Below are 57671 nucleotides of genomic sequence, written 5' to 3'. Positions count from 1 at the left end.
TTTTTGAATTACAGTAATAAATAAACATTTATCTTTTAAACGATAAGAGGAACTCTGTATCAAAATTATAAGTGAGAACAATGATTTCATGAGGTATAAGAAATTAATGAGATAAGCATTAAAAAAGGATAATCATAATTATTTATAATTATCACATATTCAATACATAAGTTTACTTTTTATGATACTTAAGTGACTTTATAAAAGCAATGACAAAGTTTCACTTTTTTACTGTTTATTAGCAGATACTTACGTTTAAGATTGCTTTTTTCGACAAGAGATGGCTATTCAGCATTATCCAAGTTTAAGTTGCGATCAATGCGCCAGATAAGCAGACAGCCGAGACTCATTAACAGAAACATAGTGATGCCAAGCTTTAGAACAGGATTAACTGGAAAGAGGTTAAGTAGTAACCCACCGAAGATGCCTACCGAAAACATGAGCGAGCCTTGTAGTGCGCTTGCCATACCAGCACGGTGCTTTTGAAACGCAAGGGCAATCGCGGATGAGTTGGGCTGGGTTAATCCTAGTCCTGAAATACAGAAGAAGATACATGCCAATACCAACGGCAACCAAGCGTCTGTACCGTAACCGATACCCAATATAAATAATCCTGCCGATGCAATAACTTGCATCATTGCTCCAAAGCGCAAAATACTAAGAATGCGATAACGGTTAGTCAGCCACTGATTTAGTTGAGTGAGACCCACAAAACCTGCAGCATTTAGCCCAAAAATCCAACCAAAATGCGTCGATGAGATGCCATAAGTATCCATGATTAATTCAGAGGCGGCACTGATATAAACGAACATTGCGCCCATCAATAGCCCGCCACCAATCGCTGGATAATTAAAAGTAGGATCTTTTAATAACTCCCAATATTGACTGAGTACTTCTGTAGCAGGACGAGTATTACGATTTTCTTCACTGAGAGTTTCAAAAAAGAAAAACTTGGTCAACAACAAATTTAATAAACCAAATGCCGCCAAAAACCAAAAAATAGAATGCCAGCTAAAGAACTGCAAAAATAACGCGCCCAGTGACGGCGCTAAGATGGGCGCTAAACCCATGACCAATATCATAATAGAAAAGGCTTTTGCCGTTTGTCTCGCGGTGAGACGATCCCGAATGGCAGCGCGTGTGACCACTGCGCCCACACATGCCCCAAGCGCTTGCAAAGTACGCCCTGCAAATAAGACATATTCATTATCGGTCGTTGCGCAAATAACAGAAGCAATAACATATAAAATCATGCCGAAATATAACGGCTTAACGCGCCCAATACGGTCGCTTAACGGTCCATAAATCAGCTGCCCAAATACCAGCCCCATAAAATAAGCAGGTACTGAGTTGGCAATAAATGAGGTTGGTACGCCAAAGTCTTTTGCCATTGACGGCAGCGCGGGTAAGTACATATCAATCGATAAAGGTCCAACCGCCACAATTAATCCAAGCATCATAATCCATGCAATAGGCAGCTCCGCTGAACGCACGCGATTTGAGTCAGAAGTTTTATGAGATAAAGGGGCTTTTTGAGCAGACATAATTTAGACCATTAGAGTTACAGTATTGATTGTTAAATTATCGATATAAGGAGTAATTATTAATTCGACATAAAAAAATAGCAGACAGCGTTGAATCATCCTATCTGCTATTGTACTGCCTGATAATATTGCAATGAATATAGAATGTTTGGCAAGGGACTTTCATATCAAGGCTATCATCTTCATCAAGCTTACTTTGTTCACGCACCTATAATACATGAGCTTAGCGGAATTGACGCTTTGCAAATACGGTACTTGCTTGCTTGGCTTTTTTAAGCGCACGTTTACGATTACGTCCGAGCATCAGCTTTATTTGCCACAATTTTTCTTGATATAGGGTTACGGCAGACTGTTGATACATAGCATTAATAATGCGTTTACTTGCCAGCACTGCATCGGGCGAGCGTTCGGCAAATTCAGTCGCAAGGATTTTTGCATGTTCCAAAGGCGTATCATGACAATGGCTAATTAGCCCTAACTTTTCAGCAGCAATCGCGTCAATCACACGGGCGCTCATTGCCAGCTCTTTTAATACATCAGCACGTACCACGCCGAGCGCCGATTGGGTCAAGCCCATATCTGGCACCAAGCCCCACTTCGCTTCCATTATAGAAAATTGACACTCAGGGTTGGTAATCCGTACGTCACAAGCCAGCGCCAATTGCAATCCTGCACCAATACAATGTCCCTTTAGTACAGCAATAACCGGCATCGGCACTTCGCGCCAGACCAGACAGACGCGCTGAAATAAACTCTGACTGGGCTTAATTAATTCCCACAAAGCATAGGCTTGATTTTTGGGTTGGTTCAAATCGCCCAAATCTATACCGCTGCAAAAGGTCTCACCAGCTCCATTGATAATAACAGCACGTAAGGTTTTATCTTTGCTAATACGCATGGCAACCGCAATCAGCTCCTGCATCATCTCAAAGCTCATAGCATTTTTTTTATGCGGACGATTTAGGGTAACGGTTAAAATGGCTTTAGTAATACTGACTTGTAAGGTGTGATATTGATAGGTGGCGACAGCGTGCATGACAGTCCTTAATAGCAAAAATAATAATGATAAATAACGATAAGAAATAAGGCAGTGATGGTTAATCAAGCTAACTTTAATGTTAACAGGCTTATATCATTAAAATGTGCCGATAACTGACCGGATAGAGTATAGATATATTAGCTATTAAAAACAGCGCTTCTTTCCAATGTATACCAACACTTTTTATTAAATTACTTTCCGAGTCATATCATTTTCCAAGTCATATCATTTTCGCTTAAGCGATGAAAACTTAATTCCGGATAAGGGGCTAAATCGAGCGTTTGTAAATTGGTAAGCGCCAGTAATAACGTCTCATAATAGGGCTTGAGCATCGCAAACTGTGCCGGCGTGGTATGTTGAATGTTAAGCAAGCATTTATCTTCCAAATCTTGGCTGGCTTGGCGCAGTTGCGGCACGCCGGTATAGCGACTTGCGCCCAAGATACGATGGGCAATTTGGCTCAGCTCATTACGGTCACGATCTTGCCATGCTTGTGCCAATGCTTCTTTTTCCTTAACAATGGTATCGAGCATCATAATAACCAGCGTGGCTGCCAAATCAGGTTTATTTGCTGAGCGCGTTAAGGCATCTTGCCAGTCTAAAATGGCAAGTTCATTGATAGCACTGGTGGTTAAGCTATTCTCTGACACTTTATAATCAGATGACTGTTTAGGCTGCTCAGTTATCGTATCCAAGTTTGGCGGTTGTAAATGGTCTTGATAACGCGGCTGGGTGATACGTTGCGGCTCGCGTAGATAGTCATCACGCGGCTGACTATCACGCAGATAGTTGTCGCGTATTTTTTTAAGCGATAGCGGTCGCGATATATTGTGATCCTTACGCATCCCTAGTTTTCTAGCACTGGTCGGAACGTTTGTTTCACCATACACGTTTGTACTGACATCATTACTGGCGTGATTGGACGCTGTATTTTGGGTAAGTAATTTTGGTGTATCACTCAAGTTAATCAGAGGGTTTAACCCAGAGTCATCTTGAGGTATTAATGGTGTTGATTGCTTAGGCGTATCTACAGACGAAATAGTAAGCGCCGTATTTTTTGATGCACTTTGGTCAATCTCAGTATAGCGCTCAGTCGCTGTCGGGCGATTCAGCCATTTTTGTAGCACTTGTAATAGTTGCGGCTGACTAATCGGCTTGCCCACATAGTCGTCAATACCACTTGCAAGTAATTTGTCGCGCTCATCTGCTAGCCCATGCGCAGTTAGCGCGATTATAGGAATGCGCTGGTCAGGATTTTCAATATTGCGAATTTGCTCCGCTGCCGCGCGCCCTGACATGCGTGGCATTTGAATGTCCATAAATATCAGGTCGATGCGGTCTTTATCTTCCGTACGGACTTTATCCTCAGTACCACTTTGCGCATGATTAACAGAGTTTGTTGCAGCCTTACTCACTTGCGCGCGGGCTTCTGCTTTAGATATTTGAGTTTTATTAGACAGGCTTTGCTGCGTCGTTTTTGAGGTTTTATTATATTTGGTTTGTTGTTTACTGATGATTTCAATGGCATCAAAACCGCTATTGGCAGTAATAACATTAATACCAAATTCACTGAGTAGCGCATCCAAAACCAATAGATTGGGCAAATGATCATCCACTGCCAATACAGTCACCCCATGCCAGCGCGGCAGCTGATTTTTTACTGCTAAAGTTTTCTTTTGGGTATCCATCATGGCGTATAGTTGGCGCTTATCGAGTGGCTCGTACAAGATATTGGCGTGATACCGGTTGAGCAGTGCTTGGTCAGCGGCAACTTGATAACCAAAGACCGCTAATTTTCCTTGATAATGCAAACGAATTTGCTTGAGCAGTGCCATCATGTCATCTTGAGTGTCATTATCGACAATCACCCAATCCCAATAATTACCGCGCTCTTTTAGTGATTCAAGCACACCTGGTAACGAGTTGGCTTGGGTCAAATGAATGGGCAAGTTTTGCAAGCTGGCTTTGAGCACTTGGCGTGAGGCGGCGTGATTAATCCATACTAAAACATGAAACTCATCAGTCGGACTGGCAAGCGGTGCTAATACCGGTAAGGGAATGGTTTGACCCGTTTCTGCCTCTAGCACATCGACATGGGTTGGCATCCGAAACCAAAAGGTCGCGCCTTGATTGGCAATATTCTCTTGCGCATTGTCATAAAAACCAATGTCACCACCCATTAAGCGCGTTAATTGTTTAGAGATAACCAATCCAAGACCACTACCACCATATTGTCGGGTAATTGATGGGTCGCCTTGACTAAAGCTTTGAAACAGCATTTTTTGATCAGCAGCAGAAATGCCTTTGCCACTGTCTTGAACACTAATCATCAGATAATTATCTTGATAATCATCCAAGCTCACGCGCACCACCACATCACCGATATCGGTGAATTTAATGGCATTGCCGACAATATTGGTCAATACTTGTTTCAGGCGCAACGCATCACCAATGATACGCATGGGCACATCGTTATAGAACAATACCGCCACGCGCAGACCTTTTTCTGCGGACACCGGAGATAGCATATCGACGACATCATAAATGGTGTCATATAGGTCAAACTCATGGCGGTCTAACAATAATTTACCGGCTTCGATTTTAGAAAAATCAAGTACATCATTAACCAATGCCAGCAGATGCGCTGAAGATTTGCGAATGGTTTGCACATACAAGTCTTGCTCTGCATTTAATTCGCCATGACGTGCTAGCAAATTAATGAAACCATCAATGCTGTTTAAGGGCGTGCGCAATTCATGACTGATATTGGCTAAAAATGCTGATTTGGCTTGGCTGGTTGAAATCGCGGCATCACGCGAGTTACGAATAGAGATATTTTGCATCTCCATCTCATCAAACGCCAGCCGTAGGTCGTCTTCAGTTTGTTCCGCGTGGTCTTTTAAATCTTGAAAACTTGAATGTAAACGACGTAGCGTTTTGACTAAATCTTGCTGTAATAGGTTCAATTCACCGTCCGACTCTACAGGAATCGGCTTATATAAATTATCGACATGGGTACGTTGCAATTGTAAACGCAACTCATAAATCGGTGCAATCCAGCGCTTGGCATAGATATTTAAGCTGAGTAATAAAATCAGTAAGGTTAATAAGCCGGTAATCACCAGCGACATGGCAATACGATAACGGGCAATATACAGCGGCTCGTTATCCATATCGACCAATAGCCATAAGCGTTGCCCTTCAAACTCGCCCAAAATACTGCCATAAGCGGTGCCAATCGGGGTTGCTTGTTGCGACAAAAAACTTTGCGAGGTATCAAGCAATGGCCAGCGCTCATTAACACCGTAGCCGACGGTTGCCAATACTTGGTTATCTTCATTAATAATAGCAATACGCTGTACATGCTGCTCAGATTGCATGCGGCTGAGCCTATCACGAATCGCCACCAAGGTAGTCATCGCCCCTTTTGGCACTACGGTCGTATTGGCACGATTATCTTCAATTGCCCGCTTTTCATCGAGAATCACGGCATTAGATGCGGTGGGCGTTTTTATGCCACCCAACGCCTCTTCTGAGAGCACGGCACTGCTTAAGCGACCGCCATTTGCACTAATATAATGGTCAGAGTGCACTTGCGATACGGGCAATTGCGAATTATTAATACTGGTTTCAAGGGCATTTTGACTGGCAGAGGCAACCCCACCGACGATTTGCTTTGCTGTTTTTTCATTGTCCTTTAATTGTTGTCGTTCTTGCTCCAACAATTCTGGAATCAGCTCCGTGACCATAGGTTTATAACGGATCAATACCGCTTCTGCTAATGCCTCTTGCTCCGACTCACTAGCGCGCATGGTTTCATGAAACACCAAGATACCGCCCACTGCCGCCAAGACACAAATGGGCAAAAACACCAATATAATCAACTGACCATAGGCGCTACTGGTATCAAAACGTTTTTTGTATGCCATGCGAACTGTGAACTCCTTTAAATGTCCTTGACCGTTTGCAACAGCTTAGGACAAGCTAAATACTGTGCTATTTTAGCAGTATTTAGAATAGTAAAGGCTGGCAATATCAGGGTCTCTCATTATAGTCTCACATCAGGGTCTTACATTATGAGTTACTATTCCCTTATCAATAACTTGTCATGTTATCCGCGCAGCTAAAAACAAACTGATATAATAATGCGACTTTTATTTATCTATCTTTTATCTGCCTGTTTAGTACCCGATTATCCAGTACCTGATTATTCAGTACGTGATTATCCAGCACCGTTTTAACCCTTTTATCGAAAATAACAACAAGGATGTCTTATGTCGTCTACGACTGCCTCAACTGCAAACTTTATCAGCCAAATAACCGAGCTTGCTGATTGCGTGGGTCAAACGCCACTGGTTCGATTACAGCGTTTGCCTGAACAAGAGAATATTACCAATGGTGCGCAGCTGCTTGCCAAATTAGAAGGTAATAATCCAGCCGGTTCGGTAAAAGACCGCCCAGCATTTAACATGATATATCAAGCCGAATTGCGTGGCGATATCAAGCCCGGTGATACGTTAATTGAAGCCACCAGCGGTAATACCGGCATTGCGCTTGCCATGGTGGCGGCAATGCGTGGATACCCCATTACGCTTTTGATGCCTACCAATTCAACTCAAGAACGTAAAGACGCGATGATTGCTTATGGCGCAACGTTAATTGAGGTTGATGAAGGCATGGAAGCTGCGCGTGACTTGGCGTTGCAAATGCAAACGGACGGCTTGGGCGTGGTGTTGGATCAGTTTAATAATCCGGATAACAAACAAGCGCATTACCTGACGACAGGTCCTGAATTGTGGCAACAAACGAATGGTGAAATTACCCATTTTATCAGCTCAATGGGCACAACAGGCACCATTACCGGCGTGTCACAATACTTAAAAGAACAAAACCCAGCTATTCAAATCATTGGCTTACAACCTGACGAAGAGGCATCAATTGCAGGGATTCGCCGCTGGCCTGCTGCTTATATGCCGGGAATTTATGACGCTGATTTGGTCGATGAAGTGATGGATGTTGACCAACATACTGCTGAAGTTTATATGCGTAAATTGGCAAAAACAGAAGGCATTTTTGCAGGGGTTTCTTCCGGTGCAGCAGCATGGGCAGCGGTACAAATTGCCAAAGCCAACCCTGATGCCGTGATAGCCTTTATCGTCTGTGACCGCGGTGACCGGTATCTATCAACGGGTTTGTATAATGTTGATGACAGCGAATAAAAAATATCCACACTGTTAAAGTCTAATTTAACTAACGCTTATAGATGGTAAATCAGGATACGGTTATGACCCCTTCTCTACCTTACAATCCGGTGCTGGTATTCGATATTGAGACAGTAGCAGACACTGATGCCGCGCGCCGTATTTATCCGCAACTGGCAGATTTAAATGATGCCGATACCTTTACTGCGCTGCAAGCCATTCGCATCCAAGAAACTGGACGCGATTTTATGCGCGTACCGCTACAGCGCATCGTGTGTATTTCTGCCTTTTATGTCAAAAACGGTGAGAGCAAACTGTTTTCATTAAGCGCTGAGCATTTATCGGAAAAAGAAATCTTGCGTAAATTTTTTAAAGCCTTTACTGAGTTTCAAGACTTGCCGCAACTGGTCAGCTGGAATGGCTCAGGCTTTGATATTCCAGTACTGATTTATCGTGCTATGCTTTATGATTTAAGCGTGCCGCTACTATTTGAAGAAGGCGATAGTGTCAGTAAGATGCGCTATGATAATTATATCAATCGCTATCACAATCGCCATTTAGACTTGATGGATAGGTTTAGCCAATATGGTGCCAGCGCACGCCAATCAATGGATGTGGTTGCAAGCTTGTACGGACTGCCCGGTAAAACGGATGTTGATGGCAGTATGGTTGGTGACTTGGTGACGCAAGATAAATGGCAAACGCTGACGGTTTATTGTGAATCTGATGTACTCAATACGTGGTTGATTTATCTACGTTGGCTACGCTTGACGGGCAAATTATCTTCAGAAGGCTTTAATGTTTGGCAACAGCAAACCCGAGATTATTTAACCGCAATGACACAAGAAGACGGTAGCATTCGCCATCATGAATTTCTTGCGGATTGGATTGCATTATAAGTAATGGTTGATAAGTAGTGGTTGCTAAATGCTGGATGATAAATTTAAAACTATCTATCAAAACAGCTTTTCAAAATTTTATTCAGACGGCGACCATAGTTTATCTATAGTCGCCGTCTTTTTACTGGTATGACTGAAACGCAGTCGAATACCTAAGCCGTTTTATATGTTAAAATTGTCGCCATTTTCAATACCTTCATTATATAGGCAGGTTTATGCAACCCACCGACTCAAAGACATCTGTAACTCCCAATGCCGCTGCAAAAAATAGCGATACACAAACCATCACCATTCCACCAAGCAAGAAAAAGAACAAACCGTCGCCAAAGGTACGCCGCCGATTAAAAGAGGCTGAACCGCTCTCCTTTACGATTGATAACTTATCCCATGATGGGCGCGGTGTTGCCGTTTATGGCAATGGCTTTGGCGTGGATGATGGTCATGCGGAAGACAAGCACGGTAAAAAGGTGTTTGTCAGTTTTGCTTTACCAGGTGAAACTGTCGAGGTTAAATTGACCAATAGCCGCGCCAGCTTTGAAGAAGGCGATGCGGTTGCGATTACCACTAATCCAAATCCTGAGCGCACTGTACCACCTTGCCCGCATTTTGGCGTTTGCGGTGGCTGTAACTTGCAGCATTGGCAGCCAGAGAGTCAAATTACCTTTAAGCAATCGGTACTTGCCGAGATGTTGCAGCACCAAGCAGGCGTACAGCCTGAAACATGGCTTGCGCCCGTGGTTGGTGACCGTTTAGGCTACCGTACTAAAGCGCGTTTGGGCGTGCGTTATGTGGCTAAAAAACAAACCGCATTGGTCGGCTTTCGTGAACGTGCCAGCAACTTTTTAGCTGAGTTAAATGAATGTCATATTCTTGACCCGCGTATTGGCTTTGAGATTGAAAACTTAAAAGCCTTAATCAGCACTCTAGACAGCCGTGATAAAATCGCTCAGCTTGAGCTGGCAATGGGCGAATATTTACCTGAGCTCCCAGATGGCAATCAACCGGTTGCGCTGATTGTACGCAATTTAGAACCGTTGTCAGATGCTGATGTTGAGAAACTCAAAGTATTTTTTGCCGCGCGCAATTGGCAGCTGTATTTGCAACCTAAAGGTGCAGATAGTGTCGTGCGTATTGCACTTACCGCTGATGATGATATGAGCCAGCAGTTCGGTCGCTTATATTATCAGTTGCCTGAATATGATTTAACCTTTGAGTTTATTCCAACCGATTTTACCCAAGTTAATCTCTCAGTCAATCGTCAAATGACCAAGCTTGCCTGCGACCTATTAGACCTAAAAGCAGGCGAACGCGTACTTGATTTATTCAGCGGTTTAGGAAACTTTAGTTTACCATTAGCGCGACTGGTTGGTGAGACAGGTTCTGTCGTTGGCGTTGAAGGTAGTGATGCAATGACCGCACGCGCTGCTGAAAATGCACGCCGCAACGGTCTACATAATACTGAGTTTTATACTCAAGATTTGACTCAAGATTGCACCGACAAGCCGTGGGCAAACCAAGGTTTTGATGCGCTACTTATCGACCCGCCACGTTCTGGTGCGTGGGAGATTATGCAATATTTGCCTAAGTTTAACGCAGAACGTATTGTCTATGTTTCTTGTAATCCTGCTACGCTAGCACGTGACACTAAGGCGTTACTCGAGCAAGGCTATCGCCTGACGCATGCTGGTGTGATGGATATGTTCTGTCATACCGGACATGTCGAGTCGATTGCTCGTTTTGAGAAGATTGCGGCATAAGTTTACTGAGCTGTTTAATCGCTATATTTTATAATTATAGCGATTAAACACCGCTGTTGATTGCATGTGAATAGACTGCTTAATAGATAAATTATCGACTCAGTATCGGTCATATTACTCCTTGCTCCTGTTACCTACTTTGTATTTTATCGGCAAATTATTGATTGCTAGTAAGCATCCTGTCTTTTGTAAATGCCTATCTTCTCGTCTTTCTCATTTTTAATCGTAAAAAATCATTAATAAACCATCATGTTTAATAACTAATTATTCGATAAAAGTCTATATATTTTTCGTCATTATAGGGCGATAAAAATTGCATTTATTACAGTCATCCGCTTGAATGGTAATTTAAAAATGACATAATAGGGAGATTAGTAACGTTTAATCATTGACAGCATAAATATAATTTATCAATAGCAGATTTGACAATAAAGGAACGGTACACCGTTTCAGAGCCGCTAAGAGGATTGGGCTATGGTAAAGATTCGCGAAGGTCTGCCGCTGGTAGATGGTAAAACCACACAGACCGATAGTGCAACCTCAGCAGCTAAGATGGTGGCCACTCAGCGTTCTCAGCAATCTGCTAATAGCTATGCCCAACTTCCGCTTGATATCCAGAGCCAGCTCGCAACGCACAAACTGCACACTACTTTTGATCGCTCATCCCATCCTGCTTATGACAGCCATGACCCAAGTTTGAGCACGATTTATGTGAGCAACGGTTATTTAGACAATGCCATGCTACAAGAGGCGAACATGATTTCTTTAGACATCGAAACGCTTGATCTGGATCATACCAATATTGATGTGCCCGCGTGGCTCGACAAGGTTGCCAAACGCATTGGTCAAGAGTCAGTTCCTAAGCTGACCATGGCGTGCGAGTTGATTCGCAGCCGGATGAATACACACGAATCTGAGCGCTCTGGCGCTTATATCACCGGTATCGGGATGACCGATATCTTGACCTATTTATATCAAGATGAAGATGCGCTCATTGCCGCGATACTGTATCGCAGCGTGCGTACCTCATTAATTAGTATTAGTGAGATTGAAAAAAACTTCGGTAAAGACATCAGTACTCTGGTCAAAGATACCTTAGCCATGGGCAAGCTGTCCGATATTATTGAAAGTAATAAACGCTTAGAAGACCACTTTATCAATGATGAGCGCCAGCAGCTATCCAACATTTATAGCATGCTGATTTCAGTGACCAACGATGTGCGCGTGGTGCTGATTAAATTGTCTGAGCGTACCTTTGCCATGCGCGAGCTGTCGTTTTCTGATAGCGATCGGCAATATCGCGTGGCTCGCGAAGTCATGACCATTTATGCGCCCCTTGCCCACCGTTTGGGTATCGCCCAGCTTAAATGGGAGCTTGAAGATCTAGCCTTTCGCTACCTTGCCCCTGAACGCTATAAAGAAATTGCCAAACTGCTGGCTGAAAAACGCAGCGAGCGCGAATCTTATATTCAGCGCGTCGAAGATCAGTTAAGCGAAGCCTTAGCGGAAGCTGGAATCGCCGGTGAAGTCTCAGGTCGAGTTAAACATATCTATTCTATTTATCGCAAAATGAAGCTTAAGAGTCTATCCTTTGACCAGCTGTACGATATTCGTGCCCTACGCGTTTTGGTTGAAAACCCCTCTGACTGCTATCACGTATTAGGTTTGGTACATGGCTTGTGGCGTTATATTCCTGAACAGTTTGATGACTATATTACCAACCCAAAATCCAACGGCTATCGCTCACTACATACCGCCGTCATTGCCGAAAGCAAATCGTTAGAGGTGCAAATCCGTACCAATAGCATGCATTTTGAAGCTGAGCTTGGTATGTGCGCGCATGTGAATTATAAAGAAGGGCTGAAAAATAAAAAGGACACCTATCTTAATCAGCGTATCAGCTCCTTACGTCAGTTATTGTCCCTTAATAACGAAATTCGCAATCAGAGCCGCACTGCGCGCATTGATGGCGAAGAATTCGATGATAGTGACCTTCTTGATGATTATGAGCAAACCGTTGATTTTGATGAATTGGAACGTATCTATATTTTTAGCCGTGATGGTGACATCACTGAGCTACCAAAAGGGGCGACTGTTCTCGACTTTGCCTACTATGTGCATACCCAAGTGGGCAATCGCGCCCAAGCTGCTCGGGTTAATCAGCGCTATGTACCGCTCACCTATCAGCTAAAAACGGGGGAGCAAGTTGAGATTATCACCAAATCTTCGCGTGAGCCGAATCGAGACTGGCTGGTTGCCTCCTTAGGTTATATCCATACCAATCGCGCCCGCTCGAAGCTACGCCAGTGGTTTAACAAGCAAGACCGTGATAAGAATATCGAAATCGGGCGGCACATGCTGGCAAAGGAGCTCGAACGCTTGTCTGTGCACCCAAACAGCATCGACTTAAATGATTATTTACCGCTGTTTAATGTCAAAAATACCGATGATATTTTGGTGGGCTTGGTGACTGGTGAAATTGGTATCAACCAATTGACCGGACACATCTCAAGGCAGCTACAATTAGAGCCGGAAAAAGAAGAAGAGGAATACACTCCAAGCGTTGACCCCAGAGCTACTGGTAAAATCGACGCTTATAAAATTTGTATCGATGGCTTAGACAATATTGAAATTGCTTTAGCAGGCTGCTGTCATCCCGTTCATGGTGAGCCCATCTCCGGCTATATTACCTTATCGCGCGGCGTCAGTATTCATAACCGTGGCTGTCCAGAATACATGCGCTTGATTGAGCGCGACCCTGAGCGCGAAATCAGCGCCTCATGGAAATCAAAATCAGGACGCTTCCAACCAGTCGATATCCATATCGAAGCTTATGATAGGCGTGGACTATTGCGCGACTTAACCCAAATTATTGACAAAGAAAACGTCAATATTCGCAAAGTTGACACCTTAAGCACCGATGATAATATAGCCTCTTTAAAGTTTCATGTCGAAGTTTCAGGGCTCGCGCAATTGTCTAAATTACTTGCCAAGCTTGAGCAGCAGCCGGGCATCATACATGCGCGCCGCGCTGTTGCTTAGCTCATCACTTGTTAAGTTATTTCATTTAAACTATCATTTTTAAACCATTAAAAAGAACTGCTATGCCTGAGTTACCTGAAGTTGAAACCACTAAAACCAGCCTAACGCCCTTACTAGGTCAGTCAGTCAAAGCCCTGACTGTATTTCAGCCAAAGCTACGTTGGGCAATGCCTGACGATTTATCACATCTAGAGGGTTATACCCTTGACTCAGTAGAGCGGCGTGCAAAATACCTAATTTTGACTTTTTTACCGCTAATAAAAAAGCAGCAAATTCGGCAACTGATTATTCATCTAGGAATGTCAGGAAGTTTGCAACAGCATCCATATGGTACAGATAAGCGCAAACACGACCATTTAATCATGGTATTTGGCGATACTAATAAGCCTGACGATTCGGCAACGCAGCTACATTATCATGATCCAAGGCGTTTTGGTGCCGTATTATGGTATGAAGATTACAGTCATAAACTGCTCGATCATCTAGGTCCCGAACCGCTCTCAACAGAGTTTACCGCTGACTATCTATATCATCTGATTCAGCGTACAGAGACCAATGAGGCTACTAATCGCAGTAGAAAGCGACCCATAGCGCGTCCAATAAAATCAGTTATTATGGAGCAGCAGATTGTGGTTGGCGTGGGTAATATCTACGCAACAGAAAGTCTATACTTAGCAGGTATACATCCTGCAACACCAGCGCATCAGTTATCCTATGAGCAGATTGCGCTATTGGTTGAACATATTAAAATTATTTTGCAAAAATCCATCCAACTTGGTGGTTCCACCTTACGCGACTTTACCGTCGCGAGTGGTCAAACGGGCTATTTTCAACAGACGTTACATGTTTATGGTAAACAAGGTCAATTTTGTCCCAACTGCGAGACTGTATTAGAAAACATTAAAATTACGGGTCGCGCCAGTGTCTTTTGTTCCCACTGTCAAAAACTATAACGGCTGTATGTCGCTATAGAAATTATATTTTATACAATATGACAATACTTACTGCTAAAACAATCAACATAAAATTTAAATAAAGCATTGCTAGATATTGAAATATGCAGCTTAAAAACTAAGACTCTGCTATATTAGGCAACAAACGTCTATTTCTATAGCTAATTTGCTTTAACAATAGCCTTTATACTTATTTCATTTTGGTATGCTTGCATTGCTAGTACTTCGCCTATGCTGATTATCGCAACCATTTTTAGGATACTGTTATGAACGTCCAAAAGCCAACTTTTACTAATAAATGGGTGACCGTAGTTACCAGTATAAGTTTGATATTACTCATGATGCAGCCTGCCTCAGCTGCCATAGAAATCGACGAAAAAGAATTTGGTCCATCATATGAAACCATGGTTGTAGATACAGTGGCAGGTAAACCGTTACAGCTGATTAATGCGGTTGCAGGCACCATTGCTTACGTGGTCAGTTTACCATTTTCATTGATTGGTGGTAATGCAGAGCAAGCTCAGCAAAAGCTGGTTGTCGAGCCTTGGGACGCCATGGCACGCTGCTTAGGCTGTACCGTTGCTGAAGACAATTATTATAAATCACAAGTGGTGAACAATAATGTAGTACGGATTGTGGTCGATAGACCTTCTGAGATTCTAATCAACACCAATGATTATGTGGTTGTTAATCCAAGGTAAGATTACCATTAATTAACACTGGTAGATGAAATAAAAAAGGCTAACTTTATCGGTTAGCCTTTTTTATTTCATTTCATTAAAATATTTAAAATCATTTAATACTATTGCTTAATATTACTGTTATTACCAAGTTTGGCACTAATTTCACGCAGTAATACGATTTCTTCGGCTATTGCATCAGGTATAGGCGCTTGCTGACGACGTAAACGATTTACGAATTTTACCATCATAAAAATAATAAACGCTAGAATGATAAAATTAATTAACACAGTAATAAAACTACCATAAGCCAAAACAGGTATACCAGCTGCTTTTAACGCATCATAGTTTCTAGCTACTCCTTCAGGAACATCTCCCAATACCACAAACATATTTTTAAAGTTGATTTCACCACCCGCTAATACAGCAACGATTGGCATCATAATGTCTTCAACTAATGAGGTGGTAATGGTGCCAAAAGCGCCGCCGATAATGACACCGACTGCCAAATCCATGACGTTACCTTTAATCGCAAACTCTTTAAACTCAGCGATGATACTCATAAGACAACCCCTTAATAATCATTCCGTTGATTGGGTTCGCTGTTAATGCATAGAGTTAATAACACATCTTTGCTTTTCACGCCCATAAAAAAATAGTAGCACAAAGTGAACAATATTGCGCTCACTTCATACTACTATCTTTAAATACGCACTATAAGCATAACCCTAAAACTATTGCTATGCCTAGCTAAAACAGCACTTCATTGAATTAAGTGTTAAACAACACATTTTTCAATATTAAGCACCTTTCTTACGACCGAAACGCTTACGCTCACTTTCAGTCAAATAACGCTTACGCAAACGGATTGCTTTTGGCGTAACTTCAACTAACTCATCATCTTGAATAAATTCAAGAGCTTGCTCAAGCGTGAACTTGATTGCTGGCGTTAGCGTCAACGCTTCATCCGTACCACTGGCACGAACGTTGGTCAGCTGCTTAGCAGTTGTTGGATTCACAGCCATATCATCGTTACGAGAGTTTAGACCAACGATCATACCTTCGTAAACTTCTAGCTGTGGCTCTGCAAACATTTTGCCGCGTTTTTGCAAGTTAAACAATGCAAAACCTAGGCAAACGCCTTTAGCCATAGAAACCAATACGCCGTTAGAACGACCACCTACTTCACCAATCTTTTGCGGACCGTAATGCGAGAAGCTTGAGGTCATAATGCCCGTACCTGACGTCAGGGTTAGGAATTCAGAACGGAAACCAATCAAACCACGTGCAGGTATCGTTGCTTCAATACGCATACGACCTTTACCATCAAGCTCCATGTTGGTCATCTCGCCTTTGCGTAGACCAACTTGCTCCATGATTGGACCTTGATGCGTGTCTTCAATATCAAACACAACATTTTCATATGGCTCTTGAAGTTTACCATCTACTTCTTTCACGATCACTTCTGGACCGGATACACCCATCTCAAAACCTTCGCGGCGCATATTCTCAATCAATACTGAAAGATGCAGCTCACCACGACCTGATACTTTGAATTTATCAGGAGATTCTGTGTCTTCAACACGTAGTGCGACGTTATGAATCAGTTCACGTTCTAGACGCTCACGGATATTACGTGACGTCACAAATTTACCATCACGACCAGCAAATGGTGAGTTATTTACTTGGAAATTCATAGATACAGTAGGTTCATCAACCGTTAACGCTGGCAATGCTTCTACGTTACTTGGATCACAGATGGTATCTGAGATATTAAGCGCATCAATACCTGTAATACAAACAATATCGCCCGCTTGTGCATCTTCAACATCAATGCGATCAAGACCATGGTAGCCCATAATTTTTAGAATACGACCACTACGCGTTTTGCCGTCTTTATCAATGACAGTTACTTGCGTATTGGTTTTAACTTTACCACGCTGAATACGACCAATACCGATAACACCTACGAAGCTATTGTAATCGATGCTTGAAATTTGCATGCGGAATGGCGCATCAGCATCAACTTGTGGTGGTTGCACGACATCAACAATAGTCTTGAAAAGTGGTGTCATGTCATCAGCTAAATTATCAGCTTCTAGACCTGCAATACCATTCAATGCTGATGCATAAACAACAGGGAAATCTAATTGCTCATCAGTAGCACCTAGATTATCGAACAAATCAAAAATTTGATCCATTACCCAATCAGGACGTGAGCCAGGGCGGTCGATTTTATTAATAACAACGATAGGCTTTAGACCTTGCTCGAATGCTTTTTGAGTGACAAAACGTGTCTGTGGCATAGGACCATCGACACCGTCTACAACCAAAAGCACGCAATCAACCATAGACATAACACGCTCAACTTCACCACCGAAATCGGCGTGACCAGGCGTGTCCACGATGTTGATACGATATTCAGTACCATCGGTATCGTCAGTCCAACGGATGGCTGTATTTTTAGCCAAAATAGTAATACCGCGTTCTTGCTCAATATCACCTGAATCCATCGCACGTTCAGCAATGTTTGCACGGTCGCCAAAAGTACCAGATTGATGTAACAGCTTATCAACCAAGGTAGTTTTACCGTGGTCAACGTGGGCAATAATTGCAATATTACGCAAATGTTTAATATCGTTCGCCATATAGAATGCTCGTTTTGTCTTAATAAAATGTAGTAGCAGTAGGCGCCGCTGGATAAGCTTTCATCATCAATCAGTCAGATAATCTACTTTATTCTTAGACGCCTGCACGATAGATGCACTAGAATAAGTCAATAAGTAGGTACAACAATCTATACCGATACATCCATCGTACCGTTAGCCATGCTAGTACACACTATGTCAATTCACAAAGTGTGTGGGCGACTAGTATATCATTATTATGATATAAGTTTATGTAATTCCCTATTTATCTCTAAACATAACAAAAAAAAGCCACCTAGAAGGCAGCTTTTTTTGTAACTTTATTATTGTCTAACTTTGCAACTAATTATTACTTATTCAACAATCATGTCTTTAGTTTGTTCAACAGTCATAGTTTTGTCACCAGTGATGATGGCATAAACACGACGGTTCATTGCACGTCCTTCTTCAGTATTGTTGTCAGCAATTGGACGGTCATAACCGTAACCAACGGTTGATAAACGGTTTGGCGCGATACCAAATTCATTAGTCAACATAGACTTAACAGCGATAGCACGGGCTTCAGACAGACGTTGGTTATAACGTGCTGATGGACCAGTTTTAGAAGCATGACCTTCAACGCTAGCGATAGAGTTAGGATACTCGCGCATCTTCTCTGCTACTTTAGCGATTTCAGGCTTGTATTGATTTTTGATAGCAGATTTATCGTTATCAAAGAATACACGTAGCTCCATTTTTAGCTCATCGGTAATATCTACTTGTAATGGGCAACCACGTTCATCAACAACTACATTCATTGGAGTGCCTGGGCATGCATCGATGCTATCAGGTACGCCATCACCATCAGAATCAGCATCGTCAACTACGACGATTGGGGTACCGATAACTGGCGCTTGTGGTTCAAGTGGTGCTACAGCAACTGCTGGAGCTAAATGGCCACCAAGTACGACTTCTAGACCAGCTAGAGCCATACCTTCCCACCAGTTCTCATCAAAGTTATGAATCGCACGAGCTTCACCGCGTAGGCTTAGTGCATCATTGATACGATACATGGTACCTAGACCTAAGTTACCAATGGTATCTTTAGAATCAGTAATTTCACTACCAGCTGCATTATCAACTGTGATCTTAGACTGACCAGCACCTACTAACAAATAAGGCTTCAATTTATTATTAGTGTAACCAGTAAACTGTTCAGTACCAATCAAGAAGTTACCAGAAATCATACGCTGTTCAGCATCGAAATTATCGTTGCCATCTTGACGAATACCATCAGTATTTGATACACCATACTCTACTTGAAACTGAGTAGATGGGGTTAATTCAACACCAAGGGCCGCACCCGTATATAAACCATTCTCTTTATAGTAACGGTTGCCTGCACTATCACCTAAAGTCTCTAGTTGCTCATCATCAGCACCTTCGCTGTAGTGATAACCAAGTAGTAAAGGACTAATAGTAACGCCAGCATTAGCAGCTAGTGGAGCTGCTGTTACGGCAAATAAAGCTAAAGCAATTTTATTCAATTTCATGGACTTCCTCCAAAGGATAAGATAATTGATACGTTAATTAACACTATTTCCTAAATAATATAACGATATACATTTTTTTGTATACATTTTGGTATAGCACAATCTGTTAGGAAGCAGCTTATCGGCTATCAATTCAGTTTACAACTTCTTTTATCACTCAGCTACACATTATTACACGATAATGTGATAACTAAAACACAATGTACCATTTGTATTACTAAACGCTAACAGAGATTACATAAGCTGCCTTTCATACTTTTAGACAGTAGACATAAAGCAGATCGGCGTTTATTTAATATCGCTAGTTTAATACATTTAACGGCTTTTTTCTATTTAAAAAACCAGTTACTCACTAATTGTAACATTTTATGACAGTGCATTCATAGTTAAATTATATTCTTTAGTAAACAATATTCTATTAATAAGTTATAATCAATGAATATAGATGATAAATTCCTTGATTGGTTAAACAACTATACTAACAATTTACGATTCTGTAATATCTAGATAACTTCCCGCAGTTATTATTGCTGTGCTGATAGGGATTTCGTACATTGTTGCATCCTCTGTGTTCTTCCTCTTAAATTCTTCACGCTATTAACAAGTACTCGTAGAAAACTCCCTTCTTTATGTGATCATTGTCATAAAAAAACCATTATGAAAATAAAAATACTCAGAAGTTATGGATTTACCTTAGTGGAGCTTATTGTTACGGTGGCTGTACTAGTTATTATTTTAACCATAGCTTATCCGTATATCATGACACATTTAGCTAATATGGAAGCAAAACGCATCAGATATGGGGTAATCAATACATTAAAAGTAGCAAAAGCTGAAAGTTATGTTAGAAGAAAGGATTTGGTGCTCTGTTTGTCTAACGATGGGAAGCTCTGCCATAGGGACAGTGAGAAAACACTATTGTTATTTATAGATGAAAATGACAATAAAGTATTTGATTTGGGGACAGACCACTTAATAGAACAACACGTATTAAATCCTAAGTATAGTAAGCTAGCCCTACGAGTAGGATCCAGTCGCCATTACACCAAATTTTGGGGTAACAGCGGTAATCCTCGAGGTCACTTTGGTCACATTAAATACTGCCCGATCGCCACATACAATCGGAATATGTATCAAATATCTTTTAATCAAGTAGGTGTTTTTAAACATAAACCTGACAGTAGAAGCGAGCCTACAGAATGTTAATATTAACGGTTTATCTTGAGATCTTATTTATACATTGCCGCTTTCATCATCGTAACAGCTTCTGCTAAACCTGCAAAGACGGCATCGGCAATCAATGCATGACCAATATTTAGCTCGTAGATACCTTTAATTTGAGCAATAGCATTAACGTTATCGCGCGTTAAACCATGTCCGGCATTAATTAACAGGTTGCTATCTGCTTGTTGCGCTATGCTGACAGCATTTTGAATCCGTTGTAGCTCCGCCTGTTGATTATCCGTATCACCCGCTAAACCCATTTCCGCATAAGCGCCAGTATGTAATTCAATCGCATCAGCATGACAGGCAACTGCAGCATTAATTTGAGCCTCAGCGGGATCAATAAACAATGATACTTTAATGCCAGCAGCATGCAGTTTATTAATATAATCGGTTAGCCAGGCTACTTGTCCAGCAACATCCAAACCACCTTCGGTAGTTAACTCAGCGCGCTTTTCCGGTACTAAGCACACCCAAAATGGTTTTACTTCACAGGCAATTGCCAACATCTCTGTTGTAGCGGCCATCTCTAAATTTAAACGGGTGGTCAGTTGTGCGGCAATCTCATAGACATCCGCATCTTGAATATGGCGACGGTCTTCACGCAGGTGAATCGTAATACCATCAGCACCAGCTTGCTCGCACAGCAATGCAGCAGCTAATGGGCTTGGATAATCAACACCACGCGCCTGACGCAAGGTCGCAACGTGATCAATATTAACCCCTAATAATGGCTTTTGAGACAAAGATGAATCTTGTACTAAAGTCGTCATAGAAAAATCCTTTTAATAATTATAGTTATGGAACAAAAAGCTTATTAAGTCGCAGATTTTAAGAATTGTTAGCATTTTTTGAGAGTTATTAGCATGGTAATAATAAGTCATTATTACGTAGGCTAACTTTTAGACACCGCTATCAGCGCAGGATAAACAGCTGGATAACCTCAGCATTATTACTATTATCATTAATGATATTGGTATTACTGATAACGCTGCTGCTGTTGCCAAAGTAGCCGGCTTTGTAGCGGCTGATAGTCGAGCAGATGATCCATCAATAGCCGATATAAACGTGACCAATTCGAAAGCGTTACCTCTGTAATACCCAACTCTGCCATTGCTATGAGTTCACTACCTTTAAATACGGTTTGTACCATAGCTGGTAGTTGTTCTGGTAATTGATTATCAATTTGAGAAACTAATACTAAGCCAACATCGGGTAAAAATCGATAGGCGTTATCAGGCGCAATATTAATTAGACTACTATCATGCGTTAAAGAAACCCCAAAACCTAGCTGCTTGAACAATTGCTGCTCGAACTGACGCAAACATAGGCGCAATTGCTGTGGTGTTAGTGGCTGCTTTAATGTGAGTAGGCTGTCTTGATAGTACTGCCAAAGGACTGGCATGGGATCTTCGATAGGTAATAGCTTCCATAATATCTCATTAAGATATAAGGCAGCGTATTGTTGCTGACCACTAATCTGCGCATAGCTTATTGGTTGTTCACTTGAAATATCATAAGCCAATGGCGCTAAATTAATTTGGCTAAAAGTTTTTAGCTCTTTTTTACCCGTAGCAAATAACTGTAATGGTTCAAATAATGGCGCGCCTTTTTTACCAACGCCGTGAATAACCCCGTGCTCTTTAGAAAAAAGAGAGTACAGTGCGCGCTTTTCTTGATAAGGGCGCTGATGTAGTAAATAACCGACTAACGCCTCATTACGCATGATTGATTACTCCAATCCTTACTATATCAGTGCCTATTATCGCTGCTTTTTATAACGGCTTATTAATATCCTAAGCTGGTCAAAGCGCGCTCATCATCAGACCAGCCACGTTTCACTTTTACCCATAACGTTAGCATAATTTTTTTATCAAACAAGAGCTCCATATCTTTACGAGCATCCATACCTACTTGTTTGATACGCTGACCTTTATCACCAATAACAATGGCTTTTTGACCGCTACGCTCAACATAGATTGTCGCATCAATAAAAGTACAGGCTTTACGCGGACGACCCGTTTTTGGATCAGTATGAGCCGGTTCATCTTTAAAACCATCAATTTGCACAGTCAAATCATATGGCACTTCATCACCAGAACTACGCATGATTTTTTCACGAATAATTTCACTGGCTAAGAAACGCTCTGAACGATCGGTAATTTGTTCCGTATCATAAATGGGTGCGGCAACAGGTAAATGTGAGGCAATCACTTCCTGCAAACGATTAAGATTCTGATTTTTTAAAGCAGAAACAGGGACGATGTCAGCAAAGTCAAAGCTGTCACTAAACGTCTCAATCAACGGTAATAACGTGCCTTTATCTTTTAAGGTATCGGCTTTATTAATCACTAAAACCACAGTCAGATTGGTATCACCAAGCTTTTGTAGCACCAGTAAATCATCATCGCGCCATTGGTCAGAATCAACAACGAATAAAACCACATCAACATCTACTAATGCTGAAACTGCCGCTTTATTCATACGCTCATTAATAGCGCGCACTTCATTGCGATGAATACCTGGGGTATCGACAAATACTGCCTGCATCTCACTATTAGATAAAATACCATGAATACGATGACGGGTCGTCTGTGGCTTACGTGACGTAATGGACAGTTTCTGACCCAGCAAATGGTTCATCAAGGTTGATTTGCCAACGTTTGGACGACCAACAATCGCCACATAACCAGTTTTAAAGTCATCATTAATATGCGTGGGTGCTGTTTGCGCAAAAAAATCTTCAATAGCATCATCATGCTCTGACTCAACAAAGCTCTCATCTTGCTGAGTTTTTAGCATGTCATCACTATCTTTTACAAGGTTTGCGTTGGTATTTTCGGTCATATGATTCGTATTATCTTCATGGTTAGATGGCAAATCAGTGTGATTGCTCATAGGTCATTCCTGTGGTGTTCTGTCTTAATACTATTAGTTTCTAATAAAAAGCTAAGTGTTTTATTTATATATTCTTATATATACAACTTAAATGAGCTGAGCACGTTTATGACCAACGTCACTCATAACTATAAAATATAGGTTGCATCATTAACCGCAGATACTCTTACTTACCCTACCCTTTTTTTAGGGCATTGGGAAGCTTATGGAGCTGATTAATCATCAATTCTGCTGCTTTTTGCTCAGCGATGCGGCGGCTTTCACCTGATTCGGTAATAGACGGACACTGATTAATGTTGACATCACAGCGTACCACAAATATCTGATAAGGGGCATTGCCACGCGTTTCTACCAATTCATAATGCGGTAAATCAAACTGTTTAGATTGCAACCATTCTTGTAAACGACTTTTGGCGTCTTTGAGCACTTTTTGTTCATTAACATTGTCAATCAAATCACCATACCATGCTAATAGGCAATCACGTGTCACATCCAAATCTTGGCAGTCAAGATAAATTGCGCCCAGTAAGGATTCAACGGCATCAGCTAATATTGAGGCGCGATTGCGTCCGCCACCTTTACGCTCACCAATACCTAAAATCAGATGATTGGACAAATCGAGCTGTTGAGCAATGATAACCAGTGTCTCTTGGCGGACTAGAGTGGCGCGCATACGGGTTAAGCGTCCCTCATTTTGGCTCGGATAACGATGATATAACGCTTCACCAATTATCATACCCAGCAGCGCATCTCCTAAAAACTCCAAACGCTCATAGTTCTTTTTACTATCGAACGAGCGATGGGTTAATGCCAACTTCGGCAAACTGATATCATTAAACTGATAGCCCAGCCTACGCGATAGTACCGCTAAGCGCTGAATAAAATCAGCAGATATGGGCGTTATGTCCCAAGATTCACTATTTTTGCTACTTTTAGGTACGGGTACAGCTTTTGGTAAAGTTGGTTTCATGCGCGGTAGTTGGCTATCCTATTAATAGTGCTAACTTGTTGAAAAATGGAATGAATAACAAAGGTTTAAAAACATAACCTTCTTGATAAGCGTTAAATTTCATAAATATTATATTTAATAAGCATTAAATAATTATGTCTATACTAGCAAATAATAAGACTATTAATAATAAGTAGCCGACTTCATAATAAAAAACTGATTATTCAGCTGAGCCAGCTTTGATATCACCTTCAAAGCGACTAACAATATCAACATTACTAAAAAAATTATTGGTCTTCTCATATTTTTTATGAATCGCTAATTGACCAGTAGTATTATTAGTAAAGGTAAAAATCTCTTTAGCGCTGGTATCATAATCTGCATTAATAGACAGCTGGCGATCAATACGGGCAACGAACTGCGTGGCACTCTCTTTATTACTATTGGCTTCTGTTAACTGCTCTGCCAACAGCTTATTTAATTGATAGTCCCCAATTTGCGCTGGCAAAATCGCTACCAATAGCTTGCCAGCAACAACAATAACAATCAGCAATAATACAATACTACTGACACTGGCACCGCGCTGAGACGACAAACTAGAAAGTTGATGCACTATAAAAACTCCTAAACACGCTATAAAATATGTAAACTACTAACGCTTAAACTGCTGTACGAAGTTACAAAATACTAGTCAGTAGTATAGTAGTCAACGGTTTATATTCTAGTCGCCTTATCAATCAATCAATGGCACCGTTACGCGTGAAAGATGGCAGCTTTAAACCTGGCGGCTTATGCATCCAAATATAGACCGCTTTGCCCGCTAAGTTGTCATCCGGTACAAAGCCCCAAAAACGTCCATCAGCGCTGCGATCACGATTGTCACCCATGACAAAATACTGGTTTTCAGGGACAGTAATACGCCACTGTGTCCCTGCTGAGCTGACTACATCTGGCGACTCTTGCTGTAAAAATGGTGCATATTGCGCACTATTCATACCCGTTAAATAACGAACCAAATGCTGATGCTTGCCTTGTGTTTCTTGGAAATACTGAGCATGGTCTTCTTCTTGCTGACCCATTTGCATGGCTTCAGTTTCGCTAAGTACTTGTCCCGGGGCGATTTGTCCCGCCCCATACAACTGTGATGTTAGCTCCGCATTGGCAGCAAAATTAATCGTTTTAGTCGCGACTGGCACATCATTAATGGCAAGCTGCCCTTGATTATAACTGACCGTGTCACCGGGTAGCCCAATCACACGCTTAATATAATAGATACTTGGGTTTTCAGGATAACGAAACACAGCAACATCACCATGCTCAGGCGCGCCAGTATCGAGCACCTTATTATAAGACAATGGTAAACGCACACCATAAGCGTACTTATTCACCGCAATAAAATCGCCAGTATATAAAGTGGGCACCATAGACGATGACGGAATATTAAACGGCTCAATTAAGAACGAGCGTACAATTAATACTACCGCCAGCACAGGGAAAAAATCATATGCCCAGCGTACCAACAAGCTCTCTTTACCGCGACCGCGTGTTTTACGTTGTTTAAGTGTCAGCTTATCTAATAGCCAAATAATACCCAAACCAATGGTTAATGGCACTAAAATTAAATTAAAATCAAAATCCATACTCAATTGCCTATTAACGAGCGACTTATCTGGCGGTTTAAACTATCAGCTGCACTACCAATTAGACTAGAAATTATCAGTCATTTAGTATCATTCAATGATGACTTAATCAACCTGCAATACGGCTAAGAAGGCTTCTTGCGGAATCTCCACGTTACCCACTTGCTTCATGCGTTTTTTACCGGCTTTCTGTTTCGAGAGTAGCTTTTTCTTACGCGAGACGTCACCGCCATAACATTTCGCCAAGACGTCTTTACGCATGGCTTTAACGGTACTACGCCCGATGATTTGGCTGCCAATTGCGGCTTGAATCGCTACATCAAACATCTGACGTGGAATCAGCTCTTTCATCTTCGTAACTAACGCATTACCGCGGTAACGTGACTGGGTTTCATGGACAATCATGGCAAGCGCATCGACTTTATCGCCATTAATTAATACATCCACTTTAACCAATTTATCGACTTGATAACGCTCAAAATTATAATCAAGTGACGCAAAACCGCGCGATACCGATTTTAGACGGTCAAAGAAGTCCATAACCACTTCACCCATCGGAATATCAAAGATGAGCTGCACTTGGCGACCCATAAAGCGCATATCAACTTGCACACCACGGCGCTCGATACAAAGGGTCATGACGTTACCCAAATAATCTTGCGGTACTAAAATTTGACAACGAGCAATCGGCTCACGGAACTCTTCGATATTATTAGGTTCAGGCAGTCTTGATGGGTTATCAACATAGATAATGCTGCCATCTTTTTTTACAATCTCGTAGATAACTGAAGGCGCGGTGGTAATCAAATCCAAGTCATATTCGCGCTCTAGACGCTCTTGGATAATCTCCATGTGCAGCATACCAAGGAAACCACAGCGGAAACCAAAACCTAGCGCATCTGAGGTATCAGGCTCGAAGAATAATGACGCATCATTAATCTGCAGTTTTTGTAGCGCTTCACGGAATTTTTCAAAATCCGTAGATTCAACAGGGAACATACCGGCATAAACTTGCGGCGTAATCTGTTTAAACCCAGGAATACGATCGACATCAGGCGTACTGGCATGCGTAATCGTATCACCAACTGGCGCACCAGCAATATCTTTAATACCGGCAATAATAAAGCCTACTTCACCGGCTTGTAAGATACCTGTATCTACTGGCTTTGGAGTAAAGACACCAATTGAGCCGACTAAATGCGCATCTTTGGTCGATTTAATATAAAGCTTATCGCCTTTTTTAATCGTACCTTGGCGGACACGGACTAATGATACGACGCCCAGATAATTATCAAACCATGAGTCGATAATTAACGCTTGTAGCGGCGCATCACGATCACCGGTTGGCGCAGGAATAAATTCAACCAACGCCTCAAGTAATTTATCAACGCCCAGACCAGATTTTGCTGAAACACGTGGCGCATCAACGGCATCAATACCAATAATGTCTTCAATTTCTTGAATCACGCGTTCAGGCTCAACTTGTGGCAAGTCAATTTTATTTAACACTGCCATGACCTCAAGACCTTGGTCAACCGCGGTATAGCAGTTAGCAACCGACTGCGCTTCCACGCCTTGCGCCGCATCAACGACCAATAGCGCACCTTCACAAGCGGCTAATGAACGTGAAACTTCATAAGAGAAATCGACGTGACCGGGTGTATCAATGAAATTCAGCAGATAGCGCTCACCATTGGGATGATCATAATACAGCGTCACCGACTGCGCTTTAATCGTGATACCGCGCTCACGCTCAATATCCATTGAATCAAGGACTTGCGCCTGCATCTCACGATCTTGCAGCGCGCCACACATCTGGATAAAACGATCGGCAAGGGTCGATTTGCCATGATCAATGTGGGCAATAATAGAAAAGTTACGAATATTGGCTAATGCAGTCACAAAGCGCCTACTAAATAAGAGGAATGGGATTGGTATGTGTTAAAAATAACTATTAAAAATCAACAGTTTATAATGCCAAGCGCAAAACAGCGACAATACTCGCGATAACGCGCAGACATCTGCAGGTATTCTAGCAGTTTTCAGCTATAAAGTAAGGCGATTTTGTCAGTACCCATTTCATGGGCTTGCTGAATAACGACTATAATAGCAGGATAAAAATATAGCGACGCTAAAATCAAAATATAACACGCAAAAAAAAACCAATCACTAAGGATTGGTTTTTTAAAATATGGTGGCGATGAAGAGACTTGAACTCTTGACCTCACGATTATGAGTCATGCGCTCTAACCAGCTGAGCTACATCGCCATTTTAGGCTCGGTATTATGCCGATATGAGTGACTGTCGTCAACCCCTAAAAGGCATTTTTTGCAGAAATATTGAATTTAATTCAAAATAAGCGCAAATTTAAAACACCAAGCTGTACTGCCATGCCTTTTTAAAGAGAAGCTATTAAAAAGACACGTTTAAAACATTGCTAAAAAGGTTGGTAAACCGATAAGCCGGGTTCTGTCGTGGACAATCATTCCTCTAGGCGCACAATCGCTCGTACGCTCAAGCAACCTACCCGCATCGAACGCGGGCCGCGCCATGCCGATGCCTATTTGGTCTTGCTACGCGTGGAGTTTACCATGCCGTGAACTGTTGCCAGCCACGCGGTGCGCTCTTACCGCACCCTTTCACCCTTACCGATAACATCTTGCGATGCCAAAGGCGGTCTACTCTCTGCTGCACTGGTCGTCAAGTTACCCTGCCCAGCCGTTAGCTGGCACGCTGCCCTATGTAGCCCGGACTTTCCTCCCCTGCATGTCTGTTACCAGTGTGCAGCGGCGATTGCCTAGTCTACCAAGCGCGCTAGTATAGCAAAATTAATCTTGCTTTCGGAAAGTTTTTTAGCTTATTTTTAGCGGTAATTTATATAAAGTTCTCAGGGAGTATAAAACTTACATTGTTACAGCTATCCTCATCTTGCACCGGTAAAGATAACCAATGCGTATTTGAATAATGCTCAGCTAAATAATGTTGCAAAAAATCAATCGTACTATTGGCTATCTGTTTATCCGTCTGAGCAGCATTATCGTGAATATGGTTATAAATAACACTATGAACTTCTAGACCGCGATTTTTTATTGCTTCTAAGCTAAGCAAAGTATGATTTATGCTGCCAAGTCGACCTGAGGTGACCAAAATAACCGGATAGCCTTGCTCAGCAATATAATCTAAGGTTAATAAATCCTCAGTGATTGGTACTAATAAGCCGCCTGCCCCTTCTAATAGCACTACTTCATAATCTGCTTGCAGAATTTTTGTGGCGCTCGTAATCACATCAGGATTAAGAACATCATTGGCAAGTCGTGCAGATAAATGCGGTGATGCAGGTTTTTCATAGCGATAAGGACAAGTGGTAAAATCAAGGTCGCAAGGCTGTAGCGGAATACCCATCAATTGACGATGAGTAATAATATCATCCGCAATATTCATGTTACCGTTATCTGGATTTATCGCGACGCCAGTTTGCACGAGCTTTTGGGTAATAATATTAATATCTTGCTGTCTGAGCGCTTTCGCAATCATTCCAGTCGCATAGGTTTTGCCAATATCGGTATCGATACCTGAGATAAATAGAACGCTCATTTTTGACCCTTTTGCGTTAAATATAGGGTAACGACCTTTAGCAATGATTGGCAAAGTGTAATAAGCTCGTCATCGGTAATAATATAAGGCGGCATGATATAAACCAATTTGCCAAACGGTCTGACCCAAATACCATTTTCAATGAGCAGTTTTTGAAAGGTAGGCATATCAACCGCATCATTTAGCTCAATGACGGCAACTGCACCCAAACAACGTACTTCTTTAACACCCTCTAAGCTCGCAGCTGGCGCAAGTTGTTGTTCCATGACGGCTTGCATATTTAAAGTGCGCGCTTCAATGTCATAAGACAATATTAAGTCAATCGACGCACAAGCAACTGCACATGCCAGCGGATTGCCCATAAAGGTTGGACCATGCATCAATGCCGGATAGTCACTTTGGCTAATGGTGTCGGCAATGGTACGCGTACATAAGGTCGCGGCAAACGTCATATAGCCACCAGTGAGCGCTTTACCAATAGTCATAATATCAGGACTGATACCGGCATGCTCACACGCAAATAACTTACCGCTACGTCCAAAGCCAGTCGCAATTTCATCAGCAATGAGCACCACATCATGCTCATTACACAGTTTACGTAGCAGTTGTAAATACTGAGGACTATAAAAGCGCATCCCGCCTGCACCTTGAATGATCGGCTCGATAATAAAACCTGCTAGCTTGTCGCTATTGTTATCGAAAAACGCTGTCAATTCATCCTGCTCACTTTGAGTTAAGTCACGCCCAAACCCCATTGGCGGCGCTACTACAAAATGCTGCATCGGTAATTGCTTGCCATACAAACTGTGCATACCATTAACAGGATCACAAATACTCATCGCGTGCCACGTGTCGCCATAATAGCCGGAATGGGTCGAGGCAAATTGCTGTTTGCTTGGGCGCTTAGCGGCGATTTGATATTGCAGCGCCATCTTGAGCGCCACTTCTACCGCAATGCTGCCGCTATCGGCATAAAATATCGCATTAAGTCCAGCAGGTACGATTGACAGTAGTTTTTTACCCAAATCTATCGCTGGTTGATGGGTCAAACCACCAAACATCACATGCGCCATTTTGTCCAATTGTGCAATAAGTGCAGCATTTAATTTAGGATGATTATAACCATGCACGCTTGCCCACCATGACGACATGCCATCAATCAGGCGCGTGCCATCTTGCGTGACAATATAGATACCGTCAGCATGATCAATAATAATATTAGGGTAAGTGGGCGGCAGGCTGGCATAAGGATGCCAAAGATGTTGCTGGTCAAAATCGCTGATAGAAGATGATAACGTCATTACTGTTAACCTGTTATTGACCGGTAATGCGCTTGTATTTGGATAATAAATCACTTTGGGTTTCGACATGATTGGGGTCATGAGGAATACAGTCAATCGGGCAAATCACGACACATTGTGGCTCGTCAAAATGCCCAACGCATTCAGTGCATAGGTCAGGATTGATTTCATAAATATCCTCACCCTCAAAAATAGCATCATTGGGGCAAGCAGGCTCGCACACATCACAGTTGATACATTCATCGGTAATGATTAATGCCATAAGATGCTCCTTATCTTAGAATAGAGGATGAAATATAAAAGTACATGCCCATTATAGTCAGTACCAGTTATAAACAGTGCCGATTATAGTCAGCGCTAATTGTTACGCTAGCTTTTTTGTAAAGGCAGTGGCAACGCAAGGCGGCACAAATTTGGTCACATCACCGCCCAATTTGGCAATTTCGCGAATCATGGTTGATGAGATAAAGGAATAATTTTGTGATGGCGTTAAAAAAACGGCTTCAAAATTTTCATCAAGCTCGCGGTTCATATTGGCGAGCTGAAACTCATACTCAAAGTCTGACATAGCGCGCAAACCACGTAACACTGCAGTGGCGTTTTTTTCACGCATAAAATCGACGAGCAGACCTTCAAAACCCACCACTGATACTTGGGGTAAGTCAGCAAAAACGGTTTCAACCAAAGTAACGCGCTCTTCAAAATTAAATAGCGGTTTTTTATGATGACCGGATGCCACGGCAATCACTACTTCATCGAACAATTTGGTCGCACGCGTGACTAAGTCCACATGACCGTTGGTAATCGGGTCAAAGGTACCCGGATATAAAATTTTGGTGTGTAGTTTTGAAGAGGTGGCAGCAGAGCTCATAGCAATAATCTAATCGGTAATAGTAGCGCTTATCTTAGCAAATATTGCCCAAACTTAACACTCATCTGCTACATTTGTTATCACAGCCCATCTACATTTTCGCCACTTGCTTTGCTACAATAGTCAGTTCGACTCATCCACAATAAAACATAGCACCTTAGGATGAGGAATTATAGACGAGGACACGCTGATAATATTGGCAATTGTTCTCAGAAATCCTTACGAGGAAACCATGTCAAAAAAATCAAAAAAGCCAGATAACCAAATCTGTGCCAATAAAAAAGCACGGCACGAGTACTTTATTGAAGAAACGTTTGAGGCAGGAGTGGTACTACAAGGTTGGGAAGTCAAAGCCATTCGTTCCGGTAAAATGACCATTACCGAAGCCTATGTCATTTTCCGTAATGGGGAAGCTTTTCTTTTTGGCTCGCACATTCAGCCGTTACTCAGTAGCTCAACGCACGTTGACCCTGATAGTATTCGTACGCGCAAGCTGTTACTTAATCGCCGCGAAATCGAAAAGCTATTTGGCTCAGTTAATCAAAAGGGCTATTCTTGCGTACCGTTATCTTGCTACTGGAAAAACTCGCTGGTGAAATGCCAAATTGGTTTAGCACTCGGTAAAAAGCAGCATGATAAACGCAAAACCTTAAAAGACCGTGATTGGGAACGTGACAAGCAACGCGGCTTTAAAAATGCAGACTAAATTTATTGGCTTAATACTATTGCCTTAAATCAATAGCATTTAGTACAATAAAAAATAGCGCTGCAAAAAAAGGACGATTGAGCTACTTGGCTGAATCGTCCTTTTTTTTAGATTTTTTATTACACTTATAATTACTAAGCTAATTATATAGCTTTATCTGCAGCAATAATTTGAGCTTGGCGATTTAGACGTAATTGTTTAACACCGTGCGCAATTAAAAACGCAATGCCCAACCAAATTAAGCCATAGCTGTATATCATCGCTGATTCAAATGGATTGCCTAACAAAGTCACTGCCAAGATAAACAACAACGCTGGCTCTAAATAGCTAAGCATCCCATACACGTTGACCGGCAGCATTTGACTGGCGTCAATATTGGTTTTCATCGCCAGCACACTCAATATGCCCAAACCTGCCAGCATAAAAATAAAGAAGCTAGAACCGGCAACCAGCACCAAACTGCTTGGTGATATAAAGCATAAATAAGCAATGGCGAAAGGTAAAAATAAGGTTAAATCAACCAACATACCCGTTATCGAATCAATACCTTGTAACCTACGAATAATATAATACAAGGGATATGTACCGCATACCCACAAGGTCGCCCACGATACGCTTTGCGTGCGGAAAATCTCACTGCCTACCCCTAGCGCTGCAAATCCCACAGCAAACCATTGTAAACGACTTAGTTTTTCACCAAATAACACGCAGCCAAACACCACCATCATTAAGGGAAAGAGAAAGTAACCCATCGCTGCTTGCACGCCTTGGTTATTCACCGGTGCCCACATAAACAACCACAACTGACTTAAAAATATCGGCGTTGGTAATAGTAGCCATGCCCATTGCTTCACGCTGCCCAGTGCGCGTAATTTATCTAAATGCACATTTAACCGACCACTAATGAGCAGATAACCCACTAACGCTACCCACATGGCAATCATGCGCCAGATAAATACTTGCGTACCCGATAACGGTGTAAGAAAGCTACTATAAGCATAAAGAACGCCAAACAGCACATTAGATAAAATGGCATAGGCGACCCCCAACATGAGCGTGCGTTGCTGCACGCTACCTGTCGTCCAAATGTCAGGCGTCAACCACCGTGATAAGGCAGATGCGCGTGTATTAGTAGAGGAGGTAGTCAACATGCTGGGCACCGTGAGTTTGGGTAACTATGAAAAATATAAGATAAAGTGAAACCGATAACGCTTATTGTATAAGATAGCCATAATAAAATTTTTCTATATCTTTCATATAATGAATTTATTTCTCTTTAAAACAGCTTAAAACCAATTTATTTATTACATACCTACTTATATTGATAAAAAGGTTATATTAAATCGATGACGCGATATCTTAATCTTATAAAACAAAAAGGACAGCCATGACCCATCCATTAGATGATATTGATAAAGCCATTTTAAATTTGCTACAAGATGACGCCACATTGCCGTTAAAGACTGTCGCAGAATACGTCCATGTTTCAACGGCTACAGCCCAGCGCCGCATTCAAGCGCTGATAGATAATGGCGTGATTACCAAGCAAGTGGCGATTGTTGATCCGAACAAGGTCGGCTATGGGCTAACGGCTGTGGTAATGATAGAAATGGAGCGCTCCAATAATTCCATGCAGCATCGATTTGAGCGCTTAATGAATGCGCAGCCGCAAGTGATGAGCTGCTATGAAGTGTCAGGCGATGTGGATTTTATGTTGATGGTCAGTGCAAAAAACATGAGCGACTACCATCAATTTACTCGCAGTACGCTCACTTATGAGAATAATGTGCGCAATTTTCGCAGTCAGTTTGTGATGAACTTTACCAAAAGTGGCACGAAAATTATGCTTGATTAAATCTAGTTAGCTAACGGGCTAATGTTTTTAGTTTTCTCTATAAATCCTTACGATACTGCACCATATCCGTCAAAGTAGCGATATTGTCATACAGTGTGCGGGCAGTAGCATTGTCTGATTGTGTGCTCCAATAAACACGATTACAGCCTTTTTCGCGAGCGAAATTATAGACATAGTCAATCAGCGCACGCCCAAACCCTTGACCACGTACTGAATTATTGACGTATAAGTCCTCCAAATAACAGCAATCACTGTCATTCCATGTATTGGGATGCAGCACCACATGAGTAATGCCCACCATCGCCTCGCCGTTCCATGCGCCAAAACCAAATATCGGCACCTGATTATCAAGGATTTTATCCCACGTGGCTTGGGTAATGTTTGCTGGCAAGCTGGTCTGATAAAAAGTGAGATAATCCTGCCAAAGACCATGCCAAGCGTTATAGTCTGCTGCGGTTAAAGGTTTGATTGTTATGGTATGCGTGTCAGTCATTAGTTATGAATCCAATAATAGATAATGTTAAAAAAAAGTTGTAAATATAATAGGAGAACAGGGCAGAAAATCGCCTGCTTAATAATAAACTATTATTGATTGTAGCGAATGGATGCGAGAATTAATATGGCAATACGCTGCCTTTTTAATGATCAATAATCTGAGTTTTTTGCCACATAGCCTTAAGCTTATCAATCACTTATCGCACTTGTTTCTTACATACTGAGGGTTTTTCATGTTAAGATGAGCGCCTTTAAATGAGCGACCATTTGGTAATGATAAATCATTGATTTTAAATCATTCAGTCGTTTATTTTCATTGCTACGTCTCGCTTTTTTATCATTATTTTAGCTATTTTCTTATCCGTTTTATTAGCCAACAGGTCCGCTCATGTCTGCCGATACCATCGCCCGCACTGCCTTTAAACAAGGCACCACTCCCCTATACGATTATGATAAACATTGGGCAAGCTGCTACGAGCCTGCGCCATATTTACCGATGAGCCGTGCTGAGATGGACGCGCTGGGTTGGGATGCGTGTGATGTGATTATCATATCCGGCGACGCTTATGTCGATCATCCTAGCTTTGGGATGGCAATTATTGGGCGTTTGTTAGAGTCACAAGGCTTTCGCGTCGGTATCATTGCGCAGCCAGATTGGAAAAGTAAAGACGCGTTTATGGAGCTTGGTAAGCCGGTTTATGCTTATGGTGTGACCGCTGGCAACATGGACAGCATGATTAACCGTTATACCGCTGACCGCAAGATTCGTAGTGATGACGCATATTCACCGGGTAATGTCGCGGACAAACGCCCTGACCGCGCGGCAATCGTATATAGCCAGCGCTGCCGTGAAGCCTATCCTGATGTACCGATTATTTTAGGCGGTATTGAAGGTAGTCTGCGCCGTATCGCCCATTATGACTACTGGTCAGATAAAGTGCGCCGCAGTATCTTGCTGGATGCCCGTGCTGATGTTTTATTATATGGTAATGCCGAGCGCGCCATCGTTGATGTGGTACATGGCTTATCAAAAGGCTATACCCTTGAGCAAATGAGCAAATTGCGCGGTACCTGTTATTTATTAACCCCGACGCGTCGTCATTGGCAAGCAGATATGACCGAAGTGGCGAGTAATGACGTTGATACTGTCGGTCGCGTTGACCCGATTATCAATCCGTATGTGATGACGGAAGACGTTGATGCTTGCTCAATTGAACAAGATAAAACCACCATATCACCGTTACAAAGCTCAATGTCTTCTCAATATCCAGGGTTTGTCTCTGAGCCAGTCACCAATAAAATAGTGAATGCTGAGCAAGTGGACGAAGAGACCCAAGTGGTGCAGATGCGCGGCTTTGATAGAACAGAGAATGACAAGCCAAAGACGGCACTCAAATATAAACTGAAAATGCCACCACGTGAAAAGACAGTCATCCGCCTGCCAGATTACGAGCACGTCAAATCTGATCCGGTATTATACGCGCATGCCAGCCGTATCCTGCATCTTGAAACCAATCCGGGCAACGCGCGCGCATTGGTACAGCGTCATAGTAGCGGTGCGGGCAACTCACACACCTCGATTGACGTTTGGCTCAATCCACCACCGATTCCGCTATCAACGGAAGAGATGGATTATGTCTTTGACTTGCCATATGCGCGTCTGCCGCATCCAAGTTATGGCGATGCGCGTATTCCTGCTTATGACATGATTAAATTCTCAGTCAATATCATGCGCGGCTGTTTTGGTGGCTGTACTTTTTGCTCTATTACTGAGCACGAAGGACGCATTATTCAAAATCGCTCTGAAGAATCTATCTTACGTGAAGTGGAAGCCATTCGTGATACCGCGCCCAGTTTTACTGGCGTGATATCGGATCTTGGTGGACCGACGGCAAATATGTATCGTCTAAGCTGTAAAGACAGCACCATTGAAAAGAATTGCCGTAAGCCGTCTTGTGTCTATCCTGACGTCTGTGAAAACCTCATTACTGACCATAGCAATTTAACCAAGCTATATCGTAAAGCACGTGATATCAAAGGCGTGAAGAAAATCCTAATCGCTTCCGGTCTACGTTATGATTTGGCGATTAAAGACCCTGAATATGTCAAAGAACTGGTCAGTCATCATGTCGGTGGCTATCTTAAAATTGCCCCTGAGCATTCAGAAGAAAACGTCTTATCAAAAATGATGAAGCCGGGCATGGGCAATTATGACAAATTTAAAGCCATGTTTGAGCAGTATAGCCAAGAGGCAGGCAAAGAGCAGTATCTGATTCCTTACTTTATCGCCGCGCATCCGGGCACTAAAGATGAAGACATGATGAATCTTGCGATTTGGCTAAAAAGCCATGGCTACCGTGCTGACCAAGTACAGGCGTTTTACCCAAGCCCTATGGCAACTGCCACCACCATGTATCATACTCATAAAGACCCGCTGCATAAAATCAGCCGTCTTGAAGGTGATATGGATATCGTCAAGTCAGGCAAACAGCGTAAATTGCATAAAGCATTCTTGCGCTACCATGACCCAAAAAACTGGGTACTACTGCGTAAAGCGCTGCAAGATATGGGACGTAGTGACTTGATTGGTAAAAATCGTGGCTGTTTGATACCGCCCTTTAATGCCAGCTTAGAAGGGCGCGAAGCCGCACAAGACAGCTATCAATCGGCACGTAAAAAGAACAGCCGCTTAGGTAATGACTCGGTGAAGCGCAATAATAACAGTGCGAGTGCTGCGAAAAACTCGACCGGTAAAAACACTGTCGGCACACACAGCAAAAAGGTCAGTAAAGGTAATTTTCAAACCCAGCACACCGGCTTGCCACCGCGCCGAACTAAGTAAGCTATAAGTAAGCCAAGCGATACCCATAGCGATATATTACTTTTCTATTAACAGATGAGTTAAAAATTTAGCTCATATAAAAGCGCACAATAGCCATCCAGCCATTGTGCGCTTTTTCTTATTCAATTATCGCTAGTGATAAAGACTTACACGATTCATTAATTATGTAACTAGAGTGACAGTTAGCCCACAGCTTGAGAACAATTCCTAACATTATCGCGATTCGCTTTTATATATCATGAACGTCATGCGCTTAGCGTGTTTTAAGAATTTTTTAAGAACCTTTAAAAAACATTGTTTCATTTACTTTGTTTTGCTTAATTTTACTTTTTGGAGAATATGATGAATACCACATTAAAATTTGCTATTGCCCTGCCAGCTCTTGCTTTACTAAGTGCCTGTGCGACCACTGCTCCAACCCCATCTACTCCAGCCGAAAGCGTGACCGATGCTGCCTATGACCGTATGATGCCAGAGCGTTATACTTGTACTGATGACGCACAAGTTATGGCAAAACAATCAATCAACAAGCAACAAGTGATGGTCAATGCGACTGTGCCTAAAATCAAATGGACACAACAGCCAGTATTGTTAAATGGTGGTGTTGAAGGTGACACGGCAAGCTATGTGAATGATGCCAATCCAGAAGTATCTTATGCATGGCACATGAAAGGCGATAAAGGTATCCTTGCCATGAAATGGAAAGACGGTACGGCTTATCAAGTAAACTGTGAAAAGCGCTAATTAACTGCCTTTATAGATGCGCTATTTAATAATAATAAGAAAAAATAGCCAGCTATAGTAGCCATTAATAGTTAGCAACGCTTTTTTACTAAGAACAGTACATTCAGAAACAGTCATCAAACGATGGCTGTTTTTTTATGCTTCTGTTTTTTTATGTTTATAAGAATAATATCCAGCCGTTAGCATTGCACTGGTGAACGAGCATAAAAACTGTCAAAATACCTCACAGTAGACTGGCGTATCAGCACGTCAATCGTATAAATTAAAAAACAACCGTTATGATGACGAAGAATCGGGAGATATGTCGATGGCAAAGCGCCTAATCAATATGCTAATTATAAGTGCGGCGGGCGTGTGGATGCTAAGTGGATGCAATAATGCAGACAATGCCAATAGCACTGCTCAACAGGATAGCGATCAAGCAGAAACTCAGCCGGCAGCCAGTGCAACAGCCAACGCGCCGACGGTCATAGATTGGACGCGCATTGATAGCGGCGAAAAAGCGGCTAACCAAGCTAACTATCAATATCCCTTTGCCCTTGATAGCCAAAATGTCCGCGACTATGCAGAATACTTCAAAGTCGATAACACCACCGCCCAGCACAATCTAACCATAAGCATGGCAAGTAATGAGGCGCTATCAAAGGTGCTTGACCAACTTAGTACCAGCTATGTCTCACATGAGCTGACAGATACTAAAGATATGACGCTCATTATTCATACCACGCCTGATATCGCTGCTAGCAAATATGATTATATATTGTCAGGTGACTTTGCTAAAGGTCTAGTATTGCCTATCGTGATTCAGCCGGATGGTAAGAAAAGTGAAGTTAAGGTGCATGGAGAGGTGCAGGAGTAGAAGTTAGTAGCGTGTATTTTTTTTGCTTATACAATACTTATTATTGTAACGCTCGATAAAGCTCTAGTTTCAACTCTTCTGAATAGTCATCTTCGTAGATAATAGAACTAATTAGTTTATGCAATAGATCTTTATCAATGGCGTTAGAAGCCACCCAAACTGCAATATTTTCCATTTCATTAATAAAATGATGAACAATATAATCAAACCCATTGAGTTCTAAAAAATAAGCACCTAGCGCTAATGAAGAACGTTTATTACCGTCATTAAATGCATGGTGTTTATTTATAGAAAAAACCAAATGAGTCAGCTTATCCTCTATCTCTGGATAATAAAAGTCGTTTCGAACGTGATCTAATGGACTTTCTAATTGCCCTATATCTTTTATACCAACTAATCCGCCTGAATGAGTGATAATCCAGTCATGAGTTTGAATAGCATGAGCGGCGTTAAAGTATAAGAAGCTTGATTCATAGTTATCGGACATATTAGCGATCCTTTAAACGTTTAAATACTGCTAACGTCTCAGGATCACTTAGTTGCTCTTCTAGAGATTTACTTTTTTCGCCTAAAAATCTTTCGAAATCTGCTTCAGGCACTGCTTTGATATAAGCTTCTAGCTTCTCATGTAGGGCATCCCTGAAACATAAATCACGACTTGCCATTTTAGTGCGTGCATTCAAAATTAACGGATTGAATAGTGGGTGGGTCTCGAAACTCTGGATTAACGCTTTGGCTTCTTTATGAGTGAGCCGAGATTTCTTACTGTTACTGGCTATCTTTAATTCGTGCGCAATTCCTGCTTCAAAACTGGCAATTAAGTTAAGTACTTCAGAATACATAGTTTCTCTAATATTATCTTTAGTATTAAGCTTTAATATTTTCTTATATTCAGTAGCATTTTCTTTGAAAATACTCTGGTAAATTAGATTAGTAAATATGCCATATTTCCATTTATTACCTTCTACATAATTATCTAAAGCGTCAGTAAAATTTTGGCGATAATTATCTTCTTGGACAGCGGCTAATAAATAATCTTCATCACGCTGGTTAATAAACTTAGTATGCCCTCCTGAACGCTCAGCCATGACATCTAGCACAATATCTAACACTCGAGAACGTAATAATCTTGCAGATTCGCTTTCAGTTAATAACATACCAAGATTGAGTACGGCACGGAATGTGAATACTCCTAATACTGTAGTTTTGGTACCCTCATTGATGAGGGTACCAAAAGCTAAACTCTTGAATTCTTTTAGCTTTGTTCCTCTTAAAGTTTTATATCCATTATTTTTTAATTCCTCAGTGTAAGAAGATAAGTACCGCTCTATAGTAGCATCGCTTATTTCAAACATAGTCATTACTTGCTGTTTAGTAAATACAATATCACCATTATAAAGTGTACCGCCTAACTCTAAATGCTGTTCCGCCTGTTCCAGTACATAACGGTTATTTAGAATATTTTGTCTCTCATGTAGAGACTCTGTTAAGTCTTGAGCCATCTTAATTTCCTTTTAATTTTTAAAATAATTATAGGTGATGTTATAGAAAAACCAAGTTGCGTTAAATTACTATAAAATAATCACAGTATTATCATTAATATTTTGATTTTTCTCTTCCCCAACCAACGCCAAAAACTCTTCCTCACCCACAACTTTTACGCCAAGTTTTTCAGCCTTCGCCATTTTCGAACCAGCCTTTTCGCCTGCTAATAATGCAGTGGTCTTTGCGGAGATACTGCCGGATACTTTTGCACCTAACGCTTGCAGTTTGGCTTTGGCTTCATCACGCGCCATGCTATGCAATGCGCCTGTGATAACCCACGTTTGCCCATCGAGTGGTAATCCTTCTGACACTACTTGCTCGACTTTGTCCCAATGGACGCCTGCCTCACGTAGCGCGGTGATGACTTCGATATTATGCGGTGCGCGGAAGAATTTATAAGCAAGCTCAGCGGTGATAGCGCCAACATCAGGCGTGAGGAGCAACTTTTCGATACTGGCGGACATTAAGGCATCAAGGTCGCCAAATTGCTGGGCGAGGTTTTGCGCGGTGGTTTCGCCAACACCGCGAATACCAAGCGCGTAGATAAAGCGTGGTAGCGTGGTCTGTTTGCTAACTTCTATCGCGTTTAGGATATTTTGCACGGACTTTTCGCCCAGTTTTTCAAGGGTAATCAGTTCTTCTTGATGCTCGTGTAATTGATAAATATCGGCAACGGTTTTGATTAACCCATGTTCAAAAAAGCCAATCAGCCAACTTGCGCCCAAGCCATCAATATCCATCGCCCGACGCGAGACAAAGTGGATCAGCGCTTCTTGCTGCTGTGCGGGGCAAAACAGTCCACCGGTACAGCGCGCCAACGCTTCATTATCCGGCAATATCACGGGCGAGTGACACACTGGACAAGTGGACGGCAGCTGCACAGGTTCAGAATCAGCTGGGCGCTGCTCATGCCAAACGCGGGTGACTTTAGGAATGACATCGCCTGCACGGTGGACGCTGACCATATCACCGGCGCGCACATCGAGACGCTGAATCTCGCCAAAGTTGTGTAAGGTGACATTACTAACAGTAACGCCGCCGACTTTTACAGGTTCTAACTTACCAACAGGAGTAATGGCTCCGGTACGCCCGACTTGCCAATCAATCGTTTGCAAGCGCGTCATGACAGTTTCGGCAGGAAATTTATAGGCGGTCGCCCAGCGCGGCTCGCGTGATAAAAAGCCAAGCTGTTGCTGGAGCGCCAAGCTATTAACCTTAATTACCGTGCCATCAATCTCAAATGGTAATTCGGCACGTCCTTCTATCACCGATTCATAATAGGCTTGTGCCTCACGTGGATTCTGTACGACTTCCACCGCGCTGACAGTAAAGCCAATTTCTTTAATCCAAGCCAATGCTGCGGATTGAGTAGCAATAGTATCTGGCAATCCTTGATTGACTGAATAACCATAAAACGCTAGTGGACGACTGGCAGCGATGGCAGGGTCAAGCTGACGCAAACTACCAGCGGCAGCATTACGCGGATTGGCAAAGACTTTATCGCCATTTTCTTCCGCCAAACGATTCAGGCGTTCAAAGCCTGCCTTGGGCATCACCACTTCACCGCGTACTTCTAATAATGGAATATCAGTAGCCGCCGCAATCCATAACGGTAAATTACGAATGGTCTTGGCATTTTGAGTGATGTCCTCGCCGGTTTGCCCGTCACCGCGCGTTACTGCTTGCACAAACGTACCGTATTCATATTTAAGCGATACTGCCAAGCCATCTAGCTTAAGCTCCATTTCATACTCTGGACTTTGCTGCGCCACGCTTAAGCGGTCATTAACACGGCGCATAAAATCACGTAAATCGTCGTATTCAAACACATTACCCAGCGATAGCATGGGCGTGTCATGAGTAACTTGGGTAAACGCAGATAATGGCATATCGCCGACTTGATTGATTGGGCTGTCTGGCTGTACCAAATCTGGATAAGCTTCTTCAAGCTCTTGTAACGACAGGCGTAATTGATCGTATTCGCTGTCCTCTAAGATAGGATTGTCGAGGACATAATAAGCATTGTTATGAGTTTTTAGAGTGGCAATAAGCGTGCGCATTTGGGCGATAATGGACTCGTCAGTTGTCGCAATGATAGAGGTTTCATTATTTTGAGAAGTGATTGGTTGCGTGTTGGTGTGTGCAAAAGTAGGCGGTACGATAGGAGTGGTCATGGTCGGCATCTGTGCTATTCAAGATGCCGATATGATACCAATTTTCTACGGAAGGAGCACGAATAGCTGGTGCAAAATACCAACTCATTATGACTAAATTAAGGTGGTTAATTGCACCGTTGATGCTTTTTTATATTTAATGGATAACTAAATAAATGGTCTTGGTTTTAATATTCATTGTTTAACACGTTCAGCATTTACGCTTGATAATCGCGTACGTAATTGCGTAGTTGCTGTTTATATTCAGGCGTAATTGGTTCGTTGTTTTCATCAAGCATCATCGCGTCTAAGTCATTTGCCATCATATAAGCAATGCTCATCATGCTATCAAAGCTCACGAGCGCGCGTGGATGTGGCAGCGATAAAAATAGTACCACGCCATTATAAGTATTGGTCGCGACGCTATGCGGGTCAAAGGGTGCAATACCATTATCCGTGATGCCCATCATGCTAAACCACAAGATGCCTGTGCCTTCTTTTTGCTCATAACGGTGGAACATATTCATCGCGCCAAAACGCAAACCGTATTTATCCACCAAACCCAATAAATCTTGCCCACGAATGATAGCTGGCGGACGGTCACGATATTGATGCGGTAAAATGGTGATATTGATATTGTCTTGCGCATGAATCAGTGGGCTATTTTGCGCCTCATCGACCGGCTCTAATAGATGCTGATCGAGTATTGGGCTGTTATCAGTAAATGCAGGCTCAGCGGCAGTATCAATAACCGGCATTAAATTGTCAGTAGCAGACATTAAGCTTGAAAAGGCATCGCCTTCTTGATTGCCATTCATTTGATTATGCTCATCGCCGTACAGAGTTTTGGATAATTGCCCAAATTCTGCATTGTCTTGCTGATTCTGTTCTGCTTGCCAGCGCGCAAAGTCTGCACTGGTTTTGTCATTATGCGCTTGATAATCTGAACCCTGACCACGCGCAGGTACATCTTCAATCACGGCATGCAGATAATCGCGATTGGGCGTGATAGTGGTTTCGCCAGCAACCGTATCATCAAAGTCAGGTTGATCGACAATATTACGCTCGTGGCGCGGAATAATAGGGATACCGTTTTTATCATAATTAATCACTGGCGTATCCGCACTCTGGCGACGCTTGAGGCTGCGCATGACCATAAACAGCCCTGCAAACAATATAAATGCAGCAATGACAATCAATATAAACTGAATCACAGTCATGAGAGAGTTATCCTAATATATGACAAAAAGGGAAATAAACGGGGAAATAAAAAGGTTAATAATTGGCAATAGTCTAGCATGGCTGACCTTTATCGTCATCATATTGTGACGCTATGTCATTACATTGTGACGCTTTCGTAAATGTGTACAGGTAGCCATGTAAAACATATCGTTCAAACCATCCTGCTAACTCTCAATATAACGTACGGCATCTTCTAACGACACGCTCACCAATGCTGAAATACCCGCACTTGGCATGGTGATACCTTTTAATTCATCAGCAATTTGCATCGCAAGCTTATTATGACTGATAAAAATAAACTGTAAGTCATCCGCCAATTCATGAATGAGACTAGTAAAGCGCGCAACATTGGCATCATCAAGCGGTGCATCTACCTCATCAAGCACACAAAAAGGTGCAGGATGCTGCTTAAATATCGCAAAAATTAAACTGAGCGCGGTTAGTGTTTTCTCCCCACCGGACAATACCGCTAGGCGACTATTACGCTTGCCTTTGGGTTGTGCCATTAAAGTAAGACCAGCGCGCCATTGCTCAGACTTTGGCGTATTGCTTGGCATAGCCTCTGTATTAAGCGTTAAGCTGGCTTGACCGCCACCGAATACTTTGGCAAATAACTCACCAAGGTCGATATTGACGGCATCCAATGTCTGCATAAATAAAGTTTTGGTAGTCTCATCAATTGAGGTAATCGCCGCTTTTAAGGTATCCATACTGGCGGCGATATCTGCGGTCTGCTGAGCAAGTGGCTCTAGGCGCTCATTAAGCTCGTCGAGTTCAGCAACGGCAGCTAAATTAACCGCACCAATTTTAGACAATTGCTGCTCAAGTGTACTCTGCTGGGCGCTCAATTCAGCCATTTTATCGGGACGAACTCGGCGCGCATGACTGATAAAGTCGGCTAGTAAATTTATAATATTAATAGCTGGCGCTTGGGTTTTATGATACTGCGCGACTATTTTGTGATAGTGCGCCACGGCTGTCTCTGCGTGTTGAATCATATCTTCTAAACGAGCGGCACTCAGTGCCAATGCCGTTGCATGGTCTGCCAGCTGGCTTTGCTGCGCTTGTAGCTGAGTTTGCCAAGCTTCTAACGTGGTCTGCTGCTCATTATGTTCTTGCTTAGACTGTGTTAATACGGTTTCGCGCTCAGACACCATCAACTGCTGCTGGTCACGCTGTACTTGCGCGGCTTGCAAATCCGCTTGTAGCTTGGGTAGCCGCTGCTGGTGCTCGCTCATACGAGTTTCCAACATCTGCATTTTTTGCCCAGATGCCTCATATAACTCGGTGACCCGTACAAGGCTGCTATGACTATGCGCCAGCTGTATCTCGCTTTGCTGAATATTCAACTGTAGTGACTGCCATGCATTATCGTCCGCTTGCCGAACTCGGTTGCGCTCATTGCGCGCTTGTTGTAGCTGCTGGCAATGCTGTTGCGCTTGGGTTAATTGTGGACTAAGCTTTTCTTTATCGGCGTCAATTTGCAGCTGCTCACTTTTTAACACTTCAGACTCTTGCTTTAGTTCCTGCTCTTCTTGCTCAAGTACGCTTTTATCTGCGTATAAGCGTTCACTATCGGCTTGCAAGCGTTCCTGCATTGCTTGCTCGCGACTCAACTGCTGCTGAAGTTGATAACTGTCGCGGGTTAATTCAGTAATTTGTGCCCGCAGCTCCTCAAGATTAACCATAAGCGCATCATAATCGCGCTGAGTATGCTTCATGGTTTGCTGCTGACGCTCTAGTTCTGCATCACCTTCATCGAGCAACGCTTCTAATTCTTCTAGACGCGTACGCTGAGTCAGACGCTGGGACAAAAACTGACTGCTGCCTTGATGGTCTTTAATGCCGGCAAGCTTAGTTATATTAATAGTTCCGCTGCTACTGATTATCCAGCCATCCATGGTTAATAATAACGCTGACGGTGGCAATGTTTTTAGGATAGTTGATAGCGCTTTAACGCGATCATCACCATTATTAGTATTAGAACAGTCTTTTGGTAGATATAAGTAGCACTGTTGCCACAATGCAAGCGCTGGTTTAGCAATCAGCGCTGATAAGGGTACGATTTGCTCGGCTAAATCATCTGCAAGCTCGTTTGGAAGAGCTGTTGTAAAGGTATTTTTTTGAGCTGAATCTATTGCTGCAGGGAGCCATAAACTATGATTAATATCATTTTTCGCCTGTCCTGCTTGCTGCTGATAAGTAAGCAGTTCTGCGATATAACCTGAAACTGGCTCGCACGTATTATCCGTATTTTGTGCATCACCTCTTGCTATCAGCACATGACTGTCCAGCCATAGCGCCAGTACTTTATCCAAAATAGCGGCATACGTTTGACCGCGCTTACTTAACTCAATGTGCTCACGTAAAGTAGTTACTGGTAACGGTTGTTCATTGCTTGCTAAGATATTACTAACGGTTGATTCGGTGTTTGTATTCTCTAATTTTTTATTAGTTTTCGGATGCAATATTTGATGTAAAGTTTCATATTCACCAGATAACAGCGCTTGTCGTTTTTCATGCTCGGCAAGTTCGCGTTGCTGATGAGCTAAGCTTTTCTTCAAATCTAATGCCTGCGGCTGCAAATCCTCTATACGTTCTGATACACCGTCCTGCTGGCGAATGATTTGTTGCAGCTGCTGAGTTAACACGGTGATTTTGTTATTTGATGGCTGCTGTACGACCGGCTCATTATTTATGTTAGATTTATTTATCGCCGTATCAGTACCCGAGACAGACGCTTGCAGCTGCGCCCATAACGCTTGCCAATTGTCATGACGACGTGTCCATTTTTCTTTCTGAATGGTTAAACGTTGCTGAGCTTGGCGACTTAATGCCTGCTGCTGCTCAAGGGCACGTGACTTTTCTTGCAATTGAATAAGCTGATGTTGCGCTTCATTCCATGCGCGCTGCTCTGACTGCTCATTTTTTTGATAATTAGCGCGTTTAGCAGTTAATGCTGCCAGCTGCGGACGGCTGTTTTCAAGCAATTGTTGTTCAATTTGCGCGCCTTTTAGCGTAGCAATTTCAGTCTCTGCTTGATTGCGCTGCTGCTTCGCTTGACTGTATTGATGCTCAAGTGTCGCAAGTTGCGTCTTTACATCGTTAAGCTGGTACTCCGCTTGTTGATAATGCAATTGCTGCTCATAATGCGCGCTTTGGGCATCGTCTTTGAGCCATTGTTCTTGATTAATATGGACGGTGAGCTTGTCTTGTTTGGCTTTTAGCTGTTGATAATCCGCTTGTAGCACCGCAACGTCGCTAGCGCTTTGTTCATGGGCAAGCTTTTGCTGCTGCTGGGTATGTTTTGCTTGATATAACTGTTGAATGGCAAGCTTTTGCTGAATGTCGGCTAAGCTTTCGCTTAATTCGTGATAGCGTTGGGCACTTGCAGCTTGCTTGGATAAGGTCTTTTGTTGACGCTCCATCTCGCTTTGCATATCGTGTAGTCGCGCCAGATTATCTCTCGTTTTTTCTAGCTTTTTTTGCGTCTCCTCACGCCGCGCTTGGTAGCGCGATACGCCTGCCGCCTCTTCGATAAACTCACGTAGCTGCAACGGGTTGGAGTCGATAATGCGCCCAATCATACCCTGCTCAATCACCGCGTAACTGCGAGCGCCAAGACCTGTACCCAAAAATATATCCACCACATCACGGCGGCGGCAGCGCGTACCATTGATAAAATAATCTGAGCGCCCCTCCAAGTTGACTTGGCGACGCACGGACAGCTCTTGATAGAGATTGAGCGCATGACGAATTCCGGTCTGCTTATCTTGAGTATGCTCAAAAGTCAGCTCCACACTGGCAACACTTTTCGCCGCTTTGTCCTGCGTACCCGCAAAGATAACATCGCTCATCGCTCCACCACGCAGCTGCTTCGCCGACGTCTCACCGAGCACCCAGCGAATGGCATCAATCACGTTAGATTTGCCGCAGCCGTTGGGTCCAACAATGGCGGTAATACCACGGGGAAAGGTAAAAGTAGTCGCGTTAGCAAAGGACTTAAAGCCTGCCAATTTTAGAGATTTTAAGCGCATGAACGGTCAGCAAATCGACAAAAAATGAGCGGCTATTTTACCTGAAATTGTAGGGGTTTTTTGGGGTTTATAATTTTAAATCTGTAGACTTTTTTGAGGCATATCGATTTACAACACCCCAATCCCATTTAACAATAACTGACCACCAACAAATAATAATAAGACACCAAAGGCACGCTTTAACGTCGCTGCTGGCAATTGATGCGCAAGCTTGGCACCGACTTTTGCCATCATAAAGCTGACCACAGAGATACATAAGAATCCAGAAATATGCACAAAACCTATTGTGCCAGCTGGCAAGTTTTCAACGTTTTTGCCAAACCAAGCAAACCCAAGCGCACCAGCAATGGCAATCGGTAAACCACATGCAGCAGATGTACCGACTGACTGCTTCATCGGTAACCCTGCCCAATTTAAAAAGGGTACGGTTAAACTACCACCGCCAATCCCAAAAATAGCGGATGCCAAACCAATCCCTGTTCCTGCACCCATCTGCACGCCCTTTGACGGCATTGGCTTACCCAGCTGCTCTTTATTAGACATAAACAACATATTAATGGCGACCAATAGCGCTCCAACGCCGATAATTGCTTGTAGCGATTTGCCATCAATCATTTCTGCAACGCCAGCCCCAACCAAACTACCAATGACCAAACCAAGTGCCATATTACGCCAGATATCCCAGCGTACACCGCCGCGCTTATTGTGCGCACTCATCGAGCTGATGGAGGTTATGATAATGGTGGCAAGCGATGTCCCGATTGCTAAATGGGTAACCACGTCAGGTGGGAAATGATAAGCGGTAAAAATCCATACCAGCGCGGGTACAATAATCAAACCGCCGCCTACCCCAAATAGACCAGCGCACACACCTGCAACCGCCCCTGCAATCACAAACCACACATATAACATCATCTAACCTACCTTTTATTGGGCTTATTTTCGTTTTACTTAGCTTTTAATATGCGTACCTTTTACCGCACCTGACTTTTATTGTACTGATTTCTATATCATAATGAGCGCCGCGAATACTGATGCTGATTTGCTATATAGCTATTTTCCGTTAGCCTTTAGCAGATACATTCTTAATTTCCGCCCTGATATTATGCGCAATCATTGTCATATCAAAACTGCTGTAGTATAACAAAGATTGTCCCTGCCACATGACTCACATCGACTAAACTTATGCCGCTATCCGATTCGCTCACAGCACAGCTTTCAGACTCAATCTCAAGTCTCAACCATCGTCACGTTATCAGTAGTCCATCGACCAATAGTGAGCTGATTGATGCCATACAAGACGGCACACTTTGCGCCAATCAGCTGCACCTGTTAACGGCTGAAACTCAAACGGCAGGGCGTGGGCAACGGGGGCGCTCATGGCAATCACCGCCCGGCAACGTTTATTTGTCGTTATATCATCCAGTACAAACACCTATTAGCGGCTTATTATCGCTAATTATTGGTGTTGAATTGGCAAAAATACCGATTATTCAATATTTAAATAGCCAATTACAAGCGCAAGGATTAACGCCTATCGGGGTAAAATGGGCAAATGATTTAGGCTTTTACAAACAAGATAATAAAAAAGGTAGTAAAAAAGAAAGCCAGTCACAGAATGACCATGCTCAAACAAATGAAGAAGCGATTATTTATTTTAATAAACTTGCCGGTATCTTAATTGAACCCGTTTGGCGCGCTGGTAAATTAGTGGGCGTGGTGATGGGCGTTGGTTTAAATGTACAAGCGACGCCTACTTTGACCACCCAAACTTGCGAGGGCATGAGCTATCAAGCGCTGAGCTTACAAGATATTTATGAGTTACTAAATTTACAAACTAGTCTAGCTGCAAGCGCGAGCTTGCCTACTTTGCAAGAGTTATACGAGCAAATGAGTAAGGCATTAATAGCAGCCATAACCAGCTTTACGCAAATATCAGCTGAACAAGGCAGCACTCAAACGCCTTATAGAAATGAGTTTTTACGCCAATTTGCCACCATGGATGCCCTTGCAGGACTAAGACTCCTCGTCACGCAAAACCATCAAGGTGAGTTACAAGTGATTCATGGTCACGCCTGCGGGATTGATACAAACGGCTGTTTGCAATTACGTCAAGATAACGGTAAGCTTGCCGCGCTTTTTACGGGACGTATCGACGTGATGCGTACGGTTTAAACTGGCAATATTGAGCATTCATGTAAGGATAGTTATGCTTTGGCTTGATCTTGGCAACACCCGTCTTAAATACTGGCTGACCGACGATGTGGGTCAAATTATCTCTCATGATGCCACCCAGCATCTGCAAGCGCCTGCCGAACTACTAATGGGGCTAACCGATCGCTTTGAGCGTTATGCGCCTGACTTTATCGGTATCTCATCGGTGCTTGGCGATACTTTAAACGTCAAGGTATCAGAGACTTTGAGCCGCCTTAATATTCCGTTTGAGTTTGTCCATGTAGATGCTGCTCACCCATTAATGAGTAGCCATTACGACGCCAATCAATTGGGCTGTGACCGTTGGCTACAGATGCTGGGCACAGTCGATAAAAAAAAGCGCCAATGTGTAATTGGTTGCGGTACGGCAGTAACCATTGATTTGATTGACCATGCAACGCATTTAGGCGGCTATATTTTCCCCAATATATATTTGCAACGCGAGTCTTTATTTTCTGGCACCAAGCAAATTACCATCTCTAACGGCACCTTTGATAGCATTACGCAAGGTACAACCACACAAGATGCGGTACATCGCGGCATTTTGCTGTCAATCGTGGGTGCGGTCAATGAAATTAGCAATCGCCACCCTAATTTTGAGCTGATTATGACTGGAGGCGATGCCAATATGATTGCCCAACACATCAATCGTCCGGTACATATCCGTAATGATTTATTGTTAAATGGTCTGGCGCGCTATTTTGAACAAAATAATAAGACGTTCTAAATTTCTTATAACAAATTAATTAAATAAAAAAAGCAGTAAGCGAAAACCTTACTGCTTTTTTGTCGTCTATAAAACGTGAGTTATTATCAGTATAAAAAATCAGCGTTGGCGATAATCAGTGACAATAACGATTAAACCAAGAATTAAACCGTTGCTGGCGCTTTAATCGTTACCGTGGCACTTACCAAATTCTGCTCGTCTAATAATTCCATAATCAGCTCATCAGCACTGTCTGTTTTGATTTGCCAATTGCCCTCAGCGCGTGGCACGCCGGTTGCCATGACAGAAATGGCTTTATTTTTTAGGCGAATCATGGGCGGCTTATGCTCATAGCCTCCATGATCAAGCCCTAGAACATCATCGGCAATGGTTGCAGCCTGCGCCCGTAATGGCGCAACATAACGACAAGCTACCCCATTAATAGACATACAATCACCAATGGCATAAATATGTGCCGTTTTAGTACGCAGCGTAGGTGCATCAACCACAATTCCGGTTCGGCTATCAAATTCAATCCCAGCAGCGGCAGGTAATTTGCCATCAACCGTCAGTCCAGTACTGGCAATCACATGATCAACGGTAATGGTTTTGCTATTAGTCGCTGCATTTTCATCATTATTACTATCATCATTCACTGGCTTTAATGGCGCATAGCTGACCTGCAAGCTGCCATCGTCATTACGAGTAACGTCCGATACCAAGCAGCCGCCTAGAAAACGAATCCCTTGAGACTCAATGGCTTTGGCAATACGCGCGGTGGCTTGCGCTGGTAGCATTTGTGACAATGGCGCATTATTTAAATCAATCAGCGTGACTTCATGACCTGCTTTAAGTAAATCTTCAGCGATTTCCGTACCAACCATGCCAGCACCAATAATCGCTACGCGCTGAGCACCGGTTGCCAACTGCTCTTGCAACTGAGCAAAGCGCTCAATGTGATTGACATGCCAGACCAGCTCTTGCGGTAAGCTTTTGGGGAAAATAGGATGCGCACCAAGCGCTAAGACCAACTTATCATAACGAATGGAAGCGTAATTCGTATTGGCGGGATCTGAGCGCAACTCAGAGATAAGCTGCAACTGTTGAGTGGCAGCATCAATATCCGTCACACTGGTATGCGCCAGTAACGTAACCCCTGCTGCTACCGCTGCATCTTCACCGGTTGCCCGCACCAAATCTGCTGCTTGTTTGTTTTGACTGATTGCCATAGTTAGCATCGGCTTATGATAGCGATCACCACTATCAGCCGTGATAAGTGTAATCGGGATGTCTTTATCTTTAGCACGAATCGCATCAATGACATGCCAGCCAGCAAGACCAGCACCGATAATCACAATGCCATGTGCTTTAGACGATGTCCCTAGATTTTCCATACTCATAAAAGCTCCAAAATGTTTGTTATAAAATGCTTGTTGTAAAAATAAATGGTTATAAAACGACTATACAGGTATTCAGCAGATGTTTTGTAGGCGGCTATTTTTAACAATAGCATCAGCCATTGTTATAAGGTTAAATCATCATAGTGGCAAAGAGTATAGCAGTAAATAGATACGCGCTCATCAGTCAACAAAAAGCGCCCAAGAGATAGGCGCTTTGTACATTTATGAAGAGTAACACTCAATATATTATTGATTTAAAATCTTTGATAAAAACTTTTGTGCTCGTTCACTGCGTGCACCTTCAAAGAATTCATCTTTACTGCAGTTTTCAACGATATAACCTTCATCCATAAAGATGACGCGATTGGCAACTTGACTGGCAAAACCCATTTCATGAGTCACACACATCATGGTCATGCCATCACGAGTCAGCTCTACCATGACATCGAGCACCTCTTGAATCATTTCAGGGTCAAGCGCAGACGTCGGCTCATCAAATAGCATAGCGACCGGATCCATTGCTAATGCCCGAGCAATTGCCACGCGCTGCTGCTGACCACCAGATAATTCCGCTGGATATTTCGCCGCTTGTACGGTCAAGCCCACTCGATCGAGATACGCCATTGCTTTTTTCTTAGCGTCATCTTCCTTGCGTCCTAACACTTTAATTTGCGCAACGGTCAAATTATCGATGATGGTCAAATGCGGAAATAATTCAAAATGCTGGAACACCATACCGACTTGACTGCGCAGCTTTGGCAAATTAGTCTTTGGCGCACCGACAGAAATCCCACTGACCAGTATTTCACCTTTTTGAAACGGCTCAAGCCCATTAACAGTCTTAATTAGCGTCGATTTACCACTGCCTGATGGACCACATACGACGACGACATCGCCTTTATGCACATGCGCAGTACAGTCGGTCAGCACTTGGAAATCACCATACCATTTGCTTACTTCGCTCATTTTAATGACGATTTCATCACTTGCGTGACCGTTATCCGTAACCAGCCCGCCAAACTCATTGATATAGCTGTCATTGTCAATAGCAGTATTATTCATCGCTGGCTCCTAGCCGTCACATGTTGGATCACTATCACTAACTAACTAACTAACTAACTAACTAACTAACTAACTAACTAACTAAAGTAAGCTCATATTTTTTAATTAAAATCTTAAGCGTTTCTGGATTTGCTGAACCCCAATAGAAGCGCTAAGACTAATAATAAAATATACCGCACCCGCCCCTAAAATATAAGGCGTTAATAAGCCCATTAACTCGCCACGGACATAAGCAGCGCGGAAAAAGTCTGTTAAGCCAATAGCAAATACTAATGTCGTATCTTGGAATAAAATAATACATTGCTGCAAAATCAGTGGCAGCATCTTGCGAAAGGCTTGCGGCAAAATAATCAAGCGCATGGTCTGACTATAGGTCATGCCCATGGCTTTTGCGGCATTAACCTGACCGTGCCCAATCGATTGAATACCCGCGCGCACCACCTCTGAGAAATAGGCTGCCTCAAACATCATAAACGCGACTACACAAGAGGTAAATGCAGTATCAAGTTGCAGATATTTACCCGCTATCCAAAAATAAATCATCGGTACAGCAAAATAAAACCAAAGTAGTACTAATAATAGCGGTACTGAACGAAAATAATTGACGTATAGCTTGGCTGGAATCTCAAGCGCTTTGATACCCGATAAGCGCATTAATGCCAGCACCGTACCGAGACTAATACCGCCGATAATCGCTAAAAACAGCACCTTTAATGTGGTCAGCATGCCGCCCATTAAACCGGGATAAGCTGTGGCAAGTTCAGTCATCATATTCATTTTTGACCTCCTGCTATCAGCCCAGGAACTCGTAATTTGCTCTCAATTAAGCCCATAATAGCAATCAGTGACAGGTTAAAGACTAGATAGATAACCGTCGCATAGGTATATATTTCAAGACTATTTTGCGTATATTCACTGATGGTTTTGGTTTGGCTGATGAGCTCCATCACCCCAACGAGTGAGGCAACTGACGCATTTTTAAAACAGTTGGTCAGCTCAGAGCTGAGCGGCGGTAAGATAACGCGAAAAGCTTGCGGTAACAACACTTCTTTATAAGCTTGCGGAATGGTAAATCCTAGCGCATAAGCGGCGTTGATTTGACCTTTAGGTAGCGAGTCAATACCCGTACGCACTTGCTCGACGATACGCGCAGCGGTAAATAACCCTAAGCCGATACTCGCTGAGAGCATGGCGGACGTATTGGGTGATAATTCCTTATACCACCATTCTTGTAATGCTGGAGTGAGCCAACCGGGTGCAATATAAAACCAAAAAAACAGCTGCACGAGCAACGGCACATTACGGAAAAACGTCACATAAGCCGTACCAATACTGCGGGCAGTTCTATTCGGTAAGGTGCGCATGATACCAAAAACAGTACCAATCACCATCGCTATCGCCCACGCGATACTGCCAATCAATAACAGCCAGCCAAGCCCAGTTATCATCCAATGAATATACAACTCATTGCCGATACCAGTCTGCTCAAAGAGCACTCCCCAGTTCCAGCTATAGTTCATTATTGTCTCTCCGAGTAGTGAGAAATAGACGCAGACATCAGGTTAAGCTTAAGCCATAACCTGATGTCTGAACGCGCTATCTTCAGCGACAATACTTAAAAGCAATATTTAAAAACAGTATTTAGCAACCGTTAAAGTTACTGAGCTGTAGCCGCTTTTGGTTGATCGCCATCATGTGGATTGGCAATCAATGCCTTTAAGTTGTCCGACATCTCAAACTTTAAGTTGACGTTTTTCGGTGGAATTGGGTTTAAGAACCATTTGTCATAAATGCTGTTAATTTCGCCTGATTTATAAACATTGGCTAATGCTTCATCAACCACGGCTTTAAATTCAGGATCGTCTTTACGCATCATACAACCATAGATTTCAAACGATTGCGGCGTACCGACGATAACCCATTCATCAGGATTTTTGGCTTTGGCTTTTTCACCAGCAAGCAACACGTCATCCATCATAAAGGCATCAGCGCGACCATTCTCTAACATTAAGAAGCCTTCGCCATGATCTTTTGCTGAAATGATATTGGTATCCATTTTTTTCTCATCGTTATATTGGCGGATATAACGCTCAGAAGTCGTACCGGCGGTGGTCACTAATGTCTTGCCTTTAAGGTCTTCAAAATCTTTGATACCTGAGTTGGCTTTGGTTAATAGACGCGTGCCAATCTCAAAGAATCCATTAGAGAATGCCACTTGCTTTTGGCGCTCTACGTTATTGGTGGTTGAGCCACATTCAAAATCGATGGTGCCGTTTTGTACCAATGGAATGCGTGTTTGTGAGGTAATTAGGTTATAACGTATTTTTAAATCTGGCATATTGAGCTTGTCTTTTACCGCTTCAACCACTTTCATCTCTAAGTCATGCGCATAGCCCATCGGCTGATTAGGGTCATCAGCAATGTATGAAAATGGAATAGAGGAGTCACGATAACCGACTACGATAGTGCCTGAATCTTTGATTTTTTGTAGCGTGTCGGCAGCATTGGTGCTCGGCTCGCTAGCAGAGCCATCTGTAGTGTCAGATTGGTTACTGTTATTACAGCCTGTCAAAGCCAATGCCATAAAAGCAACTAATGTTAAGGGTTTTGATAGTGAGTATGTCATGAGATATATCCTTTTATCACATTGTAACCAAATTAATAGAGACCCTAGCAGACCCAAAGACCTTACTGGAATTAGGCAGTGATTAGTAACCTAACCACTATGCATCTCTGATGTTACCATCATTTATAGTAATGAAACTCAATGTTACTTTATAGCAACATTCCCAACGTTAGTAAAGTTTTTTAGTGTATGGCGCGATACGCTGGACGCAAAGTGCGCCATCTTAAAAAGATTAGTGTTCTTATGGGCGTTTAGTCCTAACGATTAGGCATTTAGCACTAATAATAGGTTCTTATTGGCTGATAATGACAGTAACTGGCTTTAAGAATATCGGCTGAATATTGATAAATACGCAATAATCCCCATAAAGTTAGCAACTTCTTAACCATGCACCTGACTTATGACCCAAGATTCGCAAGCCTTAAATCCTGAGCACCCTCAATCTGATACCACGCCTACCGACAACCTCGTACTTGATAACGATGTGCGCCAACGTTTCTTTATTCAAGAGTCGCCCGTGCGCGGTGATGTGGTGCGTTTATCACGTAGTTATGCCAGTACCATTGCCCAAAAGCCGTATCCTGAAGCCATCAAACGCTTATTGGGTGAGATGCTGACGGCAGCAAGTTTATTGATTGGTACGGTCAAAATCGACGGTCACTTATCCATCCAATTGCAGTCGTCTGATAAAGACAGCTTGCTCAATTGGGCAATGGCAGAATGTGATCAAGATGGTGTCATCCGCGCCCTTGCCAGCTGGAAAGCAGATACCGATGAGCAAGTGCAGGCGTGGGAAAATATGACCAGCGCCAATGATGCTTTTGCGGAGCTTGGCGCATTTGGGCAAGGGGTATTGTTTATTAATATTCAGCCTAAAGGTGGCGAGCCGTACCAAGGTATCGTTGAGCGTAGCCATGACAATTTAGCTGACTGCTTAGCCCATTATCAAAAGCAATCCGCGCAGATTCCAACGCTGATTAACTTGGCATCAGACGGTTTGCAAGCCGGTGGTATTTTGGTGCAATTATTGCCGCGCCGTGATGATGAAGAGCAAGAGCACGTCGATAATGACTTATGGCCGCGCTTATCAGTATTGACGCGTACCATCAAGCCTGAAGAGCTGACCACACTGCCGACTACAGAGCTGTTATACCGTTTGTATAATGAAGAAGATGTGGTCTTGCCAGAGCCTGTAGCATTAACCTTTGGTTGTACCTGCTCAAAGGAGAAATGCGAGACAGCAATATTACAAATCGGGCAAGATGAAATGCTCGATATCTGTGATGAGCAAGGCGGTCAGTTCGAGATGGATTGCGGCTTTTGCGGTGCGATTTATCGCTTTGATAAAGAGAATATTGCTGAGATATTTGCGGAATAACGTTTATTTAGCTATTTAGCCGTTTAATGATTTA

General features: G+C 42.7%; 45 protein-coding genes, 1 tRNA gene and 1 other RNA gene. 15 read left to right on the top strand and 32 right to left on the bottom strand.

The genetic code is table 11. The features are described 5' to 3' along the window. Nucleotides 1–284 precede the first annotated feature (284 nt). The 3 genes from AAEY78_RS01670 to AAEY78_RS01660 all read right to left on the bottom strand — a co-directional run bounded on the left by AAEY78_RS01670 (nt 285) and on the right by AAEY78_RS01660 (nt 6512). On the bottom strand, nt 285–1544 hold the full coding sequence (locus AAEY78_RS01670; RefSeq protein ID WP_352336736.1) for a multidrug effflux MFS transporter: 1260 nt from the start codon (nt 1542–1544) through the stop codon (nt 285–287). Between the two features lie 223 nt (nt 1545–1767). After that, a complete protein-coding gene (locus AAEY78_RS01665) occupies nt 1768–2580 on the bottom strand; it encodes a crotonase/enoyl-CoA hydratase family protein (protein WP_352336734.1) in 813 nt (270 codons plus the stop codon). 206 nt (nt 2581–2786) lie between these two features. After that, on the bottom strand, nt 2787–6512 hold the full coding sequence (locus AAEY78_RS01660) for an ATP-binding protein (protein WP_502943601.1): 3726 nt from the start codon (nt 6510–6512) through the stop codon (nt 2787–2789). 345 nt (nt 6513–6857) lie between these two features. On the opposite strand from AAEY78_RS01660, the gene cysM reads away from it, so the two are divergent. The 6 genes from cysM to AAEY78_RS01630 all read left to right on the top strand — a co-directional run bounded on the left by cysM (nt 6858) and on the right by AAEY78_RS01630 (nt 15136). Continuing rightward, a complete protein-coding gene (gene cysM, locus AAEY78_RS01655) occupies nt 6858–7802 on the top strand; it encodes a cysteine synthase CysM (RefSeq protein ID WP_352336733.1) in 945 nt (314 codons plus the stop codon). 65 nt (nt 7803–7867) lie between these two features. Then, nucleotides 7868–8683 carry a 3'-5' exonuclease gene (locus tag AAEY78_RS01650; RefSeq protein ID WP_352336731.1) on the top strand — a complete coding sequence of 272 codons (816 nt, stop codon included), beginning with the start codon at nt 7868–7870 and terminating at the stop codon, nt 8681–8683. A gap of 215 nt (nt 8684–8898) precedes the next feature. Beyond that, on the top strand, nt 8899–10440 hold the full coding sequence (gene rlmD / locus AAEY78_RS01645) for a 23S rRNA (uracil(1939)-C(5))-methyltransferase RlmD (RefSeq protein WP_352336730.1): 1542 nt from the start codon (nt 8899–8901) through the stop codon (nt 10438–10440). Nucleotides 10441–10914: 474 nt separating this feature from the next. Beyond that, nucleotides 10915–13482 carry a RelA/SpoT family protein gene (locus tag AAEY78_RS01640; RefSeq protein WP_352336728.1) on the top strand — a complete coding sequence of 856 codons (2568 nt, stop codon included), beginning with the start codon at nt 10915–10917 and terminating at the stop codon, nt 13480–13482. 62 nt (nt 13483–13544) lie between these two features. Beyond that, nucleotides 13545–14435 carry a bifunctional DNA-formamidopyrimidine glycosylase/DNA-(apurinic or apyrimidinic site) lyase gene (gene mutM / locus AAEY78_RS01635; RefSeq protein ID WP_352336726.1) on the top strand — a complete coding sequence of 297 codons (891 nt, stop codon included), beginning with the start codon at nt 13545–13547 and terminating at the stop codon, nt 14433–14435. A gap of 266 nt (nt 14436–14701) precedes the next feature. Further along, a complete protein-coding gene (locus tag AAEY78_RS01630) occupies nt 14702–15136 on the top strand; it encodes a hypothetical protein (RefSeq protein WP_352336724.1) in 435 nt (144 codons plus the stop codon). Between the two features lie 101 nt (nt 15137–15237). Here the strand turns inward: AAEY78_RS01630 and mscL are convergent, their stop codons facing one another. The 3 genes from mscL to AAEY78_RS01615 form a co-directional block, all read right to left on the bottom strand. Next, a complete protein-coding gene (mscL, locus tag AAEY78_RS01625; protein ID WP_352336722.1) occupies nt 15238–15678 on the bottom strand; it encodes a large conductance mechanosensitive channel protein MscL in 441 nt (146 codons plus the stop codon). A gap of 237 nt (nt 15679–15915) precedes the next feature. Continuing rightward, complete coding sequence (gene typA / locus AAEY78_RS01620) at nt 15916–17763, bottom strand: translational GTPase TypA (protein WP_352336720.1); 1848 nt, start codon at nt 17761–17763, stop codon at nt 15916–15918. 353 nt (nt 17764–18116) lie between these two features. Continuing rightward, nucleotides 18117–19295, bottom strand: a complete 1179-nt coding sequence (locus AAEY78_RS01615; RefSeq protein WP_352336718.1) for an OmpA family protein — start codon at nt 19293–19295, stop codon at nt 18117–18119. A gap of 657 nt (nt 19296–19952) precedes the next feature. Between AAEY78_RS01615 and AAEY78_RS01610 the strand changes: the two genes are divergently transcribed. Further along, nucleotides 19953–20501 (top strand): pilus assembly FimT family protein, encoded by a 549-nt coding sequence (locus AAEY78_RS01610; RefSeq protein WP_352336716.1) that lies wholly within the window; start codon nt 19953–19955, stop codon nt 20499–20501. A gap of 23 nt (nt 20502–20524) precedes the next feature. Here the strand turns inward: AAEY78_RS01610 and AAEY78_RS01605 are convergent, their stop codons facing one another. The 13 genes from AAEY78_RS01605 to coaD form a co-directional block, all read right to left on the bottom strand. Then, entirely contained in the window at nt 20525–21292 is a 768-nt protein-coding gene (locus AAEY78_RS01605) for a pyridoxine 5'-phosphate synthase (RefSeq protein WP_352336714.1), read from the bottom strand. 206 nt (nt 21293–21498) lie between these two features. Then, entirely contained in the window at nt 21499–22245 is a 747-nt protein-coding gene (gene recO / locus AAEY78_RS01600; RefSeq protein ID WP_352336712.1) for a DNA repair protein RecO, read from the bottom strand. Nucleotides 22246–22307: 62 nt separating this feature from the next. Further along, on the bottom strand, nt 22308–23321 hold the full coding sequence (gene era / locus AAEY78_RS01595; RefSeq protein WP_502943609.1) for a GTPase Era: 1014 nt from the start codon (nt 23319–23321) through the stop codon (nt 22308–22310). A 271-nt stretch (nt 23322–23592) separates the two neighbouring features. Beyond that, a complete protein-coding gene (rnc, locus tag AAEY78_RS01590; RefSeq protein ID WP_352336708.1) occupies nt 23593–24387 on the bottom strand; it encodes a ribonuclease III in 795 nt (264 codons plus the stop codon). A 199-nt stretch (nt 24388–24586) separates the two neighbouring features. Then, entirely contained in the window at nt 24587–24979 is a 393-nt protein-coding gene (locus AAEY78_RS01585) for a DUF4845 domain-containing protein (protein ID WP_352336706.1), read from the bottom strand. A 124-nt stretch (nt 24980–25103) separates the two neighbouring features. Next, nucleotides 25104–26006 (bottom strand): signal peptidase I, encoded by a 903-nt coding sequence (gene lepB, locus AAEY78_RS01580; RefSeq protein ID WP_352336704.1) that lies wholly within the window; start codon nt 26004–26006, stop codon nt 25104–25106. Nucleotides 26007–26111: 105 nt separating this feature from the next. Continuing rightward, on the bottom strand, nt 26112–27908 hold the full coding sequence (lepA, locus tag AAEY78_RS01575) for a translation elongation factor 4 (RefSeq protein ID WP_352336703.1): 1797 nt from the start codon (nt 27906–27908) through the stop codon (nt 26112–26114). Between the two features lie 290 nt (nt 27909–28198). Beyond that, nucleotides 28199–28275, bottom strand: a tRNA-Met gene (locus AAEY78_RS01570). Nucleotides 28276–28449: 174 nt separating this feature from the next. Further along, nucleotides 28450–28816: RNase P RNA component class A (rnpB, locus tag AAEY78_RS01565), an RNA gene on the bottom strand. Between the two features lie 65 nt (nt 28817–28881). Continuing rightward, on the bottom strand, nt 28882–29601 hold the full coding sequence (bioD, locus tag AAEY78_RS01560; RefSeq protein ID WP_352336702.1) for a dethiobiotin synthase: 720 nt from the start codon (nt 29599–29601) through the stop codon (nt 28882–28884). Next, nucleotides 29598–30902 carry an adenosylmethionine--8-amino-7-oxononanoate transaminase gene (bioA, locus tag AAEY78_RS01555; protein ID WP_352336700.1) on the bottom strand — a complete coding sequence of 435 codons (1305 nt, stop codon included), beginning with the start codon at nt 30900–30902 and terminating at the stop codon, nt 29598–29600. Before bioA ends, bioD begins: the two co-directional genes overlap by 4 nt. 13 nt (nt 30903–30915) lie before the next feature. Next, complete coding sequence (locus AAEY78_RS01550; protein ID WP_352336698.1) at nt 30916–31164, bottom strand: YfhL family 4Fe-4S dicluster ferredoxin; 249 nt, start codon at nt 31162–31164, stop codon at nt 30916–30918. A gap of 102 nt (nt 31165–31266) precedes the next feature. Continuing rightward, a complete protein-coding gene (gene coaD, locus AAEY78_RS01545; RefSeq protein ID WP_352336697.1) occupies nt 31267–31773 on the bottom strand; it encodes a pantetheine-phosphate adenylyltransferase in 507 nt (168 codons plus the stop codon). 232 nt (nt 31774–32005) lie between these two features. Here coaD and smpB point away from each other — a divergent pair, with 232 nt between their 5' ends. Beyond that, complete coding sequence (smpB, locus tag AAEY78_RS01540; protein ID WP_352336696.1) at nt 32006–32479, top strand: SsrA-binding protein SmpB; 474 nt, start codon at nt 32006–32008, stop codon at nt 32477–32479. A gap of 143 nt (nt 32480–32622) precedes the next feature. Here the strand turns inward: smpB and rarD are convergent, their stop codons facing one another. After that, nucleotides 32623–33630 (bottom strand): EamA family transporter RarD, encoded by a 1008-nt coding sequence (gene rarD / locus AAEY78_RS01535; RefSeq protein ID WP_352336694.1) that lies wholly within the window; start codon nt 33628–33630, stop codon nt 32623–32625. A gap of 236 nt (nt 33631–33866) precedes the next feature. On the opposite strand from rarD, the gene AAEY78_RS01530 reads away from it, so the two are divergent. Continuing rightward, the gene (locus AAEY78_RS01530) at nt 33867–34334 is read left to right on the top strand and encodes an Lrp/AsnC family transcriptional regulator (protein ID WP_352336693.1); all 468 of its coding nucleotides are present in this window, start codon (nt 33867–33869) and stop codon (nt 34332–34334) included. Between the two features lie 37 nt (nt 34335–34371). On the opposite strand, the gene AAEY78_RS01525 is transcribed toward AAEY78_RS01530, so the two are convergent. Then, nucleotides 34372–34827 (bottom strand): GNAT family N-acetyltransferase, encoded by a 456-nt coding sequence (locus AAEY78_RS01525; RefSeq protein WP_352336691.1) that lies wholly within the window; start codon nt 34825–34827, stop codon nt 34372–34374. Nucleotides 34828–35217: 390 nt separating this feature from the next. On the opposite strand from AAEY78_RS01525, the gene AAEY78_RS01520 reads away from it, so the two are divergent. The 3 genes from AAEY78_RS01520 (at nt 35218) to AAEY78_RS01510 (ending at nt 39274) form a co-directional block, all read left to right on the top strand. After that, complete coding sequence (locus tag AAEY78_RS01520) at nt 35218–37671, top strand: YgiQ family radical SAM protein (RefSeq protein ID WP_352336690.1); 2454 nt, start codon at nt 35218–35220, stop codon at nt 37669–37671. A 342-nt stretch (nt 37672–38013) separates the two neighbouring features. Continuing rightward, the gene (locus AAEY78_RS01515) at nt 38014–38415 is read left to right on the top strand and encodes a hypothetical protein (protein WP_352336689.1); all 402 of its coding nucleotides are present in this window, start codon (nt 38014–38016) and stop codon (nt 38413–38415) included. 307 nt (nt 38416–38722) lie between these two features. Then, on the top strand, nt 38723–39274 hold the full coding sequence (locus AAEY78_RS01510; RefSeq protein ID WP_352336687.1) for a hypothetical protein: 552 nt from the start codon (nt 38723–38725) through the stop codon (nt 39272–39274). Between the two features lie 40 nt (nt 39275–39314). On the opposite strand, the gene AAEY78_RS01505 is transcribed toward AAEY78_RS01510, so the two are convergent. The 6 genes from AAEY78_RS01505 to AAEY78_RS01480 all read right to left on the bottom strand — a co-directional run bounded on the left by AAEY78_RS01505 (nt 39315) and on the right by AAEY78_RS01480 (nt 49163). After that, entirely contained in the window at nt 39315–39761 is a 447-nt protein-coding gene (locus AAEY78_RS01505) for a type II toxin-antitoxin system death-on-curing family toxin (protein WP_352336685.1), read from the bottom strand. A 1-nt stretch (nt 39762) separates the two neighbouring features. After that, nucleotides 39763–40776, bottom strand: a complete 1014-nt coding sequence (locus tag AAEY78_RS01500; protein WP_352336684.1) for a DNA-binding protein — start codon at nt 40774–40776, stop codon at nt 39763–39765. A gap of 69 nt (nt 40777–40845) precedes the next feature. Then, complete coding sequence (gene ligA / locus AAEY78_RS01495; protein WP_352336682.1) at nt 40846–42993, bottom strand: NAD-dependent DNA ligase LigA; 2148 nt, start codon at nt 42991–42993, stop codon at nt 40846–40848. A gap of 197 nt (nt 42994–43190) precedes the next feature. Further along, nucleotides 43191–44192 (bottom strand): cell division protein ZipA C-terminal FtsZ-binding domain-containing protein, encoded by a 1002-nt coding sequence (locus AAEY78_RS01490; RefSeq protein ID WP_352336681.1) that lies wholly within the window; start codon nt 44190–44192, stop codon nt 43191–43193. A gap of 186 nt (nt 44193–44378) precedes the next feature. Next, entirely contained in the window at nt 44379–48251 is a 3873-nt protein-coding gene (locus tag AAEY78_RS01485) for an AAA family ATPase (protein WP_352336680.1), read from the bottom strand. A 108-nt stretch (nt 48252–48359) separates the two neighbouring features. Further along, nucleotides 48360–49163, bottom strand: a complete 804-nt coding sequence (locus AAEY78_RS01480) for a sulfite exporter TauE/SafE family protein (RefSeq protein ID WP_352336828.1) — start codon at nt 49161–49163, stop codon at nt 48360–48362. A gap of 273 nt (nt 49164–49436) precedes the next feature. On the opposite strand from AAEY78_RS01480, the gene AAEY78_RS01475 reads away from it, so the two are divergent. Both AAEY78_RS01475 and AAEY78_RS01470 read left to right on the top strand, forming a co-directional pair. Next, on the top strand, nt 49437–50426 hold the full coding sequence (locus tag AAEY78_RS01475; protein ID WP_352336678.1) for a biotin--[acetyl-CoA-carboxylase] ligase: 990 nt from the start codon (nt 49437–49439) through the stop codon (nt 50424–50426). 34 nt (nt 50427–50460) lie between these two features. Beyond that, nucleotides 50461–51192 (top strand): pantothenate kinase, encoded by a 732-nt coding sequence (locus AAEY78_RS01470; protein WP_352336676.1) that lies wholly within the window; start codon nt 50461–50463, stop codon nt 51190–51192. A 143-nt stretch (nt 51193–51335) separates the two neighbouring features. Here AAEY78_RS01470 and AAEY78_RS01465 read toward each other — a convergent pair whose 3' ends face one another. The 5 genes from AAEY78_RS01465 to AAEY78_RS01445 form a co-directional block, all read right to left on the bottom strand. Then, nucleotides 51336–52571 (bottom strand): FAD-dependent oxidoreductase, encoded by a 1236-nt coding sequence (locus AAEY78_RS01465; protein ID WP_352336674.1) that lies wholly within the window; start codon nt 52569–52571, stop codon nt 51336–51338. A gap of 246 nt (nt 52572–52817) precedes the next feature. Beyond that, entirely contained in the window at nt 52818–53537 is a 720-nt protein-coding gene (locus AAEY78_RS01460) for an amino acid ABC transporter ATP-binding protein (protein ID WP_352336826.1), read from the bottom strand. A 201-nt stretch (nt 53538–53738) separates the two neighbouring features. Beyond that, entirely contained in the window at nt 53739–54410 is a 672-nt protein-coding gene (locus tag AAEY78_RS01455) for an ABC transporter permease subunit (RefSeq protein WP_352336672.1), read from the bottom strand. After that, nucleotides 54407–55153, bottom strand: coding sequence for an amino acid ABC transporter permease (locus AAEY78_RS01450; RefSeq protein ID WP_352336670.1), 747 nt, complete (start codon nt 55151–55153; stop codon nt 54407–54409). The genes AAEY78_RS01455 and AAEY78_RS01450 overlap by 4 nt, the downstream gene beginning before the upstream one ends. A gap of 137 nt (nt 55154–55290) precedes the next feature. Next, complete coding sequence (locus AAEY78_RS01445) at nt 55291–56259, bottom strand: glutamate/aspartate ABC transporter substrate-binding protein (protein WP_352336668.1); 969 nt, start codon at nt 56257–56259, stop codon at nt 55291–55293. Nucleotides 56260–56659: 400 nt separating this feature from the next. On the opposite strand from AAEY78_RS01445, the gene hslO reads away from it, so the two are divergent. Further along, nucleotides 56660–57637: an Hsp33 family molecular chaperone HslO gene (gene hslO, locus AAEY78_RS01440; RefSeq protein ID WP_352336667.1), complete on the top strand. Its 978-nt coding sequence runs from the start codon at nt 56660–56662 to the stop codon at nt 57635–57637. The last annotated feature ends 34 nt before the right edge of the window (nt 57638–57671 follow it).

Origin of the sequence: Psychrobacter sp. 16-MNA-CIBAN-0192 (genome assembly GCF_040309565.1) — a bacterium.
GTDB lineage: Bacteria > Pseudomonadota > Gammaproteobacteria > Pseudomonadales > Moraxellaceae > Psychrobacter.
The sequence above is the reverse complement of the archived record's forward strand: the minus strand, read 5'-3'. Positions and strand labels throughout refer to the sequence as shown.

Bases quoted from the DNA above. Each gene is read 5' to 3' on its own strand.
- AAEY78_RS01670 (WP_352336736.1), bottom strand. From the start codon at position 1,544: ATGTCTGCTCAAAAAGCCCCTTTATCTCATAAAACTTCTGACTCAAAT.
- AAEY78_RS01665 (WP_352336734.1), bottom strand. From the start codon at position 2,580: ATGCACGCTGTCGCCACCTATCAATATCACACCTTACAAGTCAGTATT.
- AAEY78_RS01660 (WP_502943601.1), bottom strand. From the start codon at position 6,512: ATGGCATACAAAAAACGTTTTGATACCAGTAGCGCCTATGGTCAGTTG.
- cysM (WP_352336733.1), top strand. From the start codon at position 6,858: ATGTCGTCTACGACTGCCTCAACTGCAAACTTTATCAGCCAAATAACC.
- AAEY78_RS01650 (WP_352336731.1), top strand. From the start codon at position 7,868: ATGACCCCTTCTCTACCTTACAATCCGGTGCTGGTATTCGATATTGAG.
- rlmD (WP_352336730.1), top strand. From the start codon at position 8,899: ATGCAACCCACCGACTCAAAGACATCTGTAACTCCCAATGCCGCTGCA.
- AAEY78_RS01640 (WP_352336728.1), top strand. From the start codon at position 10,915: ATGGTAAAGATTCGCGAAGGTCTGCCGCTGGTAGATGGTAAAACCACA.
- mutM (WP_352336726.1), top strand. From the start codon at position 13,545: ATGCCTGAGTTACCTGAAGTTGAAACCACTAAAACCAGCCTAACGCCC.
- AAEY78_RS01630 (WP_352336724.1), top strand. From the start codon at position 14,702: ATGAACGTCCAAAAGCCAACTTTTACTAATAAATGGGTGACCGTAGTT.
- mscL (WP_352336722.1), bottom strand. From the start codon at position 15,678: ATGAGTATCATCGCTGAGTTTAAAGAGTTTGCGATTAAAGGTAACGTC.
- typA (WP_352336720.1), bottom strand. From the start codon at position 17,763: ATGGCGAACGATATTAAACATTTGCGTAATATTGCAATTATTGCCCAC.
- AAEY78_RS01615 (WP_352336718.1), bottom strand. From the start codon at position 19,295: ATGAAATTGAATAAAATTGCTTTAGCTTTATTTGCCGTAACAGCAGCT.
- AAEY78_RS01610 (WP_352336716.1), top strand. From the start codon at position 19,953: ATGAAAATAAAAATACTCAGAAGTTATGGATTTACCTTAGTGGAGCTT.
- AAEY78_RS01605 (WP_352336714.1), bottom strand. From the start codon at position 21,292: ATGACGACTTTAGTACAAGATTCATCTTTGTCTCAAAAGCCATTATTA.
- recO (WP_352336712.1), bottom strand. From the start codon at position 22,245: ATGCGTAATGAGGCGTTAGTCGGTTATTTACTACATCAGCGCCCTTAT.
- era (WP_502943609.1), bottom strand. From the start codon at position 23,321: ATGCTAAAAACTCAGCAAGATGAGAGCTTTGTTGAGTCAGAGCATGAT.
- rnc (WP_352336708.1), bottom strand. From the start codon at position 24,387: ATGAAACCAACTTTACCAAAAGCTGTACCCGTACCTAAAAGTAGCAAA.
- lepB (WP_352336704.1), bottom strand. From the start codon at position 26,006: ATGGATTTTGATTTTAATTTAATTTTAGTGCCATTAACCATTGGTTTG.
- bioD (WP_352336702.1), bottom strand. From the start codon at position 29,601: ATGAGCGTTCTATTTATCTCAGGTATCGATACCGATATTGGCAAAACC.
- bioA (WP_352336700.1), bottom strand. From the start codon at position 30,902: ATGACGTTATCATCTTCTATCAGCGATTTTGACCAGCAACATCTTTGG.
- AAEY78_RS01550 (WP_352336698.1), bottom strand. From the start codon at position 31,164: ATGGCATTAATCATTACCGATGAATGTATCAACTGTGATGTGTGCGAG.
- coaD (WP_352336697.1), bottom strand. From the start codon at position 31,773: ATGAGCTCTGCTGCCACCTCTTCAAAACTACACACCAAAATTTTATAT.
- smpB (WP_352336696.1), top strand. From the start codon at position 32,006: ATGTCAAAAAAATCAAAAAAGCCAGATAACCAAATCTGTGCCAATAAA.
- rarD (WP_352336694.1), bottom strand. From the start codon at position 33,630: ATGTTGACTACCTCCTCTACTAATACACGCGCATCTGCCTTATCACGG.
- AAEY78_RS01530 (WP_352336693.1), top strand. From the start codon at position 33,867: ATGACCCATCCATTAGATGATATTGATAAAGCCATTTTAAATTTGCTA.
- AAEY78_RS01525 (WP_352336691.1), bottom strand. From the start codon at position 34,827: ATGACTGACACGCATACCATAACAATCAAACCTTTAACCGCAGCAGAC.
- AAEY78_RS01520 (WP_352336690.1), top strand. From the start codon at position 35,218: ATGTCTGCCGATACCATCGCCCGCACTGCCTTTAAACAAGGCACCACT.
- AAEY78_RS01515 (WP_352336689.1), top strand. From the start codon at position 38,014: ATGAATACCACATTAAAATTTGCTATTGCCCTGCCAGCTCTTGCTTTA.
- AAEY78_RS01510 (WP_352336687.1), top strand. From the start codon at position 38,723: ATGGCAAAGCGCCTAATCAATATGCTAATTATAAGTGCGGCGGGCGTG.
- AAEY78_RS01505 (WP_352336685.1), bottom strand. From the start codon at position 39,761: ATGTCCGATAACTATGAATCAAGCTTCTTATACTTTAACGCCGCTCAT.
- AAEY78_RS01500 (WP_352336684.1), bottom strand. From the start codon at position 40,776: ATGGCTCAAGACTTAACAGAGTCTCTACATGAGAGACAAAATATTCTA.
- ligA (WP_352336682.1), bottom strand. From the start codon at position 42,993: ATGACCACTCCTATCGTACCGCCTACTTTTGCACACACCAACACGCAA.
- AAEY78_RS01490 (WP_352336681.1), bottom strand. From the start codon at position 44,192: ATGACTGTGATTCAGTTTATATTGATTGTCATTGCTGCATTTATATTG.
- AAEY78_RS01485 (WP_352336680.1), bottom strand. From the start codon at position 48,251: ATGCGCTTAAAATCTCTAAAATTGGCAGGCTTTAAGTCCTTTGCTAAC.
- AAEY78_RS01480 (WP_352336828.1), bottom strand. From the start codon at position 49,163: ATGTTATATGTGTGGTTTGTGATTGCAGGGGCGGTTGCAGGTGTGTGC.
- AAEY78_RS01475 (WP_352336678.1), top strand. From the start codon at position 49,437: ATGCCGCTATCCGATTCGCTCACAGCACAGCTTTCAGACTCAATCTCA.
- AAEY78_RS01470 (WP_352336676.1), top strand. From the start codon at position 50,461: ATGCTTTGGCTTGATCTTGGCAACACCCGTCTTAAATACTGGCTGACC.
- AAEY78_RS01465 (WP_352336674.1), bottom strand. From the start codon at position 52,571: ATGAGTATGGAAAATCTAGGGACATCGTCTAAAGCACATGGCATTGTG.
- AAEY78_RS01460 (WP_352336826.1), bottom strand. From the start codon at position 53,537: ATGAGCGAAGTAAGCAAATGGTATGGTGATTTCCAAGTGCTGACCGAC.
- AAEY78_RS01455 (WP_352336672.1), bottom strand. From the start codon at position 54,410: ATGAATATGATGACTGAACTTGCCACAGCTTATCCCGGTTTAATGGGC.
- AAEY78_RS01450 (WP_352336670.1), bottom strand. From the start codon at position 55,153: ATGAACTATAGCTGGAACTGGGGAGTGCTCTTTGAGCAGACTGGTATC.
- AAEY78_RS01445 (WP_352336668.1), bottom strand. From the start codon at position 56,259: ATGACATACTCACTATCAAAACCCTTAACATTAGTTGCTTTTATGGCA.
- hslO (WP_352336667.1), top strand. From the start codon at position 56,660: ATGACCCAAGATTCGCAAGCCTTAAATCCTGAGCACCCTCAATCTGAT.